The 52,170-nt window shown below is 73.2% G+C and carries 47 protein-coding genes and 1 pseudogene; 27 read left to right on the top strand and 21 right to left on the bottom strand.

The genetic code is table 11. The features are described 5' to 3' along the window. From C3486_RS38585 to C3486_RS22805, 7 genes are all read right to left on the bottom strand, one after another. On the bottom strand, positions 1–349 hold a 349-nt coding region (locus C3486_RS38585), incomplete at its 3' end, for a 4'-phosphopantetheinyl transferase (protein ID WP_374936907.1). Next, positions 346–1,872: a long-chain fatty acid--CoA ligase gene (locus C3486_RS22830; RefSeq protein WP_103834624.1), complete on the bottom strand. Its 1,527-nt coding sequence runs from the start codon at positions 1,870–1,872 to the stop codon at positions 346–348. The genes C3486_RS22830 and C3486_RS38585, both read right to left, overlap by 4 nt. Continuing rightward, positions 1,869–2,798: an alpha/beta fold hydrolase gene (locus C3486_RS22825; protein ID WP_103834623.1), complete on the bottom strand. Its 930-nt coding sequence runs from the start codon at positions 2,796–2,798 to the stop codon at positions 1,869–1,871. The genes C3486_RS22830 and C3486_RS22825 overlap by 4 nt, the downstream gene beginning before the upstream one ends. Before the next feature lie 43 nt (positions 2,799–2,841). Further along, a complete protein-coding gene (locus tag C3486_RS22820) occupies positions 2,842–4,065 on the bottom strand; it encodes a beta-ketoacyl synthase (RefSeq protein WP_258052948.1) in 1,224 nt (407 codons plus the stop codon). Next, positions 4,062–4,316 carry an acyl carrier protein gene (locus C3486_RS22815; protein WP_103834626.1) on the bottom strand — a complete coding sequence of 85 codons (255 nt, stop codon included), beginning with the start codon at positions 4,314–4,316 and terminating at the stop codon, positions 4,062–4,064. The genes C3486_RS22820 and C3486_RS22815 overlap by 4 nt, the downstream gene beginning before the upstream one ends. A 35-nt stretch (positions 4,317–4,351) precedes the next feature. Next, positions 4,352–5,473, bottom strand: a complete 1,122-nt coding sequence (locus C3486_RS22810; RefSeq protein ID WP_103834621.1) for a radical SAM protein — start codon at positions 5,471–5,473, stop codon at positions 4,352–4,354. A 36-nt stretch (positions 5,474–5,509) separates the two neighbouring features. Next, entirely contained in the window at positions 5,510–6,229 is a 720-nt protein-coding gene (locus tag C3486_RS22805) for a Phenylacetic acid catabolic protein (protein ID WP_258052947.1), read from the bottom strand. 190 nt (positions 6,230–6,419) lie between these two features. Here C3486_RS22805 and C3486_RS22800 point away from each other — a divergent pair, with 190 nt between their 5' ends. Continuing rightward, positions 6,420–6,851 carry a protein phosphatase gene (locus C3486_RS22800; protein ID WP_103834620.1) on the top strand — a complete coding sequence of 144 codons (432 nt, stop codon included), beginning with the start codon at positions 6,420–6,422 and terminating at the stop codon, positions 6,849–6,851. Between the two features lie 90 nt (positions 6,852–6,941). Here the strand turns inward: C3486_RS22800 and C3486_RS22795 are convergent, their stop codons facing one another. Beyond that, a complete protein-coding gene (locus C3486_RS22795) occupies positions 6,942–7,589 on the bottom strand; it encodes a LysE family translocator (protein ID WP_103834619.1) in 648 nt (215 codons plus the stop codon). Positions 7,590–7,709: 120 nt separating this feature from the next. Between C3486_RS22795 and C3486_RS22790 the strand changes: the two genes are divergently transcribed. After that, positions 7,710–8,162 carry an Lrp/AsnC family transcriptional regulator gene (locus tag C3486_RS22790; protein ID WP_103834618.1) on the top strand — a complete coding sequence of 151 codons (453 nt, stop codon included), beginning with the start codon at positions 7,710–7,712 and terminating at the stop codon, positions 8,160–8,162. A 55-nt stretch (positions 8,163–8,217) separates the two neighbouring features. Here the strand turns inward: C3486_RS22790 and C3486_RS22785 are convergent, their stop codons facing one another. The 3 genes from C3486_RS22785 to C3486_RS22775 all read right to left on the bottom strand — a co-directional run bounded on the left by C3486_RS22785 (position 8,218) and on the right by C3486_RS22775 (position 11,557). After that, positions 8,218–8,622 carry a DUF779 domain-containing protein gene (locus C3486_RS22785; RefSeq protein WP_103834617.1) on the bottom strand — a complete coding sequence of 135 codons (405 nt, stop codon included), beginning with the start codon at positions 8,620–8,622 and terminating at the stop codon, positions 8,218–8,220. Further along, positions 8,622–10,139, bottom strand: a complete 1,518-nt coding sequence (gene adh, locus C3486_RS22780; RefSeq protein WP_103834616.1) for an aldehyde dehydrogenase — start codon at positions 10,137–10,139, stop codon at positions 8,622–8,624. Before adh ends, C3486_RS22785 begins: the two co-directional genes overlap by 1 nt. A 116-nt stretch (positions 10,140–10,255) precedes the next feature. Further along, complete coding sequence (locus C3486_RS22775; RefSeq protein WP_103834615.1) at positions 10,256–11,557, bottom strand: helix-turn-helix domain-containing protein; 1,302 nt, start codon at positions 11,555–11,557, stop codon at positions 10,256–10,258. A gap of 232 nt (positions 11,558–11,789) precedes the next feature. Between C3486_RS22775 and C3486_RS22770 the strand changes: the two genes are divergently transcribed. From C3486_RS22770 to C3486_RS22760, 3 genes are read left to right on the top strand one after another with little or no spacing between them, the layout of a single operon-like run. Next, the gene (locus C3486_RS22770) at positions 11,790–12,989 is read left to right on the top strand and encodes an iron-containing alcohol dehydrogenase (protein WP_103834614.1); all 1,200 of its coding nucleotides are present in this window, start codon (positions 11,790–11,792) and stop codon (positions 12,987–12,989) included. Positions 12,990–12,999: 10 nt separating this feature from the next. Beyond that, positions 13,000–14,379 (top strand): sensor histidine kinase, encoded by a 1,380-nt coding sequence (locus tag C3486_RS22765; protein WP_103834613.1) that lies wholly within the window; start codon positions 13,000–13,002, stop codon positions 14,377–14,379. Beyond that, positions 14,369–15,061: a response regulator transcription factor gene (locus C3486_RS22760; protein WP_103834612.1), complete on the top strand. Its 693-nt coding sequence runs from the start codon at positions 14,369–14,371 to the stop codon at positions 15,059–15,061. Before C3486_RS22765 ends, C3486_RS22760 begins: the two co-directional genes overlap by 11 nt. A gap of 41 nt (positions 15,062–15,102) precedes the next feature. On the opposite strand, the gene mftM is transcribed toward C3486_RS22760, so the two are convergent. The 4 genes from mftM to mdo all read right to left on the bottom strand — a co-directional run bounded on the left by mftM (position 15,103) and on the right by mdo (position 20,124). After that, on the bottom strand, positions 15,103–16,029 hold the full coding sequence (gene mftM, locus C3486_RS22755) for a mycofactocin oligosaccharide methyltransferase MftM (protein ID WP_103834611.1): 927 nt from the start codon (positions 16,027–16,029) through the stop codon (positions 15,103–15,105). Then, positions 16,026–17,564 (bottom strand): VWA domain-containing protein, encoded by a 1,539-nt coding sequence (locus tag C3486_RS22750; protein WP_103834610.1) that lies wholly within the window; start codon positions 17,562–17,564, stop codon positions 16,026–16,028. The genes mftM and C3486_RS22750 overlap by 4 nt, the downstream gene beginning before the upstream one ends. A gap of 12 nt (positions 17,565–17,576) precedes the next feature. Continuing rightward, positions 17,577–18,764 (bottom strand): MoxR family ATPase, encoded by a 1,188-nt coding sequence (locus C3486_RS22745; RefSeq protein WP_103834609.1) that lies wholly within the window; start codon positions 18,762–18,764, stop codon positions 17,577–17,579. Between the two features lie 67 nt (positions 18,765–18,831). Beyond that, a complete protein-coding gene (gene mdo / locus C3486_RS22740) occupies positions 18,832–20,124 on the bottom strand; it encodes an NDMA-dependent methanol dehydrogenase (RefSeq protein ID WP_103834608.1) in 1,293 nt (430 codons plus the stop codon). Between the two features lie 307 nt (positions 20,125–20,431). On the opposite strand from mdo, the gene mftA reads away from it, so the two are divergent. From mftA to C3486_RS22695, 9 genes are all read left to right on the top strand, one after another. After that, entirely contained in the window at positions 20,432–20,557 is a 126-nt protein-coding gene (mftA, locus tag C3486_RS22735) for a mycofactocin precursor MftA (protein WP_103834607.1), read from the top strand. A gap of 8 nt (positions 20,558–20,565) precedes the next feature. Further along, complete coding sequence (mftB, locus tag C3486_RS22730; RefSeq protein ID WP_103834606.1) at positions 20,566–20,832, top strand: mycofactocin biosynthesis chaperone MftB; 267 nt, start codon at positions 20,566–20,568, stop codon at positions 20,830–20,832. Between the two features lie 31 nt (positions 20,833–20,863). Further along, positions 20,864–22,108: a mycofactocin radical SAM maturase gene (gene mftC, locus C3486_RS22725; protein WP_103834605.1), complete on the top strand. Its 1,245-nt coding sequence runs from the start codon at positions 20,864–20,866 to the stop codon at positions 22,106–22,108. A gap of 49 nt (positions 22,109–22,157) precedes the next feature. Next, entirely contained in the window at positions 22,158–23,330 is a 1,173-nt protein-coding gene (gene mftD / locus C3486_RS22720) for a pre-mycofactocin synthase MftD (RefSeq protein WP_103834604.1), read from the top strand. A 1-nt stretch (position 23,331) separates the two neighbouring features. Next, complete coding sequence (mftE, locus tag C3486_RS22715) at positions 23,332–24,096, top strand: mycofactocin biosynthesis peptidyl-dipeptidase MftE (RefSeq protein WP_103834603.1); 765 nt, start codon at positions 23,332–23,334, stop codon at positions 24,094–24,096. Continuing rightward, positions 24,093–24,884 carry a mycofactocin-coupled SDR family oxidoreductase gene (locus C3486_RS22710; protein ID WP_103834602.1) on the top strand — a complete coding sequence of 264 codons (792 nt, stop codon included), beginning with the start codon at positions 24,093–24,095 and terminating at the stop codon, positions 24,882–24,884. Before mftE ends, C3486_RS22710 begins: the two co-directional genes overlap by 4 nt. Continuing rightward, positions 24,881–26,419, top strand: coding sequence for a mycofactocin biosynthesis glycosyltransferase MftF (gene mftF, locus C3486_RS22705; protein ID WP_103834601.1), 1,539 nt, complete (start codon positions 24,881–24,883; stop codon positions 26,417–26,419). Before C3486_RS22710 ends, mftF begins: the two co-directional genes overlap by 4 nt. A 61-nt stretch (positions 26,420–26,480) precedes the next feature. Beyond that, positions 26,481–28,412, top strand: a complete 1,932-nt coding sequence (acs, locus tag C3486_RS22700) for an acetate--CoA ligase (RefSeq protein ID WP_103834600.1) — start codon at positions 26,481–26,483, stop codon at positions 28,410–28,412. Between the two features lie 41 nt (positions 28,413–28,453). Further along, on the top strand, positions 28,454–29,014 hold the full coding sequence (locus C3486_RS22695) for an adenylate kinase (RefSeq protein ID WP_103834599.1): 561 nt from the start codon (positions 28,454–28,456) through the stop codon (positions 29,012–29,014). A gap of 43 nt (positions 29,015–29,057) precedes the next feature. Here the strand turns inward: C3486_RS22695 and C3486_RS22690 are convergent, their stop codons facing one another. The 4 genes from C3486_RS22690 to C3486_RS22675 form a co-directional block, all read right to left on the bottom strand. Beyond that, positions 29,058–29,783 carry a class I SAM-dependent methyltransferase gene (locus tag C3486_RS22690; RefSeq protein ID WP_103834598.1) on the bottom strand — a complete coding sequence of 242 codons (726 nt, stop codon included), beginning with the start codon at positions 29,781–29,783 and terminating at the stop codon, positions 29,058–29,060. Between the two features lie 74 nt (positions 29,784–29,857). Further along, complete coding sequence (locus C3486_RS22685) at positions 29,858–32,365, bottom strand: SpoIIE family protein phosphatase (RefSeq protein ID WP_103834597.1); 2,508 nt, start codon at positions 32,363–32,365, stop codon at positions 29,858–29,860. Between the two features lie 351 nt (positions 32,366–32,716). Further along, positions 32,717–35,095, bottom strand: coding sequence for an MFS transporter (locus tag C3486_RS22680; protein WP_103834596.1), 2,379 nt, complete (start codon positions 35,093–35,095; stop codon positions 32,717–32,719). A gap of 247 nt (positions 35,096–35,342) precedes the next feature. Next, positions 35,343–35,786 (bottom strand): SRPBCC family protein, encoded by a 444-nt coding sequence (locus C3486_RS22675; RefSeq protein WP_103834595.1) that lies wholly within the window; start codon positions 35,784–35,786, stop codon positions 35,343–35,345. Between the two features lie 154 nt (positions 35,787–35,940). On the opposite strand from C3486_RS22675, the gene C3486_RS22670 reads away from it, so the two are divergent. The 3 genes from C3486_RS22670 (at position 35,941) to C3486_RS22660 (ending at position 38,440) form a co-directional block, all read left to right on the top strand. After that, positions 35,941–37,026 carry an Rv2578c family radical SAM protein gene (locus C3486_RS22670; RefSeq protein ID WP_103834594.1) on the top strand — a complete coding sequence of 362 codons (1,086 nt, stop codon included), beginning with the start codon at positions 35,941–35,943 and terminating at the stop codon, positions 37,024–37,026. 151 nt (positions 37,027–37,177) lie between these two features. After that, a complete protein-coding gene (locus C3486_RS22665; RefSeq protein ID WP_146075039.1) occupies positions 37,178–37,993 on the top strand; it encodes a hypothetical protein in 816 nt (271 codons plus the stop codon). Positions 37,994–38,026: 33 nt separating this feature from the next. Continuing rightward, positions 38,027–38,440 carry a MerR family transcriptional regulator gene (locus C3486_RS22660; RefSeq protein ID WP_103834592.1) on the top strand — a complete coding sequence of 138 codons (414 nt, stop codon included), beginning with the start codon at positions 38,027–38,029 and terminating at the stop codon, positions 38,438–38,440. On the opposite strand, the gene C3486_RS22655 is transcribed toward C3486_RS22660, so the two are convergent. After that, a complete protein-coding gene (locus C3486_RS22655) occupies positions 38,394–39,155 on the bottom strand; it encodes an SDR family NAD(P)-dependent oxidoreductase (protein WP_103834591.1) in 762 nt (253 codons plus the stop codon). The genes C3486_RS22660 and C3486_RS22655 overlap by 47 nt on opposite strands. A gap of 128 nt (positions 39,156–39,283) precedes the next feature. On the opposite strand from C3486_RS22655, the pseudogene C3486_RS22650 reads away from it, so the two are divergent. Beyond that, positions 39,284–39,786: pseudogene (locus C3486_RS22650) on the top strand (GNAT family N-acetyltransferase). Positions 39,787–39,843: 57 nt separating this feature from the next. On the opposite strand, the gene C3486_RS22645 reads toward C3486_RS22650, so the two are convergent. Then, positions 39,844–40,455: a HEAT repeat domain-containing protein gene (locus tag C3486_RS22645; protein WP_103834590.1), complete on the bottom strand. Its 612-nt coding sequence runs from the start codon at positions 40,453–40,455 to the stop codon at positions 39,844–39,846. Between the two features lie 331 nt (positions 40,456–40,786). On the opposite strand from C3486_RS22645, the gene C3486_RS22640 reads away from it, so the two are divergent. The 9 genes from C3486_RS22640 (at position 40,787) to pssA (ending at position 51,744) form a co-directional block, all read left to right on the top strand. Continuing rightward, the gene (locus C3486_RS22640) at positions 40,787–42,613 is read left to right on the top strand and encodes a 3-hydroxyacyl-CoA dehydrogenase family protein (RefSeq protein ID WP_103834589.1); all 1,827 of its coding nucleotides are present in this window, start codon (positions 40,787–40,789) and stop codon (positions 42,611–42,613) included. 118 nt (positions 42,614–42,731) lie between these two features. Next, positions 42,732–43,538, top strand: a complete 807-nt coding sequence (locus C3486_RS22635; protein ID WP_181138655.1) for a TetR family transcriptional regulator — start codon at positions 42,732–42,734, stop codon at positions 43,536–43,538. 458 nt (positions 43,539–43,996) lie between these two features. Beyond that, positions 43,997–45,334 (top strand): crotonyl-CoA carboxylase/reductase, encoded by a 1,338-nt coding sequence (gene ccrA, locus C3486_RS22630; protein ID WP_103834587.1) that lies wholly within the window; start codon positions 43,997–43,999, stop codon positions 45,332–45,334. Between the two features lie 33 nt (positions 45,335–45,367). Next, positions 45,368–47,401 (top strand): protein meaA, encoded by a 2,034-nt coding sequence (locus C3486_RS22625; protein ID WP_103834586.1) that lies wholly within the window; start codon positions 45,368–45,370, stop codon positions 47,399–47,401. Next, entirely contained in the window at positions 47,398–48,360 is a 963-nt protein-coding gene (locus C3486_RS22620) for a CoA ester lyase (RefSeq protein WP_103834585.1), read from the top strand. The genes C3486_RS22625 and C3486_RS22620 overlap by 4 nt, the downstream gene beginning before the upstream one ends. A gap of 4 nt (positions 48,361–48,364) precedes the next feature. After that, positions 48,365–48,886 carry a MaoC family dehydratase gene (locus C3486_RS22615; protein WP_103834584.1) on the top strand — a complete coding sequence of 174 codons (522 nt, stop codon included), beginning with the start codon at positions 48,365–48,367 and terminating at the stop codon, positions 48,884–48,886. 2 nt (positions 48,887–48,888) lie between these two features. Further along, positions 48,889–50,094 (top strand): acyl-CoA dehydrogenase family protein, encoded by a 1,206-nt coding sequence (locus tag C3486_RS22610; RefSeq protein ID WP_103834583.1) that lies wholly within the window; start codon positions 48,889–48,891, stop codon positions 50,092–50,094. A gap of 170 nt (positions 50,095–50,264) precedes the next feature. Continuing rightward, positions 50,265–50,912: a phosphatidylserine decarboxylase gene (locus C3486_RS22605; protein WP_103834582.1), complete on the top strand. Its 648-nt coding sequence runs from the start codon at positions 50,265–50,267 to the stop codon at positions 50,910–50,912. Next, the gene (pssA, locus tag C3486_RS22600; protein WP_181138654.1) at positions 50,899–51,744 is read left to right on the top strand and encodes a CDP-diacylglycerol--serine O-phosphatidyltransferase; all 846 of its coding nucleotides are present in this window, start codon (positions 50,899–50,901) and stop codon (positions 51,742–51,744) included. Before C3486_RS22605 ends, pssA begins: the two co-directional genes overlap by 14 nt. The last annotated feature ends 426 nt before the right edge of the window (positions 51,745–52,170 follow it).

The raw sequence follows: 52,170 nt of genomic DNA, 5'->3' as shown, positions 1-52,170 counted from the left end.
GCGGCAGGTCCGGCTCGGCGTCGATGCCCACGGCGCGCACCCGGCCCGAGCGTGCCACCGCGGCCGCGCGGTACCCGGCGCAGTGCGTGATGCTGCCGACGATGCCGGCCGGCCATCCGGGGGCGCCCCGGACGCCACGCGGTACGGGGGCGGCGGGGGCGCCCAGCCGCTCCATGGCCCGGTGCGCGCAGTGCCGTCCCGTGACGAACTCCGCGCGGCGGAGCGGCCGCGCGGTGCGGATGCCGGCCGCCTCCTCGGGGTGCAGCGAGCCGTCCGGCGCGTCCCCCGCCGTCTCCCAGCACGCCACGTGCGGGGGCAGCAGGTCCTGGAGGGCCGGGCGCGCGGTCACCGGGTGCCCGCCGCCGCCACCTCCGGCGGCGGCACCACGGCCCGCTTGAGGATCTTCCCGGTCGCCCCCTTGGGCAGCTCGCCGGGGAACCAGATGACGCGGGGGTACTTGTACGGGGCCACGGCCGCGCGCACGTACTCCCGCAGCTCCTCCCCCGTCACCTCGGCGCCCGCCTTGAGCACCACGGCGGCGCCCACCTCCTCGCCGTACACCGGGTCGGGCACGCCGATCACGGCGGCCTCGGCGACGGCGGGGTGGGCGTAGAGCACCTCCTCCACCTCGCGCGGGTAGACGTTCATCCCGCCGCGCAGGATGACCTCCTTGGACCGGCCGACGATGCGGAAGCAGCCGTCCGCGTCCCGCGTCCCGAGGTCGCCGGTGCGCAGCCAGCCGTCGCCGATCGCACGGTCGGTCTCGGCCGGCTGCTTCCAGTACCCCTTCATGACGTTGTGGCCGCTGATCCGGATCTCGCCGACGGTGCCGTCGGGAACCTCGCGGCCGGCGCGGTCGGTGACCTTCATGCGCACGCCGTCGATGGGGTAGCCGATGGTGCCCGGCCTGCGTACCCGGTCGATGCGGTTGATGCAGGCCAGCGGCGAGGATTCGGAGAGTCCGTAGCCCTCCAGCACGGGGCAGTCGTAGGCCGACTCGAAGCCGTGCAGCACCTCGGCGGGCAGCGGCGCGCCGCCGCAGATGGCCACCCGCAGCGCGTCGGTGCCGCCCGTCCGTTCCGCGCCGAGCGCGAGCAGCAGGTTGTACATGGTGGGGACGGCGGCGAGCACGGTGACCCGGTCGCGTGCCATCACCTCGACCGCGCGGGCCGCGTCGAAGCGGGTCAGCAGGGTCAGCGAAGCGCCGCTCGCCACCGCGCAGTTGAGCCCGATGACCTGGCCGAAGGAGTGGAAGAGCGGCAGTCCGCCGAAGATGACGTCCGTGGGCCCGAGACCCAGCACACTGCCCGCTGCGGTCTCGGTGTTGCGGACGATGTTGGCGTGCGTCAGCTCCGCGCCCTTGGGGCTGCCCGTGGTGCCGGAGGTGTAGAGGATCACCGCGGTGTCGGAGTCGTCGCACGGCTCGGGGCGTTCCAGCGGTGCGGTGTCCGCCAGGAGCGCGCGGAAGGCGTCCGGTGCCACCTCGTGGAGGTCCGTGCCGTGGCGCCGCGCGGCCTCGGCCGCCGCTGCCGACCCGGCGTGCCAGGCCAGCAGCAGGGCCGCCTCGGCGTCCCGCAGGCAGTGGCCGATCTCGCCCGCCTTCAGGAGCGGGTTCACCGGGACGACGACGGCGCCCGCGCTGAGGATGCCGTAGTAGAGCACCGCGAACTCCGGCACGTTGGGCAGCATCAGCGCGACCCGGTCGCCGGGCCGTACGCCCCGCTCGCGCAGGAACCGCGCGGCACGCAGCGCCAGCGCGTACAGCTCGCCGTGGGTGAGCACCTGGTCGTCGAGCCGTACGGCCGGCCGGTCGTGGTGTGCGGCCGCGGCGCGGGCGAGCAGGCCGGCGATGCCGGGGACGGATTCGGTCACGAGACGGTCTCCTGTGCGGGGTCCGGAGCGGCGGGACGGTCAGCGGCGGCCACCGGGCGGGACACTTCGGCGGTCCATGCGGCGATCCGCTCGACCAGCCCGTCGTGGTGGCGCACCCAGCGGAAGTGGCCCGCCGGGTCGCCCTGCGCGGTGCGGGCCGCGAAGTGCCAGCGGGTGACGGCGGCGCCGCGCAGCTTGCCGCAGAGGTGGTCGACGGCGCGCGGCGGCGCGAGCAGGTCCCCCGCCACGTCCACGGCGAGCACCGGGAGCGTGACCCGGGCCAGCGCCGCTTCGTAGTCGAGGCGGGAGCCCTCCGCGCGGTAGCGGCCGGTGCGCACCTGCCGGGCCCAGTCGCGCATCAGCCGGGCGCCCTCCCGGGCGCCGAGGCCCAGCCGCGCGCCGGGCCAGTAGCCGAGCAGCCGCGCGGCGAGACCGCCGGCGAGGCCGGTGACCAGCCAGCGGGCCCGCTCGCGGGGCGCGAAGCAGCGGTACCAGGCGGAGCCCGAGGCGACCAGGACCACCCCGTCGGCCTCGGGCCCGTAGAGCCCGCAGTGCACCAGGGACAGCTGGCCGCCCAGGCTGTGCCCGAGGACGAACAGCGGTGCGGGCGCGGGGAATTCCTCGCGCACCGCACCCAGCACGGCCCCGATGTCGTGCTCGACGATCTCCCGGTAGCCGCAGGGCACCGAACGGGCCGCGACCGGGGTGCTCTCGCCGTGGCCTCGCAGGTCGCAGAGGGCCACCGTCATGCCCTGCCGGTGCAGGGCGCGGACGAGCGGCGCGTAGCTGCGGGCCGGGGTGCCCATCGCGGGGAACAGCACGATCACCGGCGCCCCGGCCCGGTCGGCACGCAGGCAGCGCACCGTCAGCCGCGTGCCGTCCGGTGCGGTGATCTCCCGCAGCAGCGGGAACCGTGGCCGCTTCACCGGGCCCCCAGGGGGTACGCACCGGACGGCACGCGGGCGGGCATCAGCGGCCGCCGTCCTGCTCGGGCGCGGAGCCCAGGACCAGCGCGGCGTTGTGCCCGCCGAAGCCGAACGAGGTGGACAGGCCGACCAGCCGGGACTTGTCCCCGGGCAGCTTCCTGGCCGTGACCACGTGGTCCAGCTCCCCCAGCTCCGGGTCGGGCGCGCGCAGCCCGGTCGTGGGCGGCGCGACGGCGTGCCGCAGCGCCTGGAGCACCACGATCGCCTCCACCGCGCCGGCCGCGCCGAGGAGGTGGCCGAGCGCGGACTTGCTGGAGGAGACGGGGATGCGCGGCAGCCGCTCCCCCAGCGCGTGGCGCAGCGCGGTCGCCTCGGCCTGGTCGTTCAGGCGGGTGCCGGTGCCGTGCGCGTTGATGTAGTCCACGTCGTCGGCGGTGACGCCCGCCGAGGCCAGCGCGCGGGTGATGGCCTGCGCGGCCGTGCGGCCCTCCGGGTCGGGCGCGGTGACGTGGTGGGCGTCGGAGGAGGCGCCGTAGCCCAGTACGGAACCGAGTGCCCGGGCGCCGCGCCGGGCCGCGTCGCCCGCGCGCTCCAGGACCAGCACGCCCGCGCCCTCGCCGAGCAGGAACCCGTCCCGGTCCCGGTCGAAGGGGACCGAGTCGCCGGTCGGGGACAGTGCCCTGGCGTTGCGGAAGGTGGCCTGGATGACGGGCGACGTGGACGCCTCGGTGCCGCCGGTCACCACCGCGTCCACCTCGCCCGTTGCCAGCATCCGCAGCGCCTGGCCGATGGACTGCGCGCCCGTGGTGCACGCCGAGGTCACGCAGAGCGATTCGCCGTGCAGGCCGTACCGGGTGGCGAGCTGCGCGGCCGCTGCGTTGGCCATCATGCGGGGCATCAGCAGCGGGGAGACCCCGTCCTCGGACTTGGCCTCGTACGCGGCGAGTTCGTTGGCGTAGCTGCCGGTGCCGCCCAGGCCGCAGCCGATGACGACGGCGATGCGGTCGGCCGGGTAGGGCAGTTCGCCCGGGGCCCAGCCGGCCTGCGCCAGGGCCTCGTCACCGGCCGCGAGCGCGAGCTGCGCCGCCCGGTCGGTGCGCCGTACGAGCTGGTGCGGGAGGGCCGCCGCCGGCCGGAACGCGGTGCAGTAGCCGATGCCGTCCAGCACGCCGGACTCGCCGGCGACGGCCCGCTCGTGCAGCACGTCGGCCCCGACGCCGAGGGGGGTGACCGCGCCGAGGCCGGTCACCACGCATTCCTCCCTCACGCGGTGCCGTCCTTGCGGGCGCACAGCTCCAGCACCTCGGCGATGCTCTCCAGCCCGTCGAAGTCCTTCGGGCGGACCGGGATGCCCAGTTCGAGCTTGATGGACTGGCACAGTTCGAGCAGGTCGAGCGAGTCGACCTCCAGGTCGTCCAGCATCGCGCCGGGGGTGATCGCCTCGCGGTCCACGCCGAGTCCGGCCAGCGCGTCGGTGACAAACTTCTCGATGGCCTCGCGGCCGACAGTCGTGGTCATGTACCCCGTCCGTTCTTCCGTCTCGTCCCGCCCGGTCAGCGCGCGGCGCCGGCCGCCGGCTCCTTGCGCAGCGGCGACCAGTACCACTGGCTCCAGTAGCGCTCGGCGATGTCGAGCCACATGCTCAGCTGGTCCTCGTCGTCCAGGAAGCGGTACGAGCTGACGAGCAGCCAGCTGTACACCGCCTGGCTGTCCCGGCAGCCGGTGCAGTCACCGGAGGTGCAGCAGAACTGCGGCGTCTTGTAGTCGGCGCCCCAGGCGTTGAAGCCGGGGATCACCGGGTTGCCGTTCCGCAGCCGCTCCGCGTGGTCGGGGTGGTCGACGCTGATCGCGGGGCACACGTCGTAGCCGAAGGTGCCGCCCCAGTGCGTCTTCCCGGTGATCAGCGTGCGGATGAAGTACGGGTGGCTGCGGACCGTCTCGGGGTAGAGCGCCTGCACCCGCAGCGCCTCGTCGAGGATGCGCTGCTCGTTCTGGATGCGCAGCGGCGTGTCCGTGCCGTGCTCGCTGTAGAAGTTGAAGGTGACGATGTTGCCGTTCTCGGCGATCTTCCGGACGGTGGGCTCGATGTGCTCCACGCCGGCCTCGGACAGCGCGAAGATGAACATCACCCGCGGGTCGTCCTTGTAGTGGCCGAGCGCGGTGTCGAACAGGCCGGTGAAGCGGCTGCCGTTGACGCGGATGGCCCGCAGGTCGTCGTCGAGCGGCCCGCCGCCGAAGATGCTCACGGCGACGGCGATGTTCTCGAAGCCCTGGCGCGGCATGGGCCGCAGGCCGTTGGTGGAGATCGTCACGTAGGGCAGGGCCTCGACGAAGGGCTCGATGCGCTTGGGCACCAGCGTCGGCTCGCCGCCGATGAGGGTGGCCTGGGTGACGCCCTCCTCCTTCAGCCGGCCGGCGAAGTCCCGGATCCGCCCGAGGTCGGTCTCCTCACGCACCGCGGTGTCGAAGCCGCCTTCGAAGTACCAGCAGCCCTGGCAGCGGATGTTGCAGTTGTTGGTCAGGTGCACCTCGCACGAGCGCACCAGGCGGTTCGCGCGGCGGATCCGCTGCAGGCGCTCGGCCAGGTCGGGCCGGCCGGCGAGGAGTTCGGCGATGCGGGCCTTGGCCTCGCGGCGGTCCAGGGGGCGGGGGGTGAGGGTGAGGGGAACAGTCATCGGGACGTCGCTCTCCTAGTGGCGGACGCGGGCGGACTACTGCGGTACGCGCAGGCCGAGACGGGTGACCCGCGGGATCACGCGCTCCCGCCACAGGTCCCGGGCCTCACCGTTGGTGGTCTTGCGCAGGCCGAAGCGGACGGCGAGCTTGGCGCGCTCGGAACGCGAGCTGCCGAAGATCTTCTCGAAGGTGGGCCAGAGCCGGTCCAGCGCCGTCTGCAGCTCCTCGCGGCCCTCCTCGGTCTCGGCGAGGTTGCGGCAGACCCGCGCACCGTGGGCGATGTGCACCTTCTCGTCGATGATGATGGTGCGGACGGCCTCGGCCCACGGCTTGTAGCTGCTCTCCGCGAACTCCTTGATCATCACCATCGCGGTCTCCTCGCCGATGTACGAGAAGATGCCGCGCTCCGCCCAGCTGGTGCAGGCGTGCAGCGTCTGGTCGGCGAAGAGGTTCCGCTCGGAGAGCGGCTGGGTCTCCATGTAGGTGGTGTCGACGCCCAGCGGGGCCAGGATCTTCTTGCCGAGCTTGTAGTGGTCGTACTCCTCGACCGCGCGCTCGGCGCAGACCTGGCGCTCCTCGGCGTTCGGCGCGAGCGGCAGGAAGACCTGGATGTAGTCGTCACCGCCGGACAGTTCGCCCTCGGTGTTGACGGTGATCTGCCGCAGCGCCACCTCCTGGTACTCCTGGGGCATCTTCAGGAACTCGTCCGGTGTGCGGACCACTACGGCTTCGTCGTCGAACGGGGCGAAACCCACGTCGGGCTCCTTCGGGAGTGGTGTTCGGGCAGTGCCGGGGCCGGGCCGCGAGGCCGCTCCCAGCGCGCTCACCACTCTCTTTGCACCGTCCGGCGGAGGCAATTGGCCTTTGGTACAGGCGCATTCACCGCGTTCATGACACGTCGCGGACGCGGCCGGCGGCGTGCGGTGCGGCGGTACCGTTGCCGGCATGACCGAGACCTGGGAGCCCGCCGGGGCGGGCGTGCTGCGGCTGCCGTCCGGGCGGCTGGTGCGCGGACGGGGACTGCGGCGGCCGCTGCCGGCCGGCCCGTCCCCCGCGTACGGCGTCTATCTGCTCGGCGAGCGGCCGCCGGAGACGGCGTGGGAGTCGCGGTGGCTGCGCTGGCCCGACTTCCGGCTGCCCGCCGACCGCGCCGAGGCCCGGGCGGTGTTCGGCGAGGCGTGGGAGCGGGCCGCCGCCGAGCGGGTCGAGTTCGCCTGTGCCGGGGGCCGCGGCCGGACGGGCACGGCACTGGCCTGCCTCGCCGTGCTGGACGGCATCCCGGCCGACCGGGCGGTGGAGTTCGTCCGGCACCACTACGACCGGCGGGCCGTGGAGACGCCGTGGCAGCGGCGGTACGTACGCCGCTTCGCCGGCTGAGGGCGCGCCCGCCGGTCATGGGGGGCGGCGCGCCGGTACGCCGGGCTCAGGCCGAGGGCGCGCCCTCCCGCAGCCGGCGGCGCGCCCGGCTCAGGGCGCCAGCCGCTCCACGAGGAGCAGTGCGCCGATCAGGATCATGGCGGCGCCCGAGACGCGGGTGACCGCGCGGGCGACGGTGGGCCGGGCGCGCAGCACGGTGCGGGCCAGCACCCCGACGCCCGTGTAGACCGCACCGCAGTTGGCCATGTGGACCAGGCCCAGCACGGCGATCTGGGCCGCGAGCGGCCAGCCGCTGCCGCTGTCGTGCGCGGCGGCGAACTGCGGCAGCAGCGCGATGTAGAGCAGCAACGCCTTGGGGTTGAGGCCGCTGATGCCGGCGCCCTTCAGGATCCGCGCGCCGGGCGCGGCACCGGCGGGCGCGGCGGCCGGATCCGCCGCCGGGTCGGCAGCGGCGGGTGCCGCGGGGCGGGCCAGGGTCGTGATCCCGAGCCAGATCAGGTACAGCGAGCCGAGCACGGTCAGCGCGGTGAGCACCGCGGGGTTGGCGGCGACCACGGCCGCGACGCCGGCGACGACCACGAGCGTGAGCCCCACGTAGCCGAGCATCAGGCCGCCGACCGCCGGGAGGACGGACCGGTCGCGCAGGCCCGCGGTGATGGCGTACGCCCAGTCCGCGCCCGGGACGAGGACGAGCAGGACGGACACGGCCCAGAAGGCGGCTATGGAGCTGGCAGCCATGAAGTGGTACTCGCTGGTTCTCTCTGTTCCGGGGGACAGAGAGGGAGATTAGTCACAAGATCGCGGGAAGTGTTTCCCTCCAGTGTCGCTGCGAGCAGCGAGAGTGGAAGAATCTTTCCCATGGACGACTTGGACCGGACGATTCTTGCCGAGCTGCAGGAGGACGGCCGTCTCACGGTCACGGAGCTGGCGGCGCGGGTCGGGCTCAGCCTCTCGCCGTGCCACCGCCGGCTGCGCGAGCTGGAGCGCAGCGGCGCGATCCGCGGCTACCGCGCGGTCGTGGACGCGGAGGCCGTCGGGCTGAGTTTCGAGGCGCTGGTCTTCGTCACCATGCGCCAGGAGGACCGCGGCACCGTCTCCGCCTTCGAGGAGGCCGTCGCGGACATCCCCCAGGTGCTCCAGGCGCAGCGGCTCTTCGGCGACCCCGACTACCTGCTGCGCATCGTCAGCGCCGACCTGCCCGCCTTCCAGCGGCTCTACGACGAGAAGCTGGCCACCCTGCCGGGCGTGCAGCGGCTCAGCTCCACCCTGGTGATGAAGCACGTGGTGCACGAGCGGCCGCTCCCGGCATGAGGCGGCCGCACGGCCCGGGGACCGGGGGCCGTGCGGCCGTACGGGAGACGGGGGCTCAGCCGGCCGTTTCGTCCCCCGTCGGGAGCGGCGGCTCGGCGTCGATCCTGGCCAGCTCCTCGTCGGTGAGCAGCCGGGACCGGATGAGGAAGCGGACCCCCTCGGGTGCCTCCAGCGAGAAGCCGCTGCCCCGGCCCGGCACCACGTCGACGGTGAGGTGGGTGTGGCGCCAGTAGGTGAACTGGTCGGCGCTCATCCAGAACGGCACGTCGTCGGCGACGTGGCCGAGGAGGACGTCGGCAGCGCCGACCCTGAACTCACCCCGCGGGTAGCACATCGGTGCGCTCCCGTCGCAGCAGCCGCCGGACTGGTGGAACATCACCGGGCCGTGCGTCTCCGTCAGCCGGGCCACCAGTTCCGCGGCGGCCGGCGTCAGTTCGACGCGCCGGGTGCGGGTACCCATCAGAAGAACCCGAGCTTCTTCGCGGAGTAGCTGACCAGCAGGTTCTTGGTCTGCTGGTAGTGGTCGAGCATCATCTTGTGGTTCTCCCGGCCGATGCCGGAGTTCTTGTAGCCGCCGAACGCCGCGTGTGCGGGGTAGGCGTGGTAGCAGTTGGTCCACACCCGGCCCGCCTTGATCTCGCGGCCCATGCGGTACGCGGTGTTGCCGTCCCGGGTCCACACGCCGGCGCCCAGGCCGTAGAGCGTGTCGTTGGCGATCTTCAGGGCCTCGTCGACCGAGTCGTACGTGGTCACCGAGACGACCGGGCCGAAGATCTCCTCCTGGAAGATCCGCATGTCGTTGGTGCCGCGGAAGATCGTCGGCTCGATGTAGTAGCCGCCCTCGTAGCCCTCGACGGTCCGGGCGGCACCGCCGGTGACCAGCTCGGCGCCCTCCTTCTTGCCGATGTCGATGTAGGAGAGGATCTTCTCGAACTGGTCGTTGCTGGCCTGCGCGCCGATCATGGTCGCCGGGTCCAGCGGGCTCCCGCTGGTGATGGCCTTGGTGCGCTCGACGCAGCGGGCCATGAACTCGTCGTAGATCGAGGAGTGGATCAGCGCGCGGGACGGGCAGGTGCACACCTCGCCCTGGTTCAGCGCGAACATCACGAAGCCCTCGACGGCCTTGTCCAGGAAGTCGTCGTCGGCGGCCATGACGTCCGGCAGGAAGATGTTCGGGCTCTTGCCGCCCAGCTCCAGCGTGACGGGGATGATGTTCTCGCTGGCGTACTGCATGATCAGACGGCCCGTGGTGGTCTCGCCGGTGAAGGCGACCTTGGCGATCCGCGGGCTGGAGGCGAGCGGCTTGCCGGCCTCCACGCCGAAGCCGTTGACGACGTTGACCACGCCCGGCGGCAGCAGGTCGGCGATCAGGTCCATGAGGACCAGGATGCTGGCCGGAGTCTGCTCGGCGGGCTTGATGACCACGCAGTTGCCGGCCGCGAGCGCGGGCGCCAGCTTCCAGGTGGCCATCAGCAGCGGGAAGTTCCACGGGATGATCTGGCCGACCACGCCCAGCGGCTCGTGGAAGTGGTACGCGACGGTGTCGGCGTCGATCTCGGAGATCGAGCCCCCCTGGCCGCGTACGGCGCCCGCGAAGTAGCGGAAGTGGTCCACGGCCAGCGGCAGGTCGGCGGCGAGCGTCTCGCGGACCGGCTTGCCGTTCTCCCAGGTCTCGGCGACCGCGAGCTTCTCCAGGTTCTCCTCGATGCGATCGGCGATCTTGTTGAGGAGGTTGGCGCGCTCGGTCGTGGAGGTGCGGCTCCACTTCGGCGCGGCCGCGTGCGCGGCGTCCAGCGCGAGGTCGACGTCGGCCGCGGTGGACCGGGCGACCTGGGTGAACGTGCGGCCGTCCACCGGGGAGGGGTTGTCGAAGTACTGGCCCTTCACGGGGGCGACCCAGTCGCCGCCGATGAAGTTGTCGTAGCGCTGCTTGAAACTGACGACGCTGCCATCGCTGCCGGGCTGCGCGTACACCATTGTGCGCTCCTCAGGAGTACCGGTTCGTACGGGGTGCGGCACACCCTCACCCCGTGAGGTTGGCGAAAGGTTGGCGTCACCTCCCGTGGCCGGCCGGGCCCGCGTACGGCGGTCCTTCAGTCGCGCAGCGCGGTGCTCAGCCGGCCCGCCGCGAGGGCGCGGCGGGGGTCGCCGGGCGGCAGGACGCGCAGCGCGTGTTCATGGACCTCGGCGTCGTGCGGGGCGCGCGCCCCGTAGCCGAGCGCGTGTTCCGGGACGCGGCTGGCGAGGACGGCCTCGCGGACCGCGACCTCCAGGTGCTCCCGCCAGGCCACGATGCCCGGCGCCTCGGAGTGCGGCAGCAGCGGGCCCTTGTAGCGGGCGAGCGCGCCGTCCGTGTCCCCCGCCGCCAGCGCCCGCAGCACCGCGACGGCGTCGCAGTCGACCGGGGTGGTCAGCGCGTACCTGCGGGTCGCGACCCCGCCGCCGAGGGCGCGCCGCAGGTGGGAGACCTCCGCCTTGAAGGTGGAGGCGGTCACCGGGCGTTCGCCGTACAGCGCGTCCCGCAGCCGCTCGGGCGCGTACCCCTCCGGCTCCAGCGCCAGCAGCGTCAGGATCTCCAGCTGGCGGGGGCGCAGCCGCAGCCGGGCGCCGCCCCGGACGGCCTCCTCGGCCCCCAGGCAGGTCAGCCGGACGCCGGGCGTGCCGGTCGCCGTCCCGGTACCGCTGCCGCCCGCCGTTCCTGTACCGGTAGCGGACGCCGTACCGTTCCGCCGCCGGTCGCCGAGGTCGGCGCGGAGCCGGGTCTCGATGGTGGAGACCAGGGTGCGGACGGTGGACATGGCGAGCGGGTGCGAGCGGTCCCAGGTGGTGGAGAGGTCCAGTACGCCGAGGATGCGGCCGTCGGGCGCGTGGATCGGGGCGCAGTAGCAGGCCCAGCCGTGCAGGGCCGCGACCAGGTGCTCGGCGGAGAAGACGGCGTTGGGCCGGCCGGTGCGCAGCGCGAGGGAGAGCGCGTTGGTGCCCATGGCCTGCTCGTCCCAGCGGCCGCCGGGCGCGAAGTTGACCCGCTCGGCGCGCCGCCGCATGACGCGGCCGCCGCAGGTCCACAGGAGGGTGCCGGACTCGTCGGTGACGCCGGCGACGAACCCGGCGTCGTCGGCGATGCTGTTCAGCTCGTCGGCGAGGTCGATGACCGGGCGCCGCAGCGGCGAGTCGGCCCACCGGGGGCGCACCTCGCCGCCGTCCGTCACCGGGGCGCTGACGGCACCGGGGTCCACGCTCCCCAGCGAGCGGACCCAGGAGTCGGCCACCTCCCGGCGCAACGGCGCCGCACCGGCCGGCACCCGCCGGGCCGCGCGCAGCTCCGGCACCCAGCGGGCCCATTCGCTCTCCAGCGCGGCTCTGCGCTGCCGGAGGTCACTCCGCACTGATGACATGGACGTCCCGAACCTTGTCGTCTCCAGCAGGGTCAACCAATAATCGTCCCCCGGAAACCCGCGGATCGCACCTGTCCGGACGGACAGGTCGTCCCCGTCCCGGAGGACGGTATTGCGCCCACCCCCGCCGCCCGTAGCGTTGTGCGCATGTGACAGGGGTGTTATTGATCGGTGAACCGTAAAAATACTGCGCTCCGCGCACGGAGCACAGACCCCCATTTCAGGAGGGTGCATGCCGCTGTCGGACGGCGCCGTGCGGGCCGGCGGTACGCAAGCGGCCCCCGCGCAACTGGCCAAGTTCCACGCACCCGAAGTGGTGTTCGGGCCGGGCTCGCTGGCGGAGCTGGGCCACTGCGCGCTGCGCGTCGGCGGCCGCCGCCCGTTCCTCGTCACCGATCCGGGCCTGATCGAAGCGGGCTGGGTGGACGAGGCGGTCGGCCATCTGCGGCAGGTGGGGCTGCGCCCCGTGGTCTGGCACGAGCTGACGCCGAACCCGAAGGACCACGAGGTGGAGGCCGGTTTCCAGCGGTACGCGGAGAGCGGCAGCGACGTGATCATCGCGCTCGGCGGCGGGTCGTGCATCGACGCGGCGAAGGGCGTGGCGATCCTGGCCAGCAACGGCGGCCGCATCCTGGACTTCGAGGGCGTCGACCTGGTGGGGCTGCCGATCCCGCCGACCGTGATGGTGCCGTCCACGTCCGGTACGGGCGCGGACGTCTCGCAGTTCGCGGTGATCACCGACACCGCGGAGCAGGTCAAGATCACGATCATCAGCCGGACGCTGGTACCGGAGATCTCGCTGATCGACCCGCGGCTGCTGACCACCATGCCGGACTGGCTGAACGCCGCGACCGGGCTGGACGCCCTCACGCACGCCATCGAGTCGTTCGTCTCGCGGGCCCACAACCCGCTCACCGACAACCTCGCGCTGCACGCGGTGGAGCTGATCACCGGCCATCTGCGCGGCACGCAGACGCGGCCCAAGGAGGTCAGCCCGCGGCTGGCGATGGCACAGGGCTCGCTGGAGGCGGGCATGGCCTTCACCAACGCCATCCTGGGCGCGACGCACGCCATGAGCCACCAGGTCGGCGGCCTGCTGGACGCGCCGCACGGCGTGGTCAACGGGGTACTGCTGCCGCACGTGATCCGCTTCAACGCGGCGGTCCGGCCGGACCGTTTCGTCGCGCTCGCTGCGGCCGCCGGGCTGCCCACCGACGGCGTACCGCCGGAGGAGGCCGCGCTGGCGCTGGCCGAACGGGTCAGGACGCTCGCGGACGACGTGGGCGTGCCGAAGGGCCTGGCCAGCCTCGGCGTCGCGGAGACCGACCTGCCCCGGCTGGCCCGCACCACGCTCAAGGACGCGTGCCTGGCCACCAACCCGCGGGACGCCGGGGCGCAGGACATCGAAGCGCTGTTCCGGGCGGCGCTGTGAGGCGGGCCCGATGAACGCCGCGGGGCAGGGACCGGTGGCCGGCACGGATCTGGGCGCGCTCACCGGGCTGCGCTCGGGCAAGCGGTCCTTCTACCCGGCGTACGTGCGCTCCACCGAGCGCCTGGAGCGGGCCGTGGAGGCGCTGGACGGGATCTCGCGCGCGCTGGTCCGCTCGGCCGAGGGACCGCGCGCGCTGGTCGAGGCGGTGGTGCGGGCGGCGGCCGAGCACCTGCGGGCGCGCCGGCTGCTGCTGGCGGTGGCGGACGGCGCGCTGCGCGCGGCCCGCCCCCGCTTCCTGCTGCTCGCCGACGACGTGCTGATCGACGACGAGACGCGGCTCCCGGCCGATGTGCGCGCCCACTTGACGGTACTGCGGACCCGGCCGTGGGAGGCGGAGTCGGCGGACGGCGGCGACGGCTGGGTGCGGGCGCCGATGACGCTGGACGACGAGCCGGTGGGCGGGATCGCGGCGCAGCCCGGCAGCGGCCTGGAGGTCGCCGACACCGACCTGGCGATCCTGCGCGTGCTGGCGAACCAGGCGGCCGTCGCGCTGCACAACTCCTACCTCTTCCACTCGGCGACCCGGCTGCGCGGCCGTACCGAACAGCTCTCCGAGGCGGCGGCGCGGCAGGCCAGGGACCTCGCGGCACGCAGCGCCGAGCTGGCCGAGACGCAGGCCCGGCTGGTCGAGGCGATGCAGCGGCAGGCGCTGGACGACGAGCGGCACCGCATCGCGCGCGAACTGCACGACAGCGTCACGCAGTACGTGCTCAGCGCGGGCATGACGATGGAGGTGTGCCGGGCCGAACTGGCGGCCATGGGCGACCCCGTCGCGGAGATCGCCGGCCGGCTCGCGGCCGCCAAGGACCTCAACCGGCAGGCCGTTGAGCGGCTGCGGGCCGCCATCTACGCGCTGCACCACACCGCCGACGAACCGCCCGGCCCGCTCCCGGTCATGCTGGAACGCCTGTCCTCGGTGCACCTCCAGTCCGACCTGGAGGTACGAGTACGGGTCGCGGGCAGTCCCGTGCCGCTGCCGCCGCGTGCCGAGCAGTCGCTGCTGCGGCTGGCGGGCGAGGCGCTGTTCAACGCGGGGGCGCACGGCGGCGCCGGCCGGGCCGTCGTCCGCCTGGCGTACCGCCCGGACACGGTCGTGCTGAGCGTGTCCGACGACGGTACGGGCGAGCCGGCGCAGCTGCGGCGGGCGCTGCGGCTGTGCCGCGCCGCCGATCTGTCGGGCCGCCACCGCGGGCTGGCCAACATGCTGGCCAGGGCCGAGGAGCTGGGCGGCTCCCTGTCCATCCGGCGGGCGCGGCTGGGCGGCATCCAGCTGCGGGTGGAGATCCCGCTGCCGGTCCCCACCGATCCGGAGGCTTCCGATGACCACTGAGGCTTCGACCACCACGGGACAGGGCGCGTCCGGCGCGCCGGAGACCACCGCCCGGGTGCGGGTCGTCCTCGTCGACGACCACGCGATCGTCCGGCAGGGGCTGCGGTCCATCCTGGAGCGGGAACCGGACCTGGAGATCGTCGGGGAGGCCAGTACGGCGGCGGAGGCCACCGCGGTCGTCGGGCGCGCCCGGCCCGACATCGTGCTGCTGGACCTGAAGCTGTCCACCGGCGCCGACGCGGAGGGCCTGGAGCTGTGCGCGCGGCTCACCGAACGCCATCCAGGGCTCGCGGTCCTCGTGCTGACCACCTTCCTCGACGACGCGCTGGTCGTGGGCGCCATCCAGCACGGCGCACGCGGCTACGTGGTCAAGGACGTGGACACCACCGAACTGCTGCGCTCCATCCGGGCCGTGGCACGCAACGAGAGCGCCTTCGACTCCCGTTCGGCGGCCGCGATGGTGCGCTCGCTGCGGCCGCCGGCCGACCGGCCGGTCTTCACCGAGCGCGAACTGCGCGTGCTGGAACTGCTCGCCAAGGGCCTGAGCAACCGTGACATCGGCGGCCGGCTCTACATCTCCGAGACCACGGTGAAGTTCCACGTCCGCAACATCATGCGGAAGCTGGACGCGGCCAGCCGGGCCGAGGCGGTGTACGAGGCGAGCAAGATGGGCGTGATCTGACGGGCCGTCCGGACCGGGCGGGGCACGCCCGGTCCGGTGCCTCACTCCGCGTCGAGCACCAGCCAGCCGCCGTGGAAGTCGGTGACCGTGAAGGGGCGCCCGGCGGCGCGGCCGAGCGCGGTCAGCCGGCCCCGGTCGAAGCAGCGGACGTGCCCGTACGCCGCGGTCGGCTCGTCCTCGTACGGCACCGCGACCACCACCCGGCGCCGGGCCAGCCGGAGGGCCTCGGTGACCACCGCGGCACCGTGCCGTGCGTCGAGGTGTTCCAGCAGGTGGATGGCGGTGACGGTGTCCACGGAGCGGTCCGGGAGCGGTACCCGGGCCGCGTCGCAGGTGAGCGTCTTCAGGGACGTGCCGCGGGCGTCGGCGACCGCTTCGAGCAGCCGCATCGTGCCGGGTGACACGTCGGAGGCGAGGACGGTGCGGTCCGGCTCGCGGGCCAGCAGCAGCGCGAGGAAGCCGAAGCAGGCGCCGAGGTCCAGGACGGTGCCGCGCCGCACCAGGTCCAGGGTACGGCGGTAGACCGGCGCGAACCCGGCGATCGAGGAGTGGCCGGCGGGCGACGGGCCCCGCCAGCAGGCGCGGATGCGGGTCAGCGTGTTGTCGTAGAAGCGGACCCAGGCGGGGACCGGGCCGTCCACGCAGGAGCGCACCACGCCGGTGAACACCCGCTCGAAGACGTCCGGGCCGGACAGCCAGCCGGGCGCGAACAGCTCCTCCGCGAGCAGCCCGGCCAGGTCGTTGTCGAGCACCGCCGGGGTGATGCGGTGGGCCACCTCGATCCGGTGGGCACGGCGGCGCAGGCAGAAGTGCGCGGTCCGCACGACCGGCGGGTCCGGGGCACTGCTGTCCGCGTACGTGCCCTCGCGGACCACGCTGACCAGGTGGTCGGCGTAGTGCCCCGGCCGGTGCGGGGCGAGCGGGTCGATGGCGGTGGCGGCGAGCCGCAGCCGGTCGGACGCGGTCACCGGCCGGTCACCTCCGCCGAGATCCGGTCCGCCGTGCGCCGCAGCCCGGCGAGGTCGCCGACGACGTGGACGCGGTCGCAGTACTCGGCGTACCGCGGCAGGTCGCACGCGCCCAGGCCCCAGGAGTAGCGGGGCTCGGGGGTGAGCCAGAGGGTGCGGCGGACGCGGCGGGCCAGCTCGGCGAAGGCGCCGGTGCCGGGGTCGTTGCCGTTGCCGCGGCCGTCGCCGAGGACGAGGAAGGTGGTACGGCGGTTGAAGGCGCCGCCGTGGTCGTGCAGCAGCGCGTCGAAGGCGCGGCCGTAGTCGGAGTTGGCGTCGGTGTCGAGCAGGCCGCCGGCCGGCAGGCCGTCGAAGACCAGGCCGAGCGCGCGCTCCAGCGGGTGCTCGGCGAACAGCTCGGTGATCTCGGTCGGTTCGTCGACGAAGGCGAACGTGCGCACCTGCGCGAAGAGCGACTGCAGGCCGTGCACCAGGTGCAGGGTGAAGCGCGCGGTGGACCGCACGGAGAGCGATACGTCGGTGAGGACGACGAGCCGGGGCTTGTCCTCGGCGCGGGTGACGGTGACCGGGCGGAACGGCACGCCGTCGTACCGCATGTTGCGGCGCATCGTGCGGCCCGGGTGCACCCGGCCGCGCGGGGTGTTGCGCTTGCGGCTGGTGAGCGCGCCGGTCAGGGAGCGCGCCACCCGGTGCAGCGCCTCCTCCAGACCGGCCCGTTCGTCCTCGTCGACGCGCTCGGCACGGGCCCGTTCGGCGATCCGCTTCTCCACCGCGGCCGTCTCCAGTTCGGCGAGCCGGTCCAGGTGGCGTTTGAGGAGTTCGGGGAGGTTGTCGAGGGTGCCGGCGAGGCGGCGGCGCAGCGCGTCCAGCGCCTCCCGGTCCAGCTCGTCGGCGTCCTCGCCGCCGGCGAGCCACCCGAGGAGGGCGTCCTGCTGGGCCACGGACAGTTCGGTGTCGATGCGGTGGCCGGTCGCGGCGGCCAGCTCGCCGGGGACGCCGGCGCCGTGCAGCCGCTCGGTCTCCAGCTGCACGGAGGGCACGTCGTCCCCGCCGGCGCCCGCGCCGTCCTGGGACAGCACGATCTCGTCGGTCATCGACGCCAGGTCGATCTTGTTGGCCTCCTGGTGGAGGTTGTACTGCTCGGCCAGGTCCCGCTGGTCGAAGTAGTCCCGGATGTCGGCCGGCTTGCCGTGGCTGTGGCCCTGCTCGGGGGTGGGCGAGGGCTCCTCGGAGACGGTGAAGGATTCCAGCGCGCCGGTGTCGGTGAGGTCGTCGTGCTCATGGGTGTGGCCGTGCCCGTCGTCCCGGCCGGCCACCGGGCGCAGCGAGAAGAACGCGGTGAACAGCTCGTCGAACACCGGGTCGTCCCGCCGGTCCTTCACCAGCGACAGCCGCAGCGCCTCGCGCAGCGTCTCCCGGTCGGCCAGCACGCCGGGCTGGGCCGCGCAGCGCATCGCGTCCACCGCCTCCGACACCGACACCCGCAGGCCGAACAGGCGGAGGATGCGTACGAACCGGTGCAGGGCGCTCTCCACGTCACCGCCCCCTCATGCCTTGCGGCGGGTGAGCGCGGAGAACGCGCGGGCGCCCTGGCCGGACCCGGTGGCGGGCGCGGGCGCGGGGCCCGCGGGGGCCGGGCCGCGGCTGCCGCTGTCATTGCCGCTGCCGGGCGCATCGTGGTGGTGCCCGTGGTCGTGGCCGTGCTGGTGCCCGTGCCCGTGGTGGTGGCCGTGCGGTGCGGGCAGCTCCGCGTTCGGGTCGACGAGGCGGGGCAGCACCTCCAGCGCCCGGTCCATGTCGCGCTCGTACTTCAGGACCACGTTCGCGGTCTCGGCGAGCACCTCGGCGTCCAGCTCCTCGACGCCCAGCACGGCGAGGGTGCGGGCCCAGTCGACGGTCTCGGAGATGCTGGGGCTCTTGCGCAGGTCCAGCTCGCGCAGCCCGCGCACCACGTCCACCAGCCGGCGCACCGCGGCCTCCGGCAGCCCGGTCTCCTTGGACCGCAGGATGGCCAGCTCCCGGTCCGCTTCCGGGTAGTCCAGGAAGAGGTGCAGGCAGCGGCGCTTGAGCGCGGCGGACAGGTCGCGGGTGTTGTTGGAGGTGAGCACGACGTACGGCGGGACCTTCGCGGTGTACGTACCGATCTCCGGGACCGAGACCTGGAACTCCGCCAGGCACTCCAGCAGCACCGCCTCCAGCGCCTCGTCCGCGCGGTCCACCTCGTCGATCAGCAGCACGGCGGGCTGTTCGCCGCGGATGGCGTCCAGCAGCGGGCGCGGGGCGAGGAAGCGGTCGGAGAAGAAGACGCTGTCCTGGCCGCCGATGCGCCGCACCGCGCTCGCCAGGTCGGGCGCGTCGGCGGTGATGTCGCCGATCTTGTCGCGCAGCATCTGGGTGTAGAGCAGCTGCTTGCCGTAGTCCCACTCGTACAGCGCCTTGCTCTCGTCCTGGCCCTCGTAGCACTGCAGGCGGAGCAGGCGGCGGCCGGTGGCCGCGGCGAGGGTCTTGGCCAGCTCGGTCTTGCCGACGCCGGCCGGGCCCTCCAGCAGCACCGGCTTGTCCAGCCGGGCGAGCAGGAAGACCGTCGTGGCCAGCCGGCGGTCGGCGAGGTAGCCGTGCGCGGCGAACCGCTCGGTCACCTCCTCGACCGAGGCGAAGGCGGGGGCGGTGGCGTCGGTGGTGTCGTCGTTGGCGGTGCGTTCAGTGGCGTCGGTGGTGGCGGGTGTTGCGGGCACGGCTCCTCCGTCCGTCCGGGGGCGGGCGGGACCGGCGTGCGGCCGGCCCCGCCCGACGCGGCTGTGGTCAGCTGAGCAGGTCGTCCAGGTCGCCGGTCATGCAGTGCTCGACGACCGGGCGGACGGTGTCGAAGGTGCACTCCTTGGCGTTGCCCGGGGTGCAGGCGTCGCCGAGGACGTGCCGGGTGATGCGGTCCACGTCGGCGGCGTCCCCGCTGATCACGGACGCCTTCTCGTAGTACGCGGTGGGCCCCTGGCCCAGCCGGTTCTTGGAGTACGTGTCCTGCTTGACGTCCACGAACCGCTCGGGGATGCCGACGTCGCGCAGCAGCCGGATCCCGGCCGCCAGCGCCGCCTCGGCGGCCTGCACCTTGGTCATGCCGTGCGTGTCCACGCCCATCGCCTCGGCGATGTCGGCGAACCGCTCGTAGTGCGCCGGCATGTTGAACGCCCACACCCGGGGCAGCGCGATGGCGTTGTTGAGCCCGTGGTGGGTGTCGTAGAAGGCGCTGACGGCGTGCGAGATGGAGTGGATGATGCCCAGGCCGCCGGAGTTGAAGGCCTGCGCCGCGATGTACTGCGCGTACATCATCCCCTCGCGCCCGGCCAGGTCCTGGCCGTTCCAGACCGCCTGCCGCAGGCTCTTCGCGGTCAGCTTGATGGCGTGCAGCGCGTTGCCCAGCGAGGGCTGGAAGTCCAGCCGGGAGACGTACGGCTCGGAGGCGTGCGCGAGGACGTCGAAGCCGCACTGGGCGGTGTAGTCCAGCGGGCAGTCGTAGTACAGCGTCGGGTCGTCGATCGCGAGGGTGGCGACGGAGGCGTCGTCGAACGCCACGTACTTGTGCGGGTTCTCCGGGTCGGTCGTGGTGTCGGTGATGACGTACGCCCAGGAGGTCTCCGAGCCGGTGCCGGCGGTGGTGGAGACCGCGATGTGCGGCGGGTTCTTGGGGTTCTCGGACTTGTTGAAGCCCTCGAACTCGTTGACGCTGCGGCCGTCGTGGGCCACCGAGATCCGCGCGCCCTTGCAGGCGTCGTGCGAGGAGCCGCCGCCGATCGAGACGAAGGAGTCGCACGTGTTCTGCTGGTACAGCGCCACGGCGTCCATGACGTTGTAGTCCTTGGGGTTGGACTCGACCTGGTCGTACACCACGACCTCCAGGCCGTGGTACTTCATCGACTCCACGATCTTGTGCACGGTGTCGCTGCCGCGCAGCCCCGTGGTCATCACCAGCACGCGCCGGAAGCCCAGCTTCTTCGCCTCGGGACCGATCAGCTCATGGGCGCCGGGGCCCAGCAGCGCCCGGGGGAACGGGTGGAACTCCTTGATCGGGAACGGCTTGAGAAGTTCGTCGACCTGCATGGGGACACGTTTCCTCTCCGCGGTGGGGAGCTCGGACGGGCCGAACGTAGGCGGCCCGCTTCCCGCCGTGGAAGCGGTGCGGGGGCGATCCCGGCCGACCGGTGAGCCGTACGGCACGGACGCAGGGCGCGGGCCCCGTCCGAACGGAGGGGGCGACGGCGGCCGAAGGCACGGCGAGCCGGGACGGGCCGCGGACCTAGCGTCGTTCCAGGAGCCCGCCGGCCCGGCTACCGGGCCCCCGCCGGCCCTCCGGCTCCCCTGTTCCGAACCCTTCCGAACCTTCCGAACCGTTCCGAGAGGACCTGTCATGCACGAGGACGCCCGTACCACCGAGCCCGTCACCGCCGCCGAGTCCGCCGCGCCGGAGGACGGCATCGTCGAAGAAGTGCTCGTCGAGGAGGTCTCCATCGACGGCATGTGCGGCGTCTACTAGGCCCCGCCGTGCACTCCCCGTTCGACGCCGGACGGCCCTACCGGCTGAACCCGAGTGTCGCGCTGCGCCCCGAGCCGTTCGGGGCGCTGGCGTACCACTTCGGCAACCGGCGGCTGTCCTTCCTGAAGGCACCCGAACTCGTCGAGCTCGTCACCGGGCTCGACCGGCACCCCAGCGTGACCGAGGCGCTGTCCCGCGTGCCCCGGGCGCGGCGCACCGCCTTCCTGCGTGCCCTCGCCTCGCTGGCCGCCGCCGACATGATCATCCCGCTGTGATGCGGACGAGAAGCGGAAGAGGAGTCCGGTGATGACCACCCTCTGCGAAGCCCCGCACGACACCCCGCACGACGGGCCGGTCCCGGCCCTGGTCGAGCAGTTCAAGGGCGGCCTGCACGCCCCGATCTGCCTGACCTGGGAGTGGACCTACGCGTGCAACCTGTCCTGCGCCCACTGCCTGTCCTCCTCGGGCCGGCGGGACCCGATGGAGCTGACCACCGACGAGATCAAGTCGGTGATCCGGGAGCTGCAGCGGATGCAGGTGTTCTACGTCAACGTCGGCGGCGGCGAGCCGACCGTACGCCCGGACTTCTGGGAACTGCTGGACTACGCGATCGCGCACCAGGTGGGCGTGAAGTTCTCCACCAACGGGCTGCGGCTGACGAAGGAGCGCGCCGAGCGGCTGGCCGCCACCGACTACGTCGACGTGCAGATCTCCCTGGACGGTGCGACGCGCGAGGTCAACGACGCGGTGCGCGGGCCCGGTTCGTACGACATGGCGGTGCGCGCGATGGAGAACCTGGCGGCCGCCGGCTTCGCCGATTTCAAGATCTCCGTGGTGATGACGCGTCAGAACACCGCGCAGCTCGACGACTTCGCCGCGCTCGCCGACCGGTACGGCGCCCAGCTGCGGCTCACCCGGCTGCGCCCCTCGGGCCGCGGCGCCGACGTGTGGGACGAGCTGCACCCCACGGACGCGCAGCAGCGCGAGCTGTACCACTGGCTGGTCGCCAACGGCGAGAAGGTGCTGACCGGCGACTCCTTCTTCCACCTCAACGCGCTCGGATCGACGCCGATCCCAGGCCTGAACCTGTGCGGCGCGGGCCGGGTGGTCTGCCTGATCGATCCGGTGGGTGACGTGTACGCCTGCCCGTTCGCCATCCATGACGCCTTCAAGGCGGGGAACGTCCGCGCGCCCGGCGGCTTCGACGCGGTGTGGCGCGACTCGGAGCTGTTCGCGCGGCTGCGCGGCGAGCAGGCGGCCGGCGCGTGCACGTCCTGCTCGGCGTTCGACGTCTGCCAGGGCGGCTGCATGGCCGCGAAGTTCTTCACCGGGCTGCCGCTGGACGGCCCGGACCCGGAGTGCGTCAAAGGCCACGGCGCCGCCGCGCTGGCCGCCGTCGACCGGCAGGCCCTGCCGCCGCAGGGCAAGGACCACTCGCACCGTACGAGCCCGGCGCCGCGCCCCGTGTCCCTGGGCATGCCCGCGCTGCGGGTCGCCCGGCCGGACCGCTTCTGCGACGAGAGCCCGCTGGCCGGCCTGGACCCGCGGTGAGCCGTCACCACGCCCCGCGACCGGACAGAGACGACGAGAGAGGAAGATCATGAGCGGTTGGTTCGAGACCGTGACGGAGGCGCAGCGCAGGGCCCGGAAGCGGCTGCCGAAGTCCGTCTACAGCGCCCTGCTGGCCGGTTCCGAGAAGGGCGTCTCCTACGACGACAACACCGCGGCCTTCGCGCAGCTCGGGTTCGCGCCGCACGTCGCCGGGCTGTCGGCCAAGCGGGAGATGACGACCACGGTCCTGGGCCAGCAGATAGCCCTGCCGGTGGTCATCTCCCCTACCGGGGTGCAGGCGGTGCACCCCGACGGCGAGGTGGCCGTGGCCCGCGCGGCCGCGGCCCGCGGCACGGCGATGGGACTCAGCTCCTTCGCCGGCAAGCCGCTGCGGGACGTCGTCGCGGCCAACCCGCAGACGTTCTTCCAGATGTACTGGATGGGCACCCGGGACGCCATGCTCCGGCGGATGGACCACGCCCGCGAGGCCGGGGCCAAGGCGCTGATCGTCACGCTCGACTGGTCCTTCTCGCACGGCCGGGACTGGGGCAGCCCGAAGATCCCCGAGCGGCTGGACCTCAAGGCCATGGCGCGGTTCGCGCCGGAGGCGCTGGCACGCCCGCGCTGGCTGCGCGACTTCGTCAAATCCCGCAGCCTGCCCGACCTGACGACGCCCAACCTCACCGAGCCGGGGCAGGAAGCACCCACGTTCTTCGGCGCGTACGGCGAGTGGATGCAGACCCCGCCGCCCTCCTGGGAGGACGTGCGCTGGCTGCGCGCGCAGTGGGACGGGCCGTTCCTCCTCAAGGGCATCTGCCGGGTGGACGACGCGCGGCGCGCGGTGGACGCCGGGGTCAGCGCGATCTCCGTGACCAACCACGGCGGCAACAACCTCGACGGCACCCCGGCCCCCATCCGCGTGCTGCCGGCCATCGCGGACGCGGTGGGCGACCAGGTCGAGGTACTGCTGGACAGCGGTGTCCGGCGGGGCGGCGACGTGGTCAAGGCGCTGGCGCTCGGCGCGAGGGCCGTGATGATCGGCCGCGCCTACCTGTGGGGCCTGGCCGCGAACGGCCAGGCGGGGGTGGAGAACGTGCTCGACATCCTGCGCGGCGGCATCGACTCGGCGCTGCTGGGCCTCGGCCGCGCCTCCGTCCACGAGCTGACCCGCGACGACGTGGTGGTCCCGCCCGGCTTCACCCGCACCCTGGGCGCGGTCTGAGATGCCGGCCGAGCACGCGCCGACGCACCTCGCCGACCTGGCCTGGCCGGACCTCACGGACCGCGGGCCGCTGGTCCTCCTCCCCCTGGGCTCCTGCGAGCAGCACGGCCCGCACCTGCCGCTGGACACCGACGCCGCGGTGGCGGGCGCCGTCGCCGCACGGGCCGCCGCGCGGCTCGCGGCGGCGGACGGCCCGCCGGACCCGGCCGGCGTCGTGCTCGCGCCGGTGCAGCCGTACGGCGCGAGCGGCGAGCACGAAGGCTTCCCCGGCACGGTCTCCCTCGGGCAGGCCGCGCTGGAACTGCTCGTCGTGGAGCTGGGGCGCTCGCTGCTGCGCTGGGCGAGGCGGCTGCTGGTGGTGAACGGCCACGGCGGCAACGTCGAGGCGCTGTCCCGCGCGGTGGCGCTGCTGCGGTACGAGGGCCGGGACGCCGCCTGGTGGCCGTGCGTGCCGCCGGGCTCCGACGCGCACGCCGGGCGCGCCGAGACGTCGATGATGCTGCGGCTGCGCCCGGAGGCGGTGCGTACGGGCCGTGCGGCCGCCGGCTGCACCGACCCGATCGAGCGGCTGCTGCCGCGGCTGAGGGCGAGTTCCGTCCGTACGGTCAGCCCGTCGGGCGTCCTCGGCGACCCGGCCGGCGCGCACGCGGCGGAGGGCGAACGGCTGCTCGCCGGGATGGCCGGGCGGCTGGCCGCCGACGCCGCCGGCTGGCGGGTGGGCGAGGACGGCCGGCTGGGCGCGGCGGTGCCGGAGGCGGCGCGATGAGCGGGCCAGAGCAGCGGGTGGCCGTGGTCACCGGAGCGGCGCGGGGCATCGGCGCCGCGGTCGTCCGCCGGCTGGCGGGCGAGGGCTGGGCGGTGGTCGCCGTCGACGCCTGCGCGGACGACCCCGGCGTCCCCTACGCCCTGGCAGCGCCGGATCAACTGGCCGCGTTGGAAGCCGAGTTCACGGACGTCCGCACCGTACGGGCCGATGTGCGCGACACCGGAGCGCTGCACCGCGCCGTGGCCCTGGCCGAGCGGGAGTTCGGCGGGCTGGACGCCGCGGTGGCGGCCGCCGCGGTGATCCTGGGAGGCGGCCCGGTCTGGGAACAGCCCGAAGCGGACTGGCGCACGCTCTTCGACGTGGACGTCACCGGCGTACTGAACCTGGCGCGCGCCGCCGTGCCCGCGCTGCTCCGCAGGCCGGAGCCGCGGCACGGCAGGTTCGTCGCGCTCGCCTCGGCGGCCGCGCACCGCGGACTGTGGGGACTGGGCGGCTACTGCGCTGCCAAGCACGCCGTACTGGGCCTGGTCCGCGGCCTCGCCTGCGACCTGCGGGACACCGGGGTCAACGCGGTCGCGGTCTCCCCCGGCTCCACCGACACCGCCATGCTGCGCGCCACCGCCGCCCTCTACGGCCTCGGTGACACCGCCGAACTCGCCAGGAGCCAGCTGGTCGGGCGGGTGCTGGCGCCGGAGGAAGTGGCCATCGTCGTCGCGTGGGCCTGCGCCCGCGAGGCCGGCGCGGTCACCGGGTCCGTGCTGCACGCGGACGGCGGGTTCACCGGATGAGCGGCACGCCCATGCCCCTGCCCGGCCCGTGGGACACCCGGCTGCCCGTCGGCTTCACCGTCGAACTCGCCGCCGACGCGCACCGGTCGCGCGACGGGCGGCTGCTGCTCGGCGGCGCGCTGCCCCGGCTGCTCCGGCTCGGGCCGACGGCCGCGCGGCTGCTCGACGGCGGCCGGTTCACGGTGACCGGCCGGACCTCGGCGGCGCTCGCCCGGCGGCTGCTGGACATCGGCGCGGTGCATCCGCGGCCCCCCGTGGCTCCGGGAGACGGTGGCGTCCGTACCACCGTCGTCGTGCCCGCCCGGGACCGGGCAGACCTGGTGGAGGGCTTGCTCGCCCGGCTGCGGGACGACCCGAAGACCGCGGAGCTGCCGGTGCTGGTCGTCGACGACGGCTCGCGCGATCCGGCTGCGCTGGCGCGGGCGGCGGCCCGGCACGGCGCCACCCTGCTCCGGCATCCCCGCAACCTCGGCCCCGCCGCCGCGCGCAACACCGGGCTGCGGCACGCGGCCACCCCGTACGTCGCGTTCCTCGACTCCGACGTGGCGCCCCGGCCGGGCTGGCTGGCGCCCCTGCTGGCCCAGTTCGCCGACCCCGCGGTGGCGCTCGCCGCGCCCCGGATCGTCGCCGCGCCCGCCCCTGCGGGCCGGCGCGGCGTGCTGGACCGCTACGAGGCGGTCCGCTCGCCGCTGGACATGGGCCCGCGGGAAGGGCCCGTCGTGCCACTGTCGGCGCTCGCGTACGTGCCGAGCGCGACGCTCGTCGTCCGGCGGGCCGCGCTCGGCGCCGGCTTCGATCCCCGGCTCCGCGTGGCCGAGGACGTGGACCTGTGCATGCGGCTGTACGAGGCGGGCTGGCGGCTGCGGTACGTGCCCGGAGCCACCGTGGGCCACCACCACCGCACCGGACTGCGCGACTGGCTCGGCCAGCGTGCCGGATACGGCACCGGCGCCGCCGAACTGGCCCTGCGGCACCCCGGACAGGTGCCGCCCCTGCACGCCGCGCCCTGGTCGGTGGCGGCCTGCGCGCTGCTGCTGCGCGGGCGCCCGCTGCCGGCCGCCGCCGCCGTCACGCTGGCCGGGGTGACCGCGGTACGGCTGGCCCGCCGGATGCCGGACGCGGACACCCCGGTACGGGCTGCCGCGCTGCTCACGCTCGCCGGACTGCGCGGCACCGCCGAGCAGTTGCTGCGCTGCGCGACCCGGCACCACTGGCCGCTGGCGCTGGCGGCCGGCGCCGCGAGCCGCCGGGCCCGCCGGCTGCTGCTCGCCGCCGCGCTCGCCGAGGGCCTGCTCGACCACCGGCGCGCCGCCTCCGGCCTCGGCCCGCTGACGCACACGGCCGTCCGCCGCCTGGACGACCTCGCGTACGGCTGGGGCGTGTGGCACGGTGCGCTGCGCCGCCGGACGGCGGGCCCGCTGCTGCCGCGGATCGTACGGACCGCAACGCCGGTCCGGCCTGCCGCCGCGACCCCGCGCCCGCGGACCCCGCGCCCCGCTCACCAACCTTCCGCCAACCTCCCCGCGCCACATTGAGCACACCCCCCGCTCGCCTGAGCGCCCCCTCTCTGTCCGACGCCCGCCCGGAGGCTCCCCGATGTCCGTTCCGCCGTCCGCCGAACTGCCCGCCACCACCGCGGGGTCCGGTCCCGCCGGTGCTCCGCTCGCCCAGCCCGACCCGGCCCTGACCGCCTTCTGGGCCGGCCAGGCCCGGCTGCTGCACTGGGAACGGCCCTGGGCCGAGGTGCTGGACTGGTCCGACGCACCGTTCGCGCAGTGGTTCTCCGGCGGCCGGCTGAACGTCGCGTACAACTGCGTCGACCGCCATGTCGCGGACGGCCACGGCGACCAGGTCGCCTTCCACTGGGAGGGCGAGCCCGGCGACACCCGCACGATCACCTACGCCGACCTCAAGCGCGAGGTGTGCCGCACCGCCAACGCCCTGCTGTCGCTGGGCCTGACGGCCGGCGACCGGGTGGCGATCCAGCTGCCGATGATCCCCGAGGCGGTCTTCGCGATGCTGGCCTGCGCCCGGCTCGGGCTGCCGCACAGCGTGGTGTTCGGCGGGTTCTCGCCGTCAGCGCTGCGCTCACGCATCACGGACGCCGGGGCGAAGCTGCTGATCACGGCCGACGGGCAGTACCGCAGGGGCACCGCCGTACCGATGAAGGACGGGACGGACGAGGCCACCGCGCACACCCCGACCGTCGAGCACGTCCTCGTCGTCCGGCGCACCGGCAGCGAGGTGGCGTGGACCGAGGGGCGCGACCTGTGGTGGCACGAGCTGGTGGACGCGCAGTCCGAGGAGCACGAAGCGGAGGCGTTCGACGCCGAACACCCGCTGTTCATCCTCTACACCTCGGGCACGACCGGCAGCCCCAAGGGCATCCTGCACACCTCCGGCGGCTATCTCACCCAGGCCGCGTACACCCACCGCACCGTCTTCGACCACCGCCCCGGCGACGACGTCTACTGGTGCACCGCCGACATCGGCTGGATCACCGGGCACACCTACATCGTGTACGGGCCGCTGGCCAACCGCGCGACCTCCGTGCTGTACGAGGGCACACCCAACACCCCGCACGAGGGACGGCACTTCGAGATCATCCAGAAGTACGGCGTCTCGCTCTACTACACCGCGCCCACCCTGATCCGCTCCTTCATGAAGTGGGGCGAGGACCTGCCGGCCCGGTACGACCTGTCCACGCTGCGCGTCCTCGGCAGCGTCGGCGAGCCGATCAACCCGGAGGCGTGGCGGTGGTACCGCGAGCACCTCGGCGCCGGCCGGACGCCCGTCGTGGACACCTGGTGGCAGACCGAGACCGGCGCCGTCATGCTCTCCCCGCTGCCGACGGAGGCCGGCACGAAGCCGCCCAAGCCCGGCTCGGCCCAGGCCCCGCTGCCCGGCGTCTCGGCGAAGGTCGTCGACGATCAGGGCGTGCCGGTCGGCCGCGGCGAGAGCGGCTACCTCGTACTGGACCAGCCGTGGCCCGCGATGCTGCGCGGCATCTGGGGCGACGAGAAGCGGTTCCGGGAGACGTACTGGTCGCGATTTGCGCGCCAGGGCCACTACTTCGCCGGTGACGGCGCGCGCTACGACGAGGACGGCGACATCTGGCTGCTGGGCCGGGTGGACGACGTCATGAACGTCTCCGGGCACCGGATCTCCACCGCCGAGGTCGAATCGGCGCTGGTCGCGCATCCGAGCGTGGCCGAGGCCGCGGTGGTCGGCGCGACGGACGCCACGACCGGGCAGGCCATCGTCGCGTTCGTCGTCCTGCGCGGCAGCGCTCGGGACGCCGGTACGGACGTGGTGGGCCCGCTGCGCGCGCACGTGGCCGCGGAGATCGGGCCGATCGCCAAGCCCCGGCAGATCATGGTCGTCCCCGAGCTGCCGAAGACCCGCTCGGGCAAGATCATGCGGCGGCTGCTGCGGGACGTCGCGGACAAGCGCGAGATCGGGGACGTCACCACGCTGGCCGACGCCTCCGTCATGGCCGCGATCCAGCAGGGCCTCGCCGACGGCTGACGTGCCCCCTCCCCCGACACTCCCGGAAGGCACCCTCACCCATGCGTTTCGTGCTCATCGGCCCGCCCGGCGCGGGCAAAGGCACCCAGGCGGCCCTGCTCGGCGAAGAGCTCGGCGTGCCGCACCTGTCCACCGGCGACCTGTTCCGGGCGCACCTCGCGGACGGCACCCGGCTGGGCCGGGCCGCCCGCGCGTACCTCGACGCCGGTGAGCTCGTCCCCGACGAGCTGACCGACGACATGGTGCGCGGCCGGCTGGCCGAGCCCGACGCCCGCGACGGCTTCCTGCTCGACGGCTATCCGCGCACCGTCCGGCAGGCCGGCGTGCTCGCTGACCTGCTCGCGGCGGACGGCACCGGGCTGACCGCCGTACTGGAATTCGCCGTGCCCGAGGAGGTCGTGGTGGACCGGCTGCTGGGCCGCGGCCGTCCCGACGACACCGAGGACGTCATCCGCAACCGGCTGCGGGTGTACCGCAGGCAGACCGCGCCGCTGCTGGACACGTACGCCGACCTGCTCGTCACGGTCGACGCGGTCGGCACGGTGGCGGAGATCGCCGGGCGGGTGCGGGACGCCGTCGCCACCGCGGTGGGCCGTGCCTGAGCCCGTGCCGGCCGCCCGCGTACCCGCCTCACGCGTACCCGTCTCAGACCTCCCGGGCCCTGGCCACCAGCCAGTTGGTGGGGACCTCGACGACGGAGCCGTCGGGGCGGGTCTGGGTGGTGATCAGCGGGAGGCGGCCGGAGCCGGCCGTCTCCAGGCCGTGGGCGGCCAGCAGGTCCGGTATGGAGCCGTCGGGCATCTCGGCGGGCGCGATGCCGTGCGAGAAGATCGCGCGCACCTTGGGCGGCGGGCCCTCCGGGCGCTGTACCAGGGACATGAGGACGGCCTTGGCCTCCTCGGACGGCTCGACGAGGAAGAGCCGGCCGCGCGTGCCGAGGAGGCGGGCGATGGTGGCGACGATGCGCGGCCGGTCCTCGGGGGCGCACTGGTGCAGTACGCCGCGCATGTAGACGTTGGCGTCGCCGACGTCCGTGTGCAGTGCGGCCGCCCGGCCGGTGTCGGTGGCGTCCAGCTGTCGGTATTCGGCCACCCCGGCGGGGTCCTCACGCCGGGCCCGGTCAATTGCGGACGCCGAGACGTCAACGCCGATCACACGTGGATACCGTTCGGCCAGAAAGCGGGTCTGAGTGCCGTTACCGCAGCCAAGGTCGATCACGGGCAGTGCGGGATCGAAGTGCTCCTCGAAGAGCGGGAGATGGAGCGCGACCGCCTGCTCGGGTCTCGCGTCCCAGAAGACCTCGCCCTCGCCCGCCGGCGCATCGCGCCAGAAGCCTTCCCATGCCGTTGATCCCTGGCTCGATGCGCTCATGGCCAATTGCTACTGCCGGGTCACGGCAGGCCGCAAGAGTGGTAACGCTCCTTTCAAGAGTGATAGCCGGTCTTTCACCTGATGTTCGAACGTGATCCGCGTCGCACCGGCGGCAGCGACTGCTCGAACCACACCGTCTTGCCCGTCGCCGTCCGGCTCGTGCCCCACTCGCGCGCCAGCCGGCTCACCACCCGCAGACCGCGCCCGTACTCGTCCTCGTCACGGACGTTCAGCAGCTGGGGCAGGCTGTGGTCGTCATCGGACACCTCGCACAGCAGCGCGTCCGTACGCACCAGGCGCAGGACGACGCGCTGGGTGTGCGCATGCCGTACCGCGTTGGTCATCACCTCACTGACCAGCAGCTCGGCCGTGTCGGCCGCGGCCTCCAGGTCCCAGCTGCGCAGCTGGGAGCGGACCAGCCGGCGGGCCCGGGACACCTCGCGCGCCGCGATGGGCAGCCGCCACTCGGCCACGTCCGAGCGCGGGATGCCGTTCAGCCGGGCCATCAGCAGCGCCACGTCGTCCTTGCGGCCGCCCCTGGTGTTCAGTGCACGGATGATCGTGTCGCAGGCCTCGTCCATGGAAGCCGCCGGGTGCGCCGCGGACTCGGCGAGCGCCGCCAGCCCCACGCCGATGTCCTCGCCGCGCACCTCCACCAGTCCGTCCGTGCACAGCACGAGCCGGTCACCGGGCTCGACCGGCACGGTCACGGCCTCGAAGGGCACCCCGCCGACGCCGATCGGCGCGCCCGTCGGCAGGTCCAGCAGCTCGCTGCGGCCGTCCGCCGCGCGCACCACGACCGGCGGGATGTGCCCGGCATTGGCGATGGTCAGCCGGGACTCGATCGGGTCGTAGACCACGTACAGACACGTCGCGAGGTAGTTGTCGCCGAGGCGCTGGGCGAGGTCGTCCAGACCGCGCAGCAGCTGGGCCGGCGCCATGTCGATGGCGGCCATGGTCTGCACGGCCGTCCGCAACTGGCCCATCATCGCGGCCGAGTTCAGTCCGTGTCCCATGACGTCGCCGACCACCAGCGCCGTACGGGAGCCGGGCAGCTTGATCGTGTCGAACCAGTCGCCGCCGACCCGGCCGAGGCGGGTGCCCGGGAGGTAGCGGGTGGCGGTGTCGCAGCCCGCCATCCGGGGCTCGATGTGCGGGAGCATGCTGTCCTGCAGCGTCTCCGCGACGTTCTCCTGGTACGTGTACATACGGGCGTTGTCCAGCACCAGCCCGGCACGCGCGGCCAGTTCGGCGCCTGTCACCCGGTCCATGTCGTTGAACTCGGCGCGCTCCGGGTGGCGCAGCAGGATCATGAAGCCGAGGACGACGTTCCGCGCCTTGAGGGGCAGGAGCAGCATGGAGCGCAGGTTGATCAGCGGGCTGATGTCGCGCTTCTCGAACTGCGCCGCGATGGCGTTGCCCATCTCCTCGCTGATCCGCGGGATCAGGACGGGCTCGCCGCTGGTCATGCACTGGAAGAACGGCGTGTGCGCGGGGAACGGCATCGATTCGCCGACCGGCACCACGTCGTCCCAGCGGCCCGGCTCGTCGTTGTGCTCCACGGCGACGCGGTGCCACATGGTCGTCTCGTCCGGCGGCCCGTCGGGGAAGCCCTCGCCCGCGATGACCTGCTCGCGCAGGTAGGTGCCCGCGACGTCGGTGAAGCGGGGCACGACCGCCTCGCTGACCTCCTGGATGGTGCGGGCCAGGTCGAGCGAGGAGCCGATGCGCCCGCTGACCTCGTTCAGGAACTCCAGGCGCTCGCGGACCGCCGCGTATTCGAGGTCGGACTCCAGCTCGGCGGCGGCCGCCGCTGCCGCCGCCGCTGCCTGCGGGTCGGCGGCCGTCTCCGCGGTGGCGCGCAGCAGCCGCGCCCGCCGCTCCACGCGCCGGGGCACGCCCCAGTCCGGGGTGACCGGGAAACGCTCCTGCTGGCTGATCTCCAGGACGGGGTAGCCCAGTTCGAGCACCTGGGAAACGATCCTGGCGCTCTCCTGCGGGCTCATGTTCGGCAGGATCTCGGGCAGCCGGCGGGCCAGCTCCTGGGAGCCGGGGAAGTCGGTGTGCAGCGCGAAGCCCGGTGCGTACCGCTCCCGGCCGTCCTCCCCTTCGTCCTCGCCGTGCAGCCGGCCCGCGTCGGCCGCCAGCACGAGCAGCCGCTCGGCGCCCGGCCCGACGAGGGGGTACGCCCACCACAGTATGTCGACCCGGCCGCGCTCCGGATCGGCCATCCGGGCCCGCCCGGCCCGCGGGTAGGACGTCTCGCCGCCGAGCGCGGACTCCAGCCCGGAACCGTCCGGGCCCTCGGCGTCGTCCAGCTCCTCCGTGCCTTCCGGGCCGCGCCACTCGTCGGAGCCCAGCGCGCCGGAGACGGGCATCAGCTCCACGGCGGGCGCGCCCACGGCTTCCTCGCGCGAGGGGCCGAAGAGCCGGCGTGCGCCCCGGCTCCAGTGGGACACCAGACCGCGCGCGTCGACCACGACGACGGCCAGCGGGATACGGCCGGGCTCGGGGTCCCGCGGCGCCGGCACCCCGGGTGCCGGGCTCACCATGTCGTCGCCGTGCGACGGGCCACGCTCCATGGGCGGTTGCTCCTTCGTACGCGTCCGCATGATCTGCGTCCCGCTACCACGGTACGGCCACGGGCTGCCGGACGGGGCGCATTCGGGGAAGTGCGGTACGCGGCTCCGCAGCCGTCCTGCCTCGTGTTACTCCGCGGCACACACGCCTGTCCCACTCCGCGCACACCTCCCGCCGGTCCCGTGGACGACGGTCGCCCACGGGCACGGGACCGTAGCGGAAACGCGCGCCGCGCGGAGGCCGCGTACGCATGAAGGTGCATATTTCCGCCGAGTGTGCGCCGACTGCGCACGGACGCTCCGGAGCGGGGCGTTCCGCGACGGCGGACGGCCGCGCCGCCCGGTGACACGGCGTCAGTCCTCGTGCCCCAGCTGGAGATCGCGCTCCGTGCGGCCGCCGCCCGCGACCTGGAGGACGGTGGCGACCGGCGGATACCCGGACGCGACGACGGTGTACTCGCCGGCGGCCATGTCGACGAAGCGGAAGAGGCCGTCGGGGCCCGTCGTCGCGGTGTCCACGACGTTGCCGCCCGCGTCCAGGAGCGTGACCCGGGCGTCCTCCACGGGACGCCCGCCGCCGGCCCGTACGGTGCCGCGCAGCACGGCGCCGCCCGCCAGCTCGACGTCCTGGCGGGTCTCACGGGACGCCTGGACGGTCACCGGCAGGGCAGCGGGGCGGAAGGCGGGGGCGCTGGAGGCGAGCGTGTACTCCCCCGCCACCAGCTCGTTGATGACGTAGCCGCCCTCGCGTCCGCTGCGCGTCGTCGCCACGACCTCGCCGCGTACGTCCGTCAGCGTCACCATGGCGTCGCGCACCGGCGTGCCGTCGGCCGTGGTGACCGTGCCCGCGAGCCGTCCGGCGCCGCCCAGGACCACGTCGAGGTCGACCGGCCGGTCCCCGACCGTGACGGTGACGGCCTGCGGCTGGTGGCCGCCGGCCGCCGCGATCAGTACGTAAGCGCCGGTGCCCGGGGTGCTCAGCGCGTACCGCCCGTCCTCGCCGGTCGCGCCGCGCCCGATCTGCCGGCCGGTGACGTCGATGAGGGTGAGCGCGGCGCGCGGCACGACGCTGCCGTCGTGGTGCTGCACGGTGCCGCAGACCGGCACGCCGGCCTGGGTGTACGGGGCCGGCGCCGGCGCGGTGCGGGCGGCGGGGACGGTCGCGACGGCCTCGGCGCCGCCGCCGTCGGACGCGGTCAGCGGGCCGTGCGGGGAGTGGGCAGCGTGGGACACCAGGGGGTTCTCCTTGAGGAAGCAGGCGAGCAGGAGCCCGAGGACGAGCACGGGCACGAAGTGGCGGAGGAGGCCGGGCACGGCGTCGCCGAGGACAGCCGGATCGGCGGCGTGCAGCGGCGCTGCCCGGGCGGCGAGCACGGCCCCGAGCGCCGCCGCGCCGAGTGCGCCGCCGAGCTGCCGGGCGCAGAGGCCGGTGGCGAGGGGGGTGGGGCCGTCGTCGGGGCGTACGGCGTGCCGCGCGGCGACGGGGAGGACCGGCAGGACGAAGCCCAGGCCGAGGCCGAGGATGCCCGCCCCGAGCGCGAACGTGGCGCGTGCGGTGTCCTCCTGGAGATGCGACAGCAGCCACATGCCCTCGGCGGCCAGGGCGCAGCCCAGTACGGGGAACAGCTTGTGGTGCCCGGTGCGGGCGGTGAGGCGGCCGGTGACCGCTGCGGCCAGGACGAAGCCGCCCGCCATCGGGAGCAGCAGCAGGCCGGCCTCCGTGGCGGAGGTGCCGCCGGGCCCCTGGAGGAAGAGCGGGAGGCAGCGGGCGGCCCCGAAGAGCGCCGCGCCGGCCGCGCCGCCGACGACGCCGGCGGCCAGGAAGGTCCGGTCGCGGAGGAGGCGGGGCGGCAGGATCGGTTCGGCGACGGCGTGTTCGACGGCCACGAAGAGCAGGGCACTGCCGAGCGCGCCGCAGCCGAGCCCGAGGACGACGCGCGAGTCCCAGGCGTACTCCGTACCGGCCCAGGAGGCGAGCAGGACCACGCACACGAAGGAGGCGGCGAGCAGCAGGACGCCCACCGGGTCGGTGCCCGGCCGCCGGGCGGACCGCGGCGCCTTCAGGGCCACGGCCACCACGAGGAAGGCGAACAGCCCGACGGGCACGTTCGCGGCGAAGCACCAGCGCCAGGAGGCGTGTGCGGTGACGAGGGCGCCGAACAGCGGGCCGGCCAGGGTACCGAGGCCGTGGGTGACACCCGTGAGGACCGTGGCGCGCACTCGTGCGCGGGGCTGCGCGGTCTCCGTGGCCAGCGCGTGCGCGCCGCCCAGGATGCCGCCGGCGCCGAGCCCCTGGAGCGCGCGGCCGGCGAGCAGCGCGTCCATCGTGTGCGCACGGGCGGCGAGCGCGGACCCGGCCACGAAGACCAGGAGGGCGAGGAGCAGGGCGGGCTTGCGGCCGAGGCGGTCGCCGAGCCGGCCGTACAGCGGCAGCGCGACGGCCGAGGCGAGGAGGTACGCAGGGACGGCCCAGGCCGCCCGGCCGGTGCCGTGCAGCGCGCCGGCGATCGCCGGGAGCGGGGTGACCACGGCGGTCTGGCCCAGCGCCGCGAGCAGCAGCGCCGGGGCCAGGCCGAGGGCGGCCGCCAGACGGACGCGGCGGGGTCCGGGCCGTTCGTCCTCGGCGGGGGCGTGCCCGGCGAGCCGTTCCGCCTCCCCCGTCGCCGTCGTCGCGTCGTCGGACGCCGGTGGTCCCGAGCGCTCGTCCGGCTCCGCCAGGGTGGTCCCGCCCACGTGCTGCTCCCCTCGTCACGCCTGTGCCGCGCCCTGTTCTCGCATCGGGCGACAACTGCGATCAAGCGTGACGAAACGGCATGTTCGGGGCGGGACCGGCCGTCAACCGCCGTACGGGGGTGCCGGATCGGGCCCTCATCAGGACTTTAGGCCACGGGCCACGAGGGGCGCGCGTCAGGCGGACGCGACGGGAAACCACCCGATCCGGTGAGCGCCCGGAGCGGGGCTCACCCCCCTGTACGCGCCGTCACTTCTCCATGTGCGCCGCGAGGTTGGCGAGGAGCGCGTCGTAGATCCGGCCGAGCCCCTTGGGTGCGAAGGTCCGCTCGAAGAAGCCGCCGACGCCGCCCGCGCCCTGCCAGGTGGTGGTGACGACGACCCGGGCGCGCTGCTCGCCGGCCGGGGTGACGGTCCAGGTGGTCACCATCGAGGAGTTGCGGTCCTTCTCCACCAGCTGTCCGTCGGTCGGCTCGTCGACGTCCAGGAGGCAGTCCCGGACGCGCTTGCTGGTGGCCTGGAGCTTCCAGTGCACCAGCGTGCCCTTGCCGTCGCCGCCCTCGCGGACCTCGTACTCGCTGAAGTGCTCGGGCAGCAGCTTCTGGCGGGTGCCCGAGTAGTCCGCGAGCGCGTCGAAGACGTCGTCCGCGTTCGCCGCGATCTCGCGCTGCGTGGTGGCTTCGACCTGGCCCATGACTGCTGCCCTCCGGGGTGCTCGCTTGCTGGTGGTGCGGTGCGGCAAGCCAACCACTCCGGAGCGGCGCGCCCAAATCCGGGTTGACAGCACCCAAGGGAACACCTGTTCTATTATCGGCAGCGGGGGGCCGCAGCACCCATGAGGAGGCGCGATGCGCTGGGAGAATCTGAGCGAGGGCTCGGCGGACCCGTCAGGTCCGCCGCGTACGCCCGCGCTCTTCGGCACGGACGTGGTCAGCCGGACCATCGACACCCCGGAGTTCCGGGGCGTGACGTTCCACGAGGTACGGGCGAAGTCGATCGTGAACCGGGTGCCGGGCGCCTCCCGCATGCCGTTCGAATGGACGGTGAACCCGTACCGGGGCTGCACCCACGCCTGCGTCTACTGCTTCGCGCGGCGCACCCACAGCTACCTCGACCTGGACACCGGACTCGGGTTCGACAGCCAGATCGTGGTCAAGGTCAACGCGCCGGACCTGCTCAGACGCGAGCTGTCCGGAAGACGCTGGCGCGGCGAGCACATCGCCATGGGCACCAACGTCGACTGCTACCAGCGGGCCGAGGGCCGCTACCGCCTGATGCCCGGCATCATCGGCGCCCTCCGCGACCACGCGAACCCCTTCTCGATCCTCACCAAGGGCACGCTGATCCTCCGCGACCTGGACCTGCTGCGCGAGGCGGCCGAGGTCACCGACGTCGGCATCTCGATGTCGGTCGGCTTCCTGGACCGCGAGCTGTGGCGCACGGTGGAGCCCGGTACGCCGTCCCCGGAGCGGCGTCTGGACGCCGTCCGCACCCTCACCGGGCACGGCATCGGCTGCGGCGTCCTGATGGCCCCCGTCATCCCCTTCCTCGGTGACCACCCGGACCAGCTGCGCGCCACGGTGCGGGCCATCGCGGCGGCCGGCGCGTCCTCCGTGACGCCGCTGGTGCTGCACCTCAGGCCGGGCGCCCGCGAGTGGTTCATGGCGTGGCTGGAGCACCATCACCCCCATCTGGTGCGGCGGTACGAGCGCCTGTACGCGGACGGTGCGTACGCTCCCAAGTGGTACCAGCGGCGGATCACCCGCCAGGTCCACGAGCTGGCCGCCGAGTACGGCATCGGCCCCGCGCGCCCCGCGGCGCACCGCCGTATCACGCGCCGCCCGGCCCACCGGGTGCCGGCCCAGACCGGCCCCGCGGGAGCGGCCGACTCGACGGGCGCGGCGGCCGGCGCCACCCAGCTGACGCTGCTCTGACGCCACCCGGCCGGCGCTGCTCCGCCCGGCTCCCGGGCCCGCCCGCACGATGATCGTTTAAGGTATCGATCCGCCCGCCGGTGACGGCGGCACGGGGACATGGGGATACGGGGATTCCGGGGGAGCAGAGCACGTGGGTGTCCGGCAGCGCATGAGTACCGTCCGTTCCGGCCTGCCCGGGCCGCTGTCCCTGGCAGCGGCGCTGACCACGCCGACCCGCGCGGACCTGATCGAGGACCCGCTGATCGCGCGGGTACGGGCGATCCGTACGGCACTGGGGCTGGCGGCCACGGCGTGGCTCCTGCTCACCTACCCGCTGCGCGAGGGCCGCGCCGACTACCTGTTCGGCCAGCTGCTGAACCTGCTCATCGGGTGCGGCGTGCTGCTGGTGTGCGGCACGGTGGGGATCACGGTGTTCTGCCTCGGGGCGCGGCGGCCGCTGGGCCGGATGTACGCGCGCCGGGTCGGCGGGCCGCTCCGGGCGCTCGCCGCGCTGCCCCTCGGGGCCGGGCTGGTGTGGCTGATGACCGCCGTCCTCAGGGGCGACGCCGTGTCGACCTCGATGATCGGCGCGCATGACTTCTTCGGCGGCTTCTTCGGCACCACGGCCGGCACGCTGATCAGCGGGCTGATCATGGCCGCGGCGTTCCTCGCGGGCGGCCTGGTGTGCCTGTGCGTGCTCGTCTCGGCCGCCTGCTTCACCCTCGTGGCCGCCGTACGCGGCCTGAACTCCTGCTTCCGCACCGCGGACGTCCACGAGCTGCTGCCCGCCGTGCTCTCGCCGCTCCTGGTCTGGTCGCTCTTCGTCGTGCAACTCGTCGACGGGCCCGACGTGGTGGCCCCGCCCGTGGTCTTCGTGCCCTTCCTCCTCGGCGGCCCGCTGTCCGTCACCGCGCTCGCCGTCTGGGAGGTGCGCAGGCTGCGCACCCGGTACGGGGTGACGCTGCGCTCGGCGTGGGGCCGCTAGGCGCGGCGCGGCCCCGCACCGTACGGTGACCGGGTGCGGATCGGGGAACTGGCAGCGGCCACGGGGACGACGCCGCGTGCGCTGCGCCATTACGAGCAGGAGGGGCTGATCGGCTCCACGCGCGAGGCCAACGGCTACCGCGACTACGACGAGCGGGCGGCCGTACGGGTGCGGAACATCCGGTACCTGCTGGACACCGGCCTCACGCTGGCCGACGTGCGCTGCTTCGCCGGCTGCCTGGACGGCGACATGACGACCGCCCCGCCGTCCCCCGAGGGCCTGGCCGTCGCCCGGGACCGCCTCGCCCGGATCGACGCCCGCCTGGCCGCCCAGACAGAGGCCCGCAACCGCCTGGCCCAAGCCCTGGAAGCGGCCACGCCCCCGCCGCCCCGTGCACCCCTCACCCCACCAGCGCACCCCCGTCCACCGGCAGAATCGCGCCCGTGACGAACGCGGCGTCCGGGGAGGCGAGCTGCAGCACCGCTGCCGCCACCTCCTCCGGGCGCCCCAGGCGGCCCAGCGGCGTGCGGTCGATCTGCCAGGCGCGGACGGCCGCCAGGCGCTCCGGTGACAGGCCCTGGTGGGTGCCGATCGGGGTTTCTACGGCGCCGGGCGCGACGCCGACGACCCGTATGCCGCGGGGCGCCAGTTCCACCGCCCAGCTGCGGGTCAGGGTGTCCAGGCCGGCCTTGCTCGCGGCGTAGACGGCGTTGCCGGGCCAGGCCCGCTGGCCGACGGCGGTCGAGACGTTGACCACGACGCCGCCGGCGCGCTCCAGGTGCGGGAGTGCCGCCTGGGTCAGCAGCACGGGGGCCACCAGGTTGGTCGCGAGCTGCGGCCCGACCGACTCCTGCGTGAAGGTCCCCAGTGCCCCGCTCCGCACGATCCCCGCGTTGTTGACCAGCACGTCCAGCCGCCCGCAGGTGTCGACCGCGTACGCGGCGATGCGTTCGGCCGCCCCGTCGGCGGTGATGTCCGCCGCGTACGGCGTGATCCCGGGGTGCCCGGCCGCCGCCTCCGCCAGCGGCTCGGGGCGCCGCCCGACCGCCACCACCCGCGCCCCCGCCGCCGCGAAGGCCCGTGCGGTGGCCCGTCCGATGCCGGTGCCGGCCCCGGTGACCACCACGGCCCGCCCGGCGAACTCCTGCTTCTCTTCGCTCATGCCGGGCAGTCTGGAACCCTGCCGCCGGCGTCAAGGTCAAGCCCGCCCTGCCGCGCCCGGGAAAATCCCACGACACCCCGTACCGGGCCACCTAGCCTGCCCGCATGGGTGAGCCGCGGGTGCGACGGATGACGGAGGACGACATCGGCGCGGTGTGTGCGATCAGGGTGCGCGGCTGGCAGTGGGCGTACGCCGGACTGGTGCCGCAGCCGTTCCTCGACGGGCTGGACGTCGCCGAAGAGGCTGGGCGGCGGCGGGAGTTGTTCACCCGGGCACCCGGTGACGTGGTGAACCTCGTGGCGGAGCAGGCCGGTTCGGTGACCGGCTGGGCCGCCTTCGGGCCGTACCGGGACGCGGCGACCGGCCGCCGGGCCCCGGGGCACGCGGAGCTGTACGCCCTGTACGTGTGTCCCGAGCGGGCCGGCACGGGCGTCGGCCGTGCCTTGATGAGTGCCTCGCTCGGCCTCGCCGGGAGCACGGCCACGCCGGGATGCGCCTGTGGGTGCTGAAGCACAACGCCCGCGCACGCCGCTTCTACGAACGGGCGGGCTTCGCGCCGGACGGCGCCGAGGAGGCCGAGGAGATCGCCGGCGCCCGCGTGCCGGAGGTCCGGTACGCGCGTCCTCTGTAGTGCGCCGCCGCCCGGCCCCGTAGCGCGCCGCCGCTCGGGCCCCTGTAGCGCGGCCACTCAGCCGCCGTTGCGGCCGCTGTCCAGCCGTGCCAGTGAGGCGGCGGCCGCCGCCGCCAGCCGCGGGTGGTCCAGGGCCGAGGTGAGGGCCGGGACGGCGCGCCGGTCGCCGAGCGCGCCGAGGCCCTCCACGCAGGCCAGGGCGACGCGCCAGTACGGCGTGTGCGGGGTGAGGAGGCGTTCGAGGGTGGAGATGAGGGCGGGGACGGACTCGGGAGCGCGGAGGTCGGCCAGCAGGCGCACCGGGTGGAGGGCGTACGCGGTGCGGAGCGGGTTGGTCGCGAGGGCCGCGGCGGCGCGGGCCGTGCGGGGGTCGCCGAGCCGGGCGAGCGCGTGCGCGGCCGTGGCGCAGCGGACCGGGTCGCGGTAGTTCAGCAGCAGGACGAGCGTCTCGAAGGCCCGGCGGTCCCCGGCGCAGCCGAGGGAGAAGGCGGCGATCTCGCGGGTCCAGAGCGGTCGCTCGACCGCCGTGAGCATCCTGGCCAGCTCTTCTCTGCCCGCCGGGGTGTTCTTGCGTGCGAGGCCCAGCAGGCGCTCGTAGGTGACGAGATCGGCCGGCGACCGGAGCTCGCTCCGTACTCGGTCGGTCAACTCGTGGAAGTGGTCTTCCATTTGTGGTGCTCCTCCCCGGCTGCCTCCGCGTGGTCCGCGCCACAGATTAATTCCCCCCTTTCCCCCTGGCGCTTGCCATTACCCGCGAGTTAATCTGCTGGCACGAGCAGCACCCCTGCTCCGGCGGCCTGGTGACGCAGCCGCCATGAGTGAAGTCGGTTCGGCACCGCACAGCACGACACACAGCCGAGTGACCGGCAGTGACCCCGGGACAGGGTCCGCCGCGCAGCTCCCTCCGTACGCGCCCTTCGACCGCGTCGACCGCGTGTGCGCTCACCCTCAGTCGTCACCTCTCCCCTGCCCGCAGGGGAACACCCTCTGGAGTCTCGTGATGGGCCTCTCGTCCACCCCTGATTCGCCCCTGTCCCCCGCCACCGCCGCATCCGGTATCGCGACCGTCGCCGTCGTCGGCCTGGGCACGATGGGCACCGGCATCGCCGAGGTGCTCGCCCGCGCCGGCCGTGAGGTCATCGGCATCGACATCGACGACGCCGCGGTCCGCCGCTCCGTCGCCGCCCTGGAGTCGTCCACCGCCCGCGCCGTGCGCCGCGAGCGGCTCACCGAGCGGGAGCGGGCCGACGTGCTGGCCCGGTTCCGCACCTTCTCCGACCTGCAGGCGGCCGCAGACGCCGACCTGGTGATCGAGGTGGTCCCGGAGGACTACGAGCTCAAGCGGCAGATCATCACCGCACTCGACGGCATCGTCCGCCCGGACACGGTGCTGGCCACCGGCACCAACTCCCTCTCGGTGACCCGGCTGGCCGCCGACTCGCAGCGCCCCGAGCGCGTGCTCGGCCTGCACTTCTTCGCCCCGGCCCCGGCCATGAAGCTGGTCGAGGTCGCCTCCTCCGTGCTGACCGCGCCGACCGCCGTGGCCGCCGTCACCGAGCTCGCCCGCGAGCTGGGCAAGGACCCGATCGCGGTGGGCGACCGGCCCGGCTTCGTCGCCGACGGCCTGCTCTTCGGGTACCTGAACCAGGCCGCCGCGATGTACGAGGCGAAGTACGCCACCCGTGAGGACATCGACGCGGCGATGCGCCTGGGCTGCGGGCTGCCCATGGGCCCGCTCGCACTGCTGGACCTGATCGGCATCGACACCGCCCGTACGGTGCTGCAGGCGATGTACGCGGCCTCGCACGACCGGCTGCACGCCCCTGCACCGATCCTCGGCCAGCTCGCCGAGGCGGGCCTGACCGGCCGCAAGGCGGGCCGCGGCTTCTACACGTACGAGGCGCCCGGCTCCGCGGCGGTCGTGCCGGACGGCGAGACCCCGGCGGAGAGCCACGAGGCGGTCGGCGCGCGCACCGTGCGCAGCGTCGGCGTGGCCGGTTCCGGGACGATGGCCAGCGGCATCGCGGAGGTCTTCGCGAAGTCCGGCTTCTCGGTCGTGCTGGCGGCCCGCAGCCAGGAGAAGGCGGAGAGGGCCAAGGCCCGGATCGAGAAGTCGCTGGGCCGCTCGGTGGCCAAGGGCCGGATGACCGAGGAGGCCAGGGACGCGGCGCTCGCGGCGATCACCCCGGCGGACTCGCTGGACGCCTTCGCCGACGTGGACCTCGCGGTCGAGGCGGTGGCCGAGGACCTGGAGGTCAAGCAGCAGCTGTTCGGGACGCTGGACAAGGTCTGCAAGCCGGGCGCCGTGCTGGCCACCACCACCTCCTCGCTGCCGGTCGTGGCCTGCGCGCGGGCCACCTCGCGCCCGCAGGACGTCATCGGGATGCACTTCTTCAACCCGGCGCCGGCGATGAAGCTGGTCGAGGTCGTCCGGACGGTGCTGACCGCCGACGACGTGCACGCGACGGTGCGCGCGGTCTGCGCCCAGGTGCGCAAGCACCCGGTGGACTGCGGCGACCGGGCGGGCTTCATCGTGAACGCGCTGCTCTTCCCGTACCTGAACAACGCGGTGAAGATGGTCCAGGAGCACTACGCCTCGCCGGACGAGATCGACACCGCGATGAAGCTGGGCGGCGGCTACCCGATGGGCCCGTTCGAACTGCTCGACGTGGTGGGCCTGGACGTCTCGCTGGCCATCGAGAAGGTGCTGCACCAGGAGTTCCGCGACCCGGGCCTGGCCCCGGCGCCGCTGCTGGAGCACCTCGTCGCCGCGGGCTGCCTCGGCCGCAAGACCGGCCGCGGCTTCCGTGAGTACGCCAAGCGCTGACGCCGGGGGTGGCTGGGGCGGGCTGCTCGACCCTCGGGGTGGCCCGTCCGCGGCCTCCTGGCCGCCCGTTCCCAGGGCGAATGCCGCAGGCCGCGGGAATATGAAGTACCGTCCCCACATGTCCCAGCCCGCTCGTACGCAGCCTTCCGACGGAAACGACACCACCCCCGGCTCTCGCCGCGCGGCCGCCCAGCGGCTCAAGATGCGCCGCGAATTGGCGGCGGCGGCGATGGAGCTGTTCGCGACAAAGGGCTACGAGGCGACGACCGTCGACGAGATCGCCGCGGCGGCGGGCGTCGCACGACGGACGTTTTTCCGCCACTTCCGCTCCAAGGAAGAGGCGATCTTCCCCGACCACGACGACACCCTCGTACGGGCCGAGGCGGTGCTGGACGCGGCACCGGCCCACGAGAACCCGCTGGACACGGTCTGCCGCGGGATCAAGGAAGTCATGCGGATGTACGCGGCCTCGCCGGCCGTGTCGGTGGCCCGCTACCGCCTGACCCGTGAGGTGCCGACGCTGCGCGAGGCGGAGATCGCCTCGGTGGCCCGGTACGAGCGGCTCTTCACGCGCTACCTCCTGGGCCACTTCGACGAGGGGGCGCACCGCGAGGGCAACGACGACCCGCTGCTGGCCGAGGTCGCCGCGTCCGCCGTGGTCACCGCGCACAACCACGTCCTGCGGCGCTGGCTCAGGGCGGGCGCCCAGGGGGACGTGGAGGCGCAGCTCGACCACGCCTTCGCGATCGTCCGGGAGACGTTCGGGACGGGCATCGGGGCGGGGCGTACGCCCGCGAGCCCGCCGCCGGCCGCGACGGCGGCCCGGGAGGGCGAGGTGCTGGTGACGGTGGCGCGTACGGACGCCCCGCTCAGCGAGGTCATGCGCACGATCCAGAAGGCGCTGCGCGAGCACAACAGCAACTGAGCGACGGACCGCAGAGGACCACGGGAGCGCCGTCACGCCATGGGCGTGGCGGCGCTTCGTCGTACGGTCACGGCGTCCCTCTGTGCGACTCGCGAGTAACAAACATCACGCATGAGGCGCGCGCGGCACTGGATCGTCCGCTTATGCGGTGATTCATGTTGCTCATGCGTGCCGCCCGGATGACATCTGAGAGAAATTGTTGGCACCGAGTGCCTTGTCGGCTGGCACGCGGTGTCATACGTTGATGTTGTCCGGGCGGCCGGCGCACCCGATCTTCGGCGTGCCGGTTGTCCCCGCGTACCACTGGTCCGCGCGCCCGGATGCCTGCGTCACAGGCAACCTCCCGCGCACACCCGCGCCTGCCGAGCACCACCCAGCCGAACCGACGGCACCGCCTTCGCACCACCCCCGACGTTCCCTCAAGCCGTTCCCTCAGCGCGCTTCGCCGGAGGCATACCGTGAACCACATCCTGGACGCGATCACCGCGACCGACAGCACTCGCGAGGACTTCGCGAACCTGACCATCCCCGAGTCCTACCGCGCGGTCACCGTGCACAAGGACGAGGCCGACATGTTCGACGGCCTGCCCAGCAAGGAGAAGGACCCCCGCAAGTCGCTGCACGTCGAGGACGTGCCGGTGCCGGAGCTGGGCCCGGGCGAGGCCCTGGTCGCCGTCATGGCGTCCTCGGTCAACTACAACTCCGTCTGGACCTCGATCTTCGAGCCGCTGTCGACCTTCGGCTTCCTGGAGCGCTACGGCAAGCTCTCGCCGCTGGCCAAGCGCCACGACCTGCCGTACCACGTCATCGGCTCCGACCTGGCCGGCGTCGTGCTGCGCACCGGCCCCGGCGTGAACTCCTGGCACCCCGGTGACGAGGTCGTCGCGCACTGCCTCTCCGTGGAGCTGGAGTCCTCCGACGGCCACAACGACACGATGCTCGACCCCGAGCAGCGCATCTGGGGCTTCGAGACCAACTTCGGCGGCCTCGCCGAGATCGCGCTCGTGAAGTCCAACCAGCTCATGCCCAAGCCGGACCATCTGAGCTGGGAGGAGGCGGCGGCTCCTGGCCTGGTCAACTCCACCGCGTACCGCCAGCTGGTCTCCCGCAACGGCGCCGGCATGAAGCAGGGCGACAACGTCCTGATCTGGGGCGCGTCCGGCGGCCTGGGCTCGTACGCCACCCAGTTCGCGCTGGCCGGCGGCGCCAACCCGATCTGCGTCGTCTCCAGCGAGGACAAGGCGGAGATCTGCCGGAAGATGGGCGCCGAGGCGATCATCGACCGCAAGGCCGAGGGCTACAAGTTCTGGAAGGACGAGCAGACCCAGGACCCGAAGGAGTGGAAGCGCTTCGGCAAGCGCATCCGCGAGCTCACCGGCGGCGAGGACATCGACATCGTCTTCGAGCACCCGGGCCGCGAGACCTTCGGCGCCTCCGTGTTCGTCACCCGCAAGGGCGGCACCATCACCACCTGCGCCTCGACCTCCGGCTACATGCACGAGTACGACAACCGCTACCTGTGGATGTCGCTGAAGCGCATCATCGGCTCGCACTTCGCCAACTACCGCGAGGCGTGGGAGGCCAACCGCCTGATCGCCAAGGGCAAGATCCACCCGACGCTGTCGAAGACGTACTCCCTGGAGGAGACCGGCCAGGCCGCGTACGACGTGCACCGCAACCTCCACCAGGGCAAGGTCGGCGTCCTCGCGCTGGCCCCCGAGGAGGGCATGGGCGTGCGCGACCACGAGAAGCGCGCCAAGCACCTCGACGCCATCAACCGCTTCCGGAACGTCTGAACCGACACCCGACACGTCTGGGAGACGACACACATGACTGACGGTCAGACACCGCGGCCGGAACGGAAGAAGGACCGTCCGTGGCTGATGCGGACGTACGCCGGGCACTCCACCGCCGAGGCGTCCAACGAGCTGTACCGGCGCAACCTCGCCAAGGGCCAGACCGGCCTGTCGGTCGCGTTCGACCTCCCGACGCAGACCGGTTACGACCCCGACCACGTCCTCGCCCGCGGCGAGGTCGGCCGGGTCGGGGTCCCGGTCTCCCACCTCGGCGACATGCGCCGCCTGTTCCAGGACATCCCGCTGGAGCAGATGAACACCTCGATGACCATCAACGCCACCGCCATGTGGCTGCTGGCGCTGTACGAGGTGGTCGCCGAGGAGCAGGGCGCTGACATCTCCAAGCTGTCCGGGACCACGCAGAACGACATCGTGAAGGAGTACCTGTCGCGGGGCACGCACGTGTTCCCGCCCGGGCCCTCCCTGCGGCTCACCACCGACATGATCACGTACACGGTGGCGCACATCCCGAAGTGGAACCCGATCAACATCTGCAGCTACCACCTGCAGGAGGCCGGGGCCACGCCGGTGCAGGAGATCGCGTACGCGATGTCCACCGCCATCGCGGTGCTGGACGCCGTACGGGACTCCGGGCAGGTGCCGGCGGAGAAGTTCGGCGACGTCGTCGCGCGGATCTCCTTCTTCGTGAACGCCGGCGTCCGGTTCATCGAGGAGATGTGCAAGATGCGCGCCTTCGGCCGCATCTGGGACAAGATCACCCGCGAGCGGTACGGCGTGGAGAACCCCAAGCAGCGCCGCTTCCGCTACGGCGTCCAGGTCAACTCCCTCGGCCTCACCGAGGCGCAGCCGGAGAACAACGTCCAGCGCATCGTCCTCGAGATGCTGGCCGTCACGCTCTCCAAGGACGCACGGGCACGTGCCGTGCAGCTGCCCGCCTGGAACGAGGCGCTGGGCCTGCCCCGGCCCTGGGACCAGCAGTGGTCGCTCCGTATCCAGCAGGTCCTCGCGCACGAGTCGGACCTGCTCGAGTACGAGGACATCTTCGCCGGCTCGCACGTCATCGAGGCCAAGGTCGACGCGCTGGTCGAGGAGGCGCTGGCCGAGATCGACCGGATCCAGGAGATGGGCGGCGCGATGGCCGCCGTGGAGTCCGGCTACCTCAAGTCCCAGCTGGTCGCCTCGCACGCGGAGCGGCGCGGCCGGATCGAGGCCGGCGAAGAGAAGATCGTCGGCGTCAACTGCTACGAGTCCACCGAGCCCAACCCGCTCACCGCCGACCTGGACACCGCCATCATGACGGTGGACCCGGACAACGAGGCGCGGGTGGTGCGGGCGCTGCACGAGTGGCGGGACGCCCGCGACGAGCCCCGCGCCCAGGAGGCGCTGTCCGCGCTGAAGAAGGCGGCGGCCGGCGACACCAACCTCTTCGCGGCCACCCTGGAGTGCGCCAGGGCCGGTGTGACGACCGGCGAGTGGGCCTGGGCCCTCCGGGACGTCTTCGGCGAGTTCCGGGCCCCCACGGGCGTCTCCAGCGCCCCGCTGGCGGTCCCCGCCGAGGAGGGCAGCCCGCTCGCGGCCGTCCGCGAGAAGGTCGCCCGCACCGCCGAGGAGCTGGGCAGCGGCAAGCTGCGCCTCCTGGTGGGCAAGCCGGGGCTGGACGGGCACAGCAACGGCGCCGAGCAGATCGCCGTACGCGCCCGCGACGCCGGCTTCGAGGTGGTCTACCAGGGCATCCGGCTGACCCCCGAGCAGATCGTCTCGGCGGCCGTCGCCGAGGACGTGCACTGCGTCGGCCTGTCCATCCTCTCCGGCTCGCACGCCGAGCTGGTACCGGACGTGCTGGCCCGGCTGCGCCGCGCCGGCGTGGACGACGTCCCCGTCATCGTCGGCGGCATCATCCCTTCGGCGGACGCGGCAGCGCTGCGCGAAGCCGGTGTCGCCGCCGTCTTCACCCCTAAGGACTTCGGTATCACGGAGATCATCGGCCGTATCGTCGACGAGATCCGTACCGCGAACAAGCTCGACCCCCTGGAGGTCCCCGCATGACCAAGGTCAACCGGCTCCGCCCCCGCCGCTCCTGCCTGGCGGTCCCCGGCTCCAACCCGCGCTTCCTGGAGAAGGCCCAGGGCCTCCCCGCCGACCAGGTCTTCCTGGACCTGGAGGACGCCTGCGCGCCGCTCGCCAAGCCGGACGCGCGGCACAACATCGTGAAGGCGCTCAACGAGGGCGACTGGACCGGCAAGACGCGCGTGGTGCGGGTCAACGACTGGACCACCCACTGGACGTACCGGGACGTCATCACGGTCGTCGAGGGCGCGGGCCCGAACCTGGACTGCATCATGCTGCCGAAGGTGCAGGACGCGCAGCAGGTCGTCGCGCTGGACCTCCTCCTGACCCAGGTCGAGACGACGATGGGCTTCGAGGTCGGCCGGATCGGCATCGAGGCGCAGATCGAGAACGCCCGGGGCCTGAACAACGTCAACGAGATCGCGGAGGCCTCGCCCCGCATCGAGACGATCATCTTCGGCCCGGCCGACTTCATGGCGTCCATCAACATGAAGTCCCTGGTCGTCGGCGAGCAGCCGCCCGGCTACGGCGCCGACGCGTACCACTACATCCTCATGAAGATCCTGATGGCGGCCCGCGCCAACGACCTCCAGGCGATCGACGGCCCCTACCTGCAGATCAAGAACGTGGACGGGTTCCGCGAGGTCGCCGGGCGCGCCGCCGCGCTGGGCTTCGACGGCAAGTGGGTGCTGCACCCGGGCCAGGTCGAGGCGGCCAACGAGGTCTTCTCGCCCTCCCAGGAGGACTACGACCACGCCGAGCTGATCCTCGACGCGTACGAGTGGCACACCTCCGAGGCGGGCGGCAAGAAGGGCTCCGCGATGCTCGGCGACGAGATGATCGACGAGGCCAGCCGCAAGATGGCGCTGGTCATCGCCGGCAAGGGCCGGGCCGCCGGCATGCAGCGCACCAGCAAGTTCGAAGCCCCGGAGGCGTAGCGAGATGCAGTTCGGCCGCACCTACGAAGAGTTCACCGTCGGGGACGTGTACAAGCACTGGCCGGGCAAGACGGTCACCGAGTACGACGACCACCTCTTCTGCCTGCTGACGATGAACCACCACCCGCTCCACATGGACACGAACTACGCGGAGCAGACCACCGACTTCGGCAAGAACGTGGTGGTCGGGAACTACATCTACTCCCTCCTGCTCGGCATGTCCGTGCCGGACGTCTCCGGCAAGGCCATCGCCAACCTGGAGATCGAGTCGCTGAAGCACGTGGCGCCGACCTTCCACGGCGACACGATCTACGGCGAGACGACCGTGCTGGACAAGACGCCGTCGAAGTCGAAGAACGACCGCGGCATCGTGTACGTCGAGACCAAGGGCTACAAGCAGGACGGCACGCTGGTCTGCGTCTTCCGGCGCAAGGTGATGGTCCCGACGGCCACGTACATCAAGGAGCGCGGCGGCGAGCAGCCCGGCCGCCCCGAGCTGCGGACACCGGCCGCGAAGGAGAAGTAGCCATGGCGCGCCTGGCACAGACCGAGGGTCTGACGGACATCCAGCGGGAAATCCTCTCCACCGTCCGCGACTTCGTGGACAAGGAGATCATTCCGGTCGCCACCGAGCTGGAGCACAAGGACGAGTACCCGACGCAGATCGTCGAGGGCCTCAAGGAACTGGGCGTCTTCGGGCTGATGATCCCCGAGGAGTACGGCGGCCTCGGCGAGTCGCTGCTCACCTACGCGCTGACGGTCGAGGAGATCGCCCGCGGCTGGATGAGCGTCTCCGGCATCATCAACACCCATTTCATCGTCGCCTACATGCTCAAGCAGCACGGCACGCAGGAGCAGAAGGACTACTTCCTGCCCCGGATGGCGGCGGGCGAGATACGGGGCGCCTTCTCGATGTCGGAGCCGGCGCTGGGGTCCGACGTGTCGGCCATCAGCTCCAAAGGCGTGCGGGACGGCGACGAGTACGTCCTCAACGGCCAGAAGATGTGGCTGACGAACGGCGGTTCGTCCACGCTGGTCGCGGTCCTCTGCAAGACCGACGAGGGCCACCCCGAGGGCACGGCCCCGCACAAGTCGATGACGACCTTCCTCGTGGAGAAGGAGGCCGGCTTCGGCGAGGTGCGCCCAGGACTCACCATCCCGGGCAAGATCGAGAAGATGGGCTACAAGGGCGTCGACACGACCGAGCTCATCATGCAGGACCTCCGGATCCCCGCGAACCGGGTGCTGGGCGGCGAGACCGGACGTGGTTTCTATCACATGATGGACGGCGTCGAGGTCGGCCGGGTGAACGTCGCGGCCCGTGGCTGCGGCGTGGCGCAGCGTGCCTTCGAACTGGGTGTGGACTATGCCCAGCAACGCCACACCTTTGGTAAGCCGATCGCAAAGCATCAGGCCATCCAGTTCAAATTGGCCGAAATGGCGACAAAGGTCGAGGCGGCCCATGCAATGATGGTCAACGCCGCCCGCAAGAAGGACTCGGGTCAGCGGAACGACCTGGAAGCGGGCATGGCGAAGTACCTCGCCTCCGAGTACTGCAAGGAGGTCGTGGAGGACGCCTTCCGCATCCACGGCGGCTATGGCTTCTCCAAAGAATATGAAATCGAACGCCTGTACCGCGAGGCGCCCATGTTGCTCATCGGTGAAGGTACCGCTGAGATCCAGAAAATGATCATCGGGCGCCGGCTACTGGAGGAGTACCGAATCCAGGGGTGAATGTCCGTTTCGGGGTGTTTTCTTCGAGAAGAAGATCACACCCCGTCACGGGACATCGGCCACGGATTGGCGTTGGCTCTTGGCCAGTTGCCGCTCGCAACCGATAGCATCCCCGGAAAGCCGCGCGTCCCCCATACCTACGCGGCCATCCTCCGCTACGAAGGTCATCCATGCCCCACAGCCAATCCTCTGCTCACCGCGGTCGCGTCCGCCTCGCGCGCGGAGCGTCGCCGTGGCTCCTGCCGACCGTCGCGACGGCCGCGGTCAGCCTGGCCCGCTCCCGGCGCTCGGGACGCTGGGCCGCCGTCGCCGTGCCCACCACCGCCCTGGCGGCGGGCATGCTGTGGTTCTTCCGCGACCCGGAGCGCGACATCGCCCAGGGCCGCGTCATCTCCCCGGCCGACGGCGTGGTGCAGAGCATCATGCCGTGGAAGGACGGGCGCACCCGCGTCGCGATCTTCATGAGCCCGCTGAACGTCCACGTGAACCGCGCGCCGCTGGCCGGCACCGTCACGTCCGTCGAGCACATCCCCGGCGGCTTCGTTCCGGCGTTCAACAAGGAGAGCGAGAACAACGAGCGGGTCGTCTGGCACTTCGACACCGAGATCGGTGACGTGGAGATGGTGCAGATCGCCGGTGCGGTGGCCCGCCGCATCGTTCCTTACGTCCCGGAGGGCACCAAGGTCGAGCAGGGCGAGCGCATCGGTCTGATCCGCTTCGGCTCGCGCGTCGACGTGTACCTGCCCGAGGGCGTCGAGGCCGCGGTCGAGGTCGGCCAGGCCACCACAGCGGGGGTGACTCGTCTTGACCGTGATTGATCCCGATACCCAGGCGGGCTGGGTGGCCGAGGAGGAAGAGGACGACGACATGCCGCTGTCGACGCGGCTGTCGATAGCGGACACGCTCACCCTCGGCAACGCGATCTGCGGCTTCATGGCCGTGTACTTCACGACCACCGGCGTCCTCATCCCGCACCTGACGGGCACGGACGACGGCGGCATGGCACGGCACAGCGCGGCCATGGCCGTGATCCTGATGCTGCTCGCGTCGGTCTTCGACCTGTTCGACGGACTGGTCGCACGCAAGCTGCGGGCCTCGGCGATGGGGGCCGAGCTCGACAACCTCTCCGACCTGATCAGCTTCGGGCTGGCGCCCGCGTACTTCGTCGTGACCTGGGGCATGGTCGCCCAGGACGCGAACCAGCGGGTGTCGGTGGTCGCGGCGGTGGTGGTGCTGCTGGCGGTCATCCTCCGCCTCGCCCGCTTCTCGTGCGTGACGGTGCCGAACGGGATGTTCCAGGGCATGCCGAGCCCGTTCGGCGCGCTGACGGTCGTGGCGATCGTCCTGCTGGAGCTGCCGTTCCTGCCGACGCTGCTCGCCATCATCGGCGTGGCGTGGCTGATGGTCAGCCGGGTGGAGTACCCGAAGCCGCGGGGGCGCCTCGCGGTCGCGATGCTCTCCTGGATCGTGCTGAGCATGGGCATGCTCGCGGCGTGGGCGCTCGACGCGCCCGGCGGCCAGCTGCTCCTCCAGACGGGCTGCGCGCTGCAGGTCGTGACGGGCGCGATGATCCCGCTCTTCGCGACGGCCCGCCGGGTGAACACGTTCCGCGACAACCGCCGCGAGGCGCGGGCAGCGCAGCTGCCGTAGTTCCGGCGGCGGATGGCCGACGTCCGGAGGCCCGGTACGAACCCCTCACGGGGGCGCGTACCGGGCCTCCGGCGTTTGTGCGCCCGGGGGGCCGGCGTGTGTGCCCCGGGGAGGGCGGCGTTCGTGCGCCCCGGAGGGCACGGCGTGTGTCCGCTCGGAGGGCCGGCGTGTGTGCCCCGGGGAGGGCGGCGTTCGTGCGCCCCGGAGGGCACGGCGTGTGTCCGCCCGGGGGGGCCGGCGTGTGCCCCGGGGAGCGGCGTGTATGCCCCGGGAGAGCGGCGTGTGTGCGCCCCGGGGGCCGGGCGTGTGTGCGCCCGGGGCCGGGCGCGGGGCGGCGCTCAGGGGCGCGGGGAACTGCGCGAGCGACCACAGCGGCGCCGCAGTGGGCCACGGACGGGACCCGGCCCCCCCCCGACGGCCGGTGGC

Origin of the sequence: Streptomyces sp. Ru73, assembly GCF_002920575.1 — a bacterium.
Lineage (GTDB): Bacteria > Actinomycetota > Actinomycetes > Streptomycetales > Streptomycetaceae > Streptomyces.
The sequence above is the reverse complement of the archived record's forward strand: the minus strand, read 5'-3'. Positions and strand labels throughout refer to the sequence as shown.

What these genes read in the sequence shown, in the direction of transcription:
- C3486_RS22815 (WP_103834626.1), bottom strand. Translation starts at nt 4,316, where the DNA reads ATGACCACGACTGTCGGCCGCGAGGCCATCGAGAAGTTTGTCACCGAC.
- C3486_RS22810 (WP_103834621.1), bottom strand. Translation starts at nt 5,473, where the DNA reads ATGACTGTTCCCCTCACCCTCACCCCCCGCCCCCTGGACCGCCGCGAG.
- C3486_RS22800 (WP_103834620.1), top strand. Translation starts at nt 6,420, where the DNA reads ATGACCGAGACCTGGGAGCCCGCCGGGGCGGGCGTGCTGCGGCTGCCG.
- C3486_RS22795 (WP_103834619.1), bottom strand. Translation starts at nt 7,589, where the DNA reads ATGGCTGCCAGCTCCATAGCCGCCTTCTGGGCCGTGTCCGTCCTGCTC.
- C3486_RS22790 (WP_103834618.1), top strand. Translation starts at nt 7,710, where the DNA reads ATGGACGACTTGGACCGGACGATTCTTGCCGAGCTGCAGGAGGACGGC.
- C3486_RS22785 (WP_103834617.1), bottom strand. Translation starts at nt 8,622, where the DNA reads ATGGGTACCCGCACCCGGCGCGTCGAACTGACGCCGGCCGCCGCGGAA.
- adh (WP_103834616.1), bottom strand. Translation starts at nt 10,139, where the DNA reads ATGGTGTACGCGCAGCCCGGCAGCGATGGCAGCGTCGTCAGTTTCAAG.
- C3486_RS22775 (WP_103834615.1), bottom strand. Translation starts at nt 11,557, where the DNA reads ATGTCATCAGTGCGGAGTGACCTCCGGCAGCGCAGAGCCGCGCTGGAG.
- C3486_RS22770 (WP_103834614.1), top strand. Translation starts at nt 11,790, where the DNA reads ATGCCGCTGTCGGACGGCGCCGTGCGGGCCGGCGGTACGCAAGCGGCC.
- C3486_RS22765 (WP_103834613.1), top strand. Translation starts at nt 13,000, where the DNA reads ATGAACGCCGCGGGGCAGGGACCGGTGGCCGGCACGGATCTGGGCGCG.
- C3486_RS22760 (WP_103834612.1), top strand. Translation starts at nt 14,369, where the DNA reads ATGACCACTGAGGCTTCGACCACCACGGGACAGGGCGCGTCCGGCGCG.
- mdo (WP_103834608.1), bottom strand. Translation starts at nt 20,124, where the DNA reads ATGCAGGTCGACGAACTTCTCAAGCCGTTCCCGATCAAGGAGTTCCAC.
- mftA (WP_103834607.1), top strand. Translation starts at nt 20,432, where the DNA reads ATGCACGAGGACGCCCGTACCACCGAGCCCGTCACCGCCGCCGAGTCC.
- mftC (WP_103834605.1), top strand. Translation starts at nt 20,864, where the DNA reads ATGACCACCCTCTGCGAAGCCCCGCACGACACCCCGCACGACGGGCCG.
- mftD (WP_103834604.1), top strand. Translation starts at nt 22,158, where the DNA reads ATGAGCGGTTGGTTCGAGACCGTGACGGAGGCGCAGCGCAGGGCCCGG.
- mftE (WP_103834603.1), top strand. Translation starts at nt 23,332, where the DNA reads ATGCCGGCCGAGCACGCGCCGACGCACCTCGCCGACCTGGCCTGGCCG.
- C3486_RS22710 (WP_103834602.1), top strand. Translation starts at nt 24,093, where the DNA reads ATGAGCGGGCCAGAGCAGCGGGTGGCCGTGGTCACCGGAGCGGCGCGG.
- mftF (WP_103834601.1), top strand. Translation starts at nt 24,881, where the DNA reads ATGAGCGGCACGCCCATGCCCCTGCCCGGCCCGTGGGACACCCGGCTG.
- acs (WP_103834600.1), top strand. Translation starts at nt 26,481, where the DNA reads ATGTCCGTTCCGCCGTCCGCCGAACTGCCCGCCACCACCGCGGGGTCC.
- C3486_RS22695 (WP_103834599.1), top strand. Translation starts at nt 28,454, where the DNA reads ATGCGTTTCGTGCTCATCGGCCCGCCCGGCGCGGGCAAAGGCACCCAG.
- C3486_RS22690 (WP_103834598.1), bottom strand. Translation starts at nt 29,783, where the DNA reads ATGAGCGCATCGAGCCAGGGATCAACGGCATGGGAAGGCTTCTGGCGC.
- C3486_RS22685 (WP_103834597.1), bottom strand. Translation starts at nt 32,365, where the DNA reads ATGGAGCGTGGCCCGTCGCACGGCGACGACATGGTGAGCCCGGCACCC.
- C3486_RS22675 (WP_103834595.1), bottom strand. Translation starts at nt 35,786, where the DNA reads ATGGGCCAGGTCGAAGCCACCACGCAGCGCGAGATCGCGGCGAACGCG.
- C3486_RS22670 (WP_103834594.1), top strand. Translation starts at nt 35,941, where the DNA reads ATGCGCTGGGAGAATCTGAGCGAGGGCTCGGCGGACCCGTCAGGTCCG.
- C3486_RS22665 (WP_146075039.1), top strand. Translation starts at nt 37,178, where the DNA reads ATGAGTACCGTCCGTTCCGGCCTGCCCGGGCCGCTGTCCCTGGCAGCG.
- C3486_RS22655 (WP_103834591.1), bottom strand. Translation starts at nt 39,155, where the DNA reads ATGAGCGAAGAGAAGCAGGAGTTCGCCGGGCGGGCCGTGGTGGTCACC.
- C3486_RS22645 (WP_103834590.1), bottom strand. Translation starts at nt 40,455, where the DNA reads ATGGAAGACCACTTCCACGAGTTGACCGACCGAGTACGGAGCGAGCTC.
- C3486_RS22640 (WP_103834589.1), top strand. Translation starts at nt 40,787, where the DNA reads ATGGGCCTCTCGTCCACCCCTGATTCGCCCCTGTCCCCCGCCACCGCC.
- C3486_RS22635 (WP_181138655.1), top strand. Translation starts at nt 42,732, where the DNA reads ATGTCCCAGCCCGCTCGTACGCAGCCTTCCGACGGAAACGACACCACC.
- C3486_RS22625 (WP_103834586.1), top strand. Translation starts at nt 45,368, where the DNA reads ATGACTGACGGTCAGACACCGCGGCCGGAACGGAAGAAGGACCGTCCG.
- C3486_RS22620 (WP_103834585.1), top strand. Translation starts at nt 47,398, where the DNA reads ATGACCAAGGTCAACCGGCTCCGCCCCCGCCGCTCCTGCCTGGCGGTC.
- C3486_RS22615 (WP_103834584.1), top strand. Translation starts at nt 48,365, where the DNA reads ATGCAGTTCGGCCGCACCTACGAAGAGTTCACCGTCGGGGACGTGTAC.
- C3486_RS22610 (WP_103834583.1), top strand. Translation starts at nt 48,889, where the DNA reads ATGGCGCGCCTGGCACAGACCGAGGGTCTGACGGACATCCAGCGGGAA.
- C3486_RS22605 (WP_103834582.1), top strand. Translation starts at nt 50,265, where the DNA reads ATGCCCCACAGCCAATCCTCTGCTCACCGCGGTCGCGTCCGCCTCGCG.